Source organism: Stenotrophomonas sp. AB1(2024), assembly GCF_037482345.1.
GTDB lineage: Bacteria > Pseudomonadota > Gammaproteobacteria > Xanthomonadales > Xanthomonadaceae > Stenotrophomonas.
This window is the reverse complement of sequence record NZ_JBBHKO020000002.1, coordinates 172,186-229,856: the sequence shown is the minus strand read 5'-3', so window position 1 is coordinate 229,856 and position 57,671 is coordinate 172,186. Positions and strand designations below refer to the sequence as shown.

33 protein-coding genes and 3 pseudogenes (2 of these 36 only partly in view) are annotated in these 57,671 nt (G+C 65.4%); 9 read left to right on the top strand and 27 right to left on the bottom strand.

The window, feature by feature from the left end:
• Positions 1-1,405, top strand: the 3' portion of a protein-coding gene (locus WIX41_RS17485; protein ID WP_339449821.1) for a hypothetical protein. It extends 314 nt beyond the left edge of the window; the window shows 1,405 of its 1,719 coding nt (coding positions 315-1,719); its start codon lies off the left edge, out of view; it ends in the stop codon at positions 1,403-1,405.
• A gap of 315 nt (positions 1,406-1,720) precedes the next feature.
• Here the strand turns inward: WIX41_RS17485 and WIX41_RS17480 are convergent, their stop codons facing one another.
• The 7 genes from WIX41_RS17480 to WIX41_RS17450 form a co-directional block, all read right to left on the bottom strand.
• Positions 1,721-3,169, bottom strand: a complete 1,449-nt coding sequence (locus WIX41_RS17480) for a DUF1254 domain-containing protein (RefSeq protein WP_339449819.1) — start codon at positions 3,167-3,169, stop codon at positions 1,721-1,723.
• 58 nt (positions 3,170-3,227) lie between these two features.
• Positions 3,228-4,667 carry a DUF1254 domain-containing protein gene (locus WIX41_RS17475; RefSeq protein WP_339449817.1) on the bottom strand — a complete coding sequence of 480 codons (1,440 nt, stop codon included), beginning with the start codon at positions 4,665-4,667 and terminating at the stop codon, positions 3,228-3,230.
• A 334-nt stretch (positions 4,668-5,001) separates the two neighbouring features.
• Positions 5,002-5,277 (bottom strand): hypothetical protein, encoded by a 276-nt coding sequence (locus WIX41_RS17470; protein ID WP_339449815.1) that lies wholly within the window; start codon positions 5,275-5,277, stop codon positions 5,002-5,004.
• Positions 5,278-5,909: 632 nt separating this feature from the next.
• Entirely contained in the window at positions 5,910-6,326 is a 417-nt protein-coding gene (locus WIX41_RS17465) for a GFA family protein (protein ID WP_339449813.1), read from the bottom strand.
• Between the two features lie 46 nt (positions 6,327-6,372).
• Entirely contained in the window at positions 6,373-6,837 is a 465-nt protein-coding gene (locus tag WIX41_RS17460; protein ID WP_339449812.1) for an SRPBCC family protein, read from the bottom strand.
• Positions 6,838-6,839: 2 nt separating this feature from the next.
• The gene (locus tag WIX41_RS17455; RefSeq protein ID WP_339449810.1) at positions 6,840-7,154 is read right to left on the bottom strand and encodes an ArsR/SmtB family transcription factor; all 315 of its coding nucleotides are present in this window, start codon (positions 7,152-7,154) and stop codon (positions 6,840-6,842) included.
• Between the two features lie 156 nt (positions 7,155-7,310).
• A complete protein-coding gene (locus WIX41_RS17450) occupies positions 7,311-7,631 on the bottom strand; it encodes a hypothetical protein (RefSeq protein WP_339449808.1) in 321 nt (106 codons plus the stop codon).
• A 633-nt stretch (positions 7,632-8,264) separates the two neighbouring features.
• On the opposite strand from WIX41_RS17450, the gene WIX41_RS17445 reads away from it, so the two are divergent.
• The gene (locus tag WIX41_RS17445; RefSeq protein ID WP_339449806.1) at positions 8,265-8,744 is read left to right on the top strand and encodes a hypothetical protein; all 480 of its coding nucleotides are present in this window, start codon (positions 8,265-8,267) and stop codon (positions 8,742-8,744) included.
• 61 nt (positions 8,745-8,805) lie between these two features.
• On the opposite strand, the gene WIX41_RS17440 is transcribed toward WIX41_RS17445, so the two are convergent.
• The 6 genes from WIX41_RS17440 to WIX41_RS17415 all read right to left on the bottom strand — a co-directional run bounded on the left by WIX41_RS17440 (position 8,806) and on the right by WIX41_RS17415 (position 20,149).
• Positions 8,806-10,968, bottom strand: a complete 2,163-nt coding sequence (locus WIX41_RS17440; RefSeq protein WP_339449804.1) for a pyrroloquinoline quinone-dependent dehydrogenase — start codon at positions 10,966-10,968, stop codon at positions 8,806-8,808.
• A gap of 72 nt (positions 10,969-11,040) precedes the next feature.
• Entirely contained in the window at positions 11,041-11,778 is a 738-nt protein-coding gene (locus tag WIX41_RS17435) for a LytR/AlgR family response regulator transcription factor (protein WP_339449802.1), read from the bottom strand.
• On the bottom strand, positions 11,775-12,932 hold the full coding sequence (locus WIX41_RS17430; protein WP_339449800.1) for a sensor histidine kinase: 1,158 nt from the start codon (positions 12,930-12,932) through the stop codon (positions 11,775-11,777). Before WIX41_RS17430 ends, WIX41_RS17435 begins: the two co-directional genes overlap by 4 nt.
• Before the next feature lie 111 nt (positions 12,933-13,043).
• The gene (locus WIX41_RS17425) at positions 13,044-16,862 is read right to left on the bottom strand and encodes a M48 family metallopeptidase (RefSeq protein WP_339449798.1); all 3,819 of its coding nucleotides are present in this window, start codon (positions 16,860-16,862) and stop codon (positions 13,044-13,046) included.
• Between the two features lie 153 nt (positions 16,863-17,015).
• Positions 17,016-18,692 carry a serine hydrolase domain-containing protein gene (locus tag WIX41_RS17420; protein ID WP_339449796.1) on the bottom strand — a complete coding sequence of 559 codons (1,677 nt, stop codon included), beginning with the start codon at positions 18,690-18,692 and terminating at the stop codon, positions 17,016-17,018.
• A gap of 122 nt (positions 18,693-18,814) precedes the next feature.
• Positions 18,815-20,149 carry an acetamidase/formamidase family protein gene (locus WIX41_RS17415; protein ID WP_339449794.1) on the bottom strand — a complete coding sequence of 445 codons (1,335 nt, stop codon included), beginning with the start codon at positions 20,147-20,149 and terminating at the stop codon, positions 18,815-18,817.
• Between the two features lie 224 nt (positions 20,150-20,373).
• On the opposite strand from WIX41_RS17415, the pseudogene WIX41_RS17410 reads away from it, so the two are divergent.
• Positions 20,374-20,511, top strand: a pseudogene (locus WIX41_RS17410) (DUF6622 family protein); the annotation flags it as partial.
• A 42-nt stretch (positions 20,512-20,553) separates the two neighbouring features.
• On the opposite strand, the gene WIX41_RS17405 reads toward WIX41_RS17410, so the two are convergent.
• From WIX41_RS17405 to WIX41_RS17375, 7 genes and pseudogenes are all read right to left on the bottom strand, one after another.
• Positions 20,554-21,384 (bottom strand): aldose 1-epimerase, encoded by an 831-nt coding sequence (locus WIX41_RS17405; RefSeq protein ID WP_339449792.1) that lies wholly within the window; start codon positions 21,382-21,384, stop codon positions 20,554-20,556.
• Positions 21,374-22,390, bottom strand: a complete 1,017-nt coding sequence (locus WIX41_RS17400; RefSeq protein ID WP_409187536.1) for a glycoside hydrolase family 43 protein — start codon at positions 22,388-22,390, stop codon at positions 21,374-21,376. Before WIX41_RS17400 ends, WIX41_RS17405 begins: the two co-directional genes overlap by 11 nt.
• Positions 22,376-23,869, bottom strand: a pseudogene (locus tag WIX41_RS17395) (MFS transporter); the annotation flags it as partial. The pseudogene WIX41_RS17395 and the gene WIX41_RS17400, both read right to left, overlap by 15 nt.
• Positions 23,823-26,492, bottom strand: a complete 2,670-nt coding sequence (locus WIX41_RS17390; protein WP_339449790.1) for a glycoside hydrolase family 3 protein — start codon at positions 26,490-26,492, stop codon at positions 23,823-23,825. The pseudogene WIX41_RS17395 and the gene WIX41_RS17390, both read right to left, overlap by 47 nt.
• The gene (locus WIX41_RS17385) at positions 26,492-28,180 is read right to left on the bottom strand and encodes a glycoside hydrolase family 43 protein (RefSeq protein ID WP_339449789.1); all 1,689 of its coding nucleotides are present in this window, start codon (positions 28,178-28,180) and stop codon (positions 26,492-26,494) included. The genes WIX41_RS17390 and WIX41_RS17385 overlap by 1 nt, the downstream gene beginning before the upstream one ends.
• A complete protein-coding gene (locus tag WIX41_RS17380) occupies positions 28,180-30,162 on the bottom strand; it encodes a sialate O-acetylesterase (protein WP_409187530.1) in 1,983 nt (660 codons plus the stop codon). Before WIX41_RS17380 ends, WIX41_RS17385 begins: the two co-directional genes overlap by 1 nt.
• Entirely contained in the window at positions 30,159-32,312 is a 2,154-nt protein-coding gene (locus WIX41_RS17375; protein WP_409187529.1) for an alpha-glucuronidase family glycosyl hydrolase, read from the bottom strand. The genes WIX41_RS17380 and WIX41_RS17375 overlap by 4 nt, the downstream gene beginning before the upstream one ends.
• A gap of 126 nt (positions 32,313-32,438) precedes the next feature.
• Between WIX41_RS17375 and WIX41_RS17370 the strand changes: the two genes are divergently transcribed.
• The gene (locus tag WIX41_RS17370; protein ID WP_339449785.1) at positions 32,439-33,494 is read left to right on the top strand and encodes a LacI family DNA-binding transcriptional regulator; all 1,056 of its coding nucleotides are present in this window, start codon (positions 32,439-32,441) and stop codon (positions 33,492-33,494) included.
• Positions 33,495-33,511: 17 nt separating this feature from the next.
• Here the strand turns inward: WIX41_RS17370 and WIX41_RS17365 are convergent, their stop codons facing one another.
• The 7 genes from WIX41_RS17365 to WIX41_RS17335 all read right to left on the bottom strand — a co-directional run bounded on the left by WIX41_RS17365 (position 33,512) and on the right by WIX41_RS17335 (position 45,528).
• A complete protein-coding gene (locus WIX41_RS17365) occupies positions 33,512-36,070 on the bottom strand; it encodes a glycoside hydrolase family 3 protein (RefSeq protein WP_339449783.1) in 2,559 nt (852 codons plus the stop codon).
• Between the two features lie 23 nt (positions 36,071-36,093).
• On the bottom strand, positions 36,094-37,428 hold the full coding sequence (gene xylA / locus WIX41_RS17360; protein ID WP_339449781.1) for a xylose isomerase: 1,335 nt from the start codon (positions 37,426-37,428) through the stop codon (positions 36,094-36,096).
• 44 nt (positions 37,429-37,472) lie between these two features.
• Positions 37,473-38,966 (bottom strand): xylulokinase, encoded by a 1,494-nt coding sequence (gene xylB, locus WIX41_RS17355; protein WP_339449779.1) that lies wholly within the window; start codon positions 38,964-38,966, stop codon positions 37,473-37,475.
• A gap of 65 nt (positions 38,967-39,031) precedes the next feature.
• Complete coding sequence (locus tag WIX41_RS17350) at positions 39,032-40,561, bottom strand: tryptophan halogenase family protein (protein ID WP_339449777.1); 1,530 nt, start codon at positions 40,559-40,561, stop codon at positions 39,032-39,034.
• A 13-nt stretch (positions 40,562-40,574) separates the two neighbouring features.
• Positions 40,575-41,594, bottom strand: a complete 1,020-nt coding sequence (locus WIX41_RS17345; protein WP_339449776.1) for a cupin-like domain-containing protein — start codon at positions 41,592-41,594, stop codon at positions 40,575-40,577.
• A 3-nt stretch (positions 41,595-41,597) separates the two neighbouring features.
• The gene (locus tag WIX41_RS17340) at positions 41,598-42,356 is read right to left on the bottom strand and encodes a SapC family protein (protein ID WP_339449774.1); all 759 of its coding nucleotides are present in this window, start codon (positions 42,354-42,356) and stop codon (positions 41,598-41,600) included.
• Positions 42,357-42,423: 67 nt separating this feature from the next.
• Entirely contained in the window at positions 42,424-45,528 is a 3,105-nt protein-coding gene (locus WIX41_RS17335; protein ID WP_339449773.1) for a TonB-dependent receptor, read from the bottom strand.
• A 294-nt stretch (positions 45,529-45,822) separates the two neighbouring features.
• On the opposite strand from WIX41_RS17335, the gene WIX41_RS17330 reads away from it, so the two are divergent.
• The 5 genes and pseudogenes from WIX41_RS17330 to WIX41_RS17310 form a co-directional block, all read left to right on the top strand.
• Complete coding sequence (locus tag WIX41_RS17330; protein WP_339449772.1) at positions 45,823-46,920, top strand: LacI family DNA-binding transcriptional regulator; 1,098 nt, start codon at positions 45,823-45,825, stop codon at positions 46,918-46,920.
• A 212-nt stretch (positions 46,921-47,132) separates the two neighbouring features.
• Positions 47,133-47,939, top strand: coding sequence for a MipA/OmpV family protein (locus WIX41_RS17325; RefSeq protein WP_339449771.1), 807 nt, complete (start codon positions 47,133-47,135; stop codon positions 47,937-47,939).
• Positions 47,940-48,150: 211 nt separating this feature from the next.
• Positions 48,151-48,891 (top strand): carbonic anhydrase, encoded by a 741-nt coding sequence (locus tag WIX41_RS17320; protein WP_339449770.1) that lies wholly within the window; start codon positions 48,151-48,153, stop codon positions 48,889-48,891.
• Positions 48,892-49,399: 508 nt separating this feature from the next.
• Positions 49,400-49,534 (top strand): annotated as a pseudogene (locus tag WIX41_RS17315) (ESPR domain-containing protein); the annotation flags it as partial.
• A gap of 126 nt (positions 49,535-49,660) precedes the next feature.
• Positions 49,661-57,671, top strand: the 5' portion of a protein-coding gene (locus WIX41_RS17310) for an autotransporter-associated beta strand repeat-containing protein (RefSeq protein ID WP_339449769.1). Its footprint extends 6,044 nt past the window's final position; only the first 8,011 of its 14,055 coding nucleotides appear in the window; its start codon is at positions 49,661-49,663; its stop codon lies beyond the right edge, outside the window.

The following is a 57,671-nucleotide window of genomic DNA, read 5'->3' as shown; positions in this document are numbered from 1 at the left end:
TCCCACCATGAAGCGCGTGGGCGGGGAGGTGATCGCCTTTGCCAGCGGTGCGGTGGGGGTGCAGAAGATTCGGGTGACCGGCGATGCCTTCGAAGCCGTGGGAGAGCTGCTTCCTTATCCGGGATTCGAAGAGTCCGCCGCGATGGCGACACCGGCCGCGCTTGATGCCGCGTTGACGCAGCTCGACGCTGCTTACCGCGCCAAGGACGAGACGAAGATCCTCGGCGCGCTGAAGGGCCTCGGCGCCGCTGGTCTCAACATGGAAAGTGGCATCAACGGGGTCTACAACCTGTTCGATCGCGACGGCAATCATTACTGCGTGTACGGTGGCACCCACGTGCTGAAGACAACCGATGGCAACGTGGTCGGTGACCCGCCGCGGATCGTCAAGACCGCCGACGTCGCCAAGGGCCTGCCCGCAGACGTTGCCAAGTCGGTTACCCGCATCATCGGGTTGAACATGACCTACGACGGCTTCCTGGCTGCAGCCGCTCCTGGTGCCTTGATCATCCTGGACCGGGATCTGAATGTGAAAGCGTCGGTGACGTTCAACGGCGAGGCAGTCGACAACAGCATCGTCATCGATGAGAACAACGGCATCTATGTGGTCACCGAGAAGCACATGAACAAGGTGATCTGGAACGGAACGACGCTGTCTACCGATGAGAAGGACGGGGCATGGTCGTCTCCCTACGATTCCATGCCGGGCAAGAAGGCATTGGCGATGGGCGCGATTTCTCGCGGTTCCGGAACCACCCCGACGTTGATGGGGTTCGGCAGCGACCCGGACAAACTCATCGTGATTGCCGATGCTGCTGAAACCGGCAGTAACGCGGTGGCGTTCTGGCGGGACGCGATTCCGGCGGGCTTCAAGCAGAAGCCTGGAACGCAGTCCAACCGCATCGCCGACCAAATCCGGATCGACATCAGCCAGATGACCATCGAACCGTCCCCCAATGTGCTGGGCTATGGCGTTGCATTCCTCAATAGCACGTATCCAAAGCCGCTTCCGGCCGGCCCAGGCAATGCGTTTACCGGCGGCATCACCCGGCCGGCGCCGATGGGCATACAGAAATTTACCTGGAACCCGGACAAGGACGCGTTCGAGAAGGCCTGGATCAACAATGAGGTCGACAACACGGACATCATGGTGCCGGTAGTCTCGGCCCCCACGGGGCTGCTTTACGCAGCGCACAAAGACAAGGAAAAGGGCGTTTATCAGTATGTCGGCCTGGACTGGTCGACGGGCGAGATCAAGTCGCGCTGGACGTTCCCTGATGACAGTCGTCGCTGGAATGCCTTGGGTGGCATCACCACCATCATGGAGAATGGTGACCTGATGATAGGTGGGGTGTTCACCGTAAAGCGGCTCAAGATTGGCGGTCATGCCAAACAATCGCGCTAGAGTCCGCTGGAAGTGCCGAACGAGTCCGGGCGGCAGGGTTAAGGGTAAAACTGACAGCAATTAGGAAGGCTGACACAGACCCAGTAGGAAGGCTGACACAGACCCAGTAGGAAGGCTGACACAGACCCAGCTTGAACAGGCGACCGTAGTAGCCGAACAGGCTGACTGCATCTTTACATAATATAGATTATGCGAAATGACGTATCTGGATCATTGTGCGCCGACGCGTCGCCGAGTTCGTTGGATCCGGCTGGCAATGGCTGGGCCTCTGGTGACGAAGCAGGTCAATCTGTTACCACGCGCCATGTAAATCTGTTACTTGTGGCGCGGCTCCAGCTCGATGTCGCCCGCCCGCCACGACTTGTCGAAGAACGGCTGCAATGGCCCGTAGAAGCGCAGGATCGGGAACCATCCGCGGCCCGGCAGCGTCTGGATCCAGTTGGCCTGTTTGCCTGCCGGCGCCTCCGGGCCGAAGTAGATGTCAACCGAGCCGTCGTCGTTGGCTTCCGGCTTGGTATACGTGCTGACCGCCGGGAATTTCTGCGAGGTCTGGATCATCGAGCGGCTGAGCGCGTCGTACACCGTCACGGACCAGAAGTCCTTGACCGGTGGATTGGCGGGAATGCGCATCCTGTAGCACCTGTCGCCCTGCAGGAAATCGCCCCCGGCGTCGCGCGGGGTCCACATGTACTGGGACCCCAGGCCGACGGCCTGCGAGGCCATGGCCGGCGTGTTTCCCGTCGCCGAGTAGGCGAACGCAGCGCGACGATCGATGTTCTCGTATCCCTGGCTGTCGAAAAGATAGCTGCCGCCAACGAAAGCCCACTGCCAGCGGCGATCCGGATACACGGGCGCTTCCGGATCCGGCCGGGCGAAGGCCACCATGCGCGTGGTCGCCGCCGCCACCCGGGCGGCTTCGGCAAGCAGGGCACGGCGATCCGCATCCGGGCTGAACGGCTGCCCCTTGATGATGCCGATCGAGGCCAGGTAGAACCGGCGCAGCGGGTCGATGGCATCAGCCGGCTCCTCCTGCACCAGGGCATCCAGTTCATCGAAAAAGGTGTAGTCATCGGCGTGGATGGTATCGACGTACTTTCCGGATGCTTCAAGGAACGTCGTCGACTCCGCATCGGTGGCATTGCCCAGTGGATAGATCCGCATCTGCCTGGATCTTTCGGCCGCCGCGGACGGGTCTGGATCCACCGCACGCATCAGCATCCAGACACCGTAGGTGGGCGAACGGCAGACGAAATAGCCGGACGCGGGAATCTCGCCCTCGTAACCGGGCGGCACCAAGAGGTACTTTCCGCCCTGGCCGCGGTCAGGCCCCGCCAATCCGCCATCACTGATGTACCGCATCCACATGTCGTCGAACAGGCCCAGCATGCGCGGCGGGAGCTCCACTACCGTGGGGCCGTCGGCCTTGAGATCCAGGAAGGTGATGTTGTAGACAGTATCGGAGTTTGCCGTCAGGAGCAGGGTCCGGGCATCCATGAGCCCGGGCCAGATCGCGACCTGGCGCGACGTACGCACGCCAAAATCGCGCAGCCCCTTGCGGAACTTGAACATCGACACGCCGGAGACGTTCTGCAGGTAGACCTCGATGGCGCGGTTCATCAACAGCAGCTCGTCAAGGGCCCGCGCTGCCTCCAGTGTCGGATATCCCCCCTTGAACTCGAACGAGCCTAGGCGGCTGTTGACACTCTCGGTGCCTAACCAATGATGCGGATCGCCTTCGGCGTCTTGAAGGGGTGTCGTGGTCATCTTCCGGCTGCCTCGTGAACATCGAAATCAGTCGCGCGAACATTCGGGGCACCCGGCTTCATCCGGCGGGCCCGTCCACCCGCACCATGTCGCCCGGCTTCCAGTCCTGGTCGAACCACTCGTCCAGGGGGCCATAGAACCGCAGGAGGGGAAACCAACCACGCCCCTCGACGGTCCTGACCCAATTGCGCTCTTTCCCTTGCGGCGGACGAGGTCCGAAATGAAAGTCGATGGAGCCGTCCGCATTGAACTCGGGGGCGGTGTAGACGCTGATGGTCGGAAACTTCGTGCCGTTCTTGAGCATAGAGCGACTAATCGCGTCGTATACGACGATTGACCAGAATGCCCTGACCGGGATGTTCGCCGGATAGTGCAGCGTGTAGTAACGACCACCGTCGAGAAATTCTCCGTTCGCGTCGCGGGGTGTGAACAGATACTGCGAGCCGCCACCGACGATCTTCCTGACCATTGCAGGAGACATTCCGATGGCTGCATAGGCAAAGCCCGCACGGTGGTCCGTGTTCACGAAGCCCTTCTCGTCCCACGTGGCGGTACCCCCGACGAAGAGCCTCTCCCACCTGCGATCTGGATAGACCAGCCGCACGGGGTCGGTGCAGTCATAAGTGTTCGCGCGCGCGGTCGCAGCCCCCAGTTTCGCGGCATCCTCCAGCAACGCTTTACGCTCGGCGTCGGGCGAGAACGGCTGGCCCTTCTCGATGCCGATGGCAGCCAGGTTGAACCATTGGGCGGAGGACAGATGGTCGGCCTCGTAGCTGACGATGCTGGCGAGGTCCTCGAAGAAGGCGTAACCGTCGGCAAAGATCGTGTCGATATCCGTATTCGACACATCCGCATAAGCCATTGTTGGCGGGGACCCTGCCTCGGCGAGCGGGTAGATCTTCAGTTGGCGCATGCGCGCCACAGCGTCGTCCGGCTTGCCATCCACCAGGAAACCCCGAACGCCAAGCACCACGCGAAAGCTGGTCGCGCGCGTGAGCAGATAGCCGCTCGGCGCCTCGCCCGCATGGCCAGGCGGCAGGATCAGCAGCTTGCCTCCCTGCCCCTTGTCCACTCCGGTCGGGCCGATGGCGGCCACCTCGTCCTGCCACAGGTCCGCGACGCCGCCCAGCAGCCCCCCGGGGAGCTCGACGACGACCGGGCCATCGCGCTTCAGGTCGAGGCCGGCGATGGCATAGACCGTTTCCGAATTTCCAGTCAGCAGCAGCGTGGACGAATCCATCAGCTCCTGCCAGATCACCAGCTGGTTGGGCTTCGCGTCGCCCCACTCCGCGGCCCCTTTCCAGACATGGAACCATGACACGACGGGCATCTGGTCCAGGTAGACCTCTACCGCCCGGTTCAACGTACGCAGGGCGTGCAATCGCTGGCTTGCCGAGGCGCTCGGATAGCCGCCGGTGAACTCGAACTTTCCGAGAGAGGTATCGAGGACGCCAGTGTCCAGCCAGTTGTGCGATTGCGCATCGGAACTCTTGGTCATGGGGGAGCCTTCCTGCTCAGGAATTGTCACCATCGCAGGATTGGCGCCCGAGCAGAGATTCGAAACAGAAGAACTACTGAGAACAGAAGAACTACTGAATCTTGCTCAGTAGAACTACGGAAGCAGGAGCAAGGACGGTCAGCCCTGGAGCGCCTTGCCGAGGAGCTGCATGTCGCCTCGGTCATGGCCCGTCGCTAGCGTCGGGCCCCCAGGCCATCTATTGTGCACAGCCAATAGCTCGCAAACGCACTCGATATCCAGTCGAGCCGGGCCAGCGCTCTCACACGACGGCGTCACTAGTCGCGATAACTTGGTCTTATCACCGGATCTCGACTCACTCTGGCCGCAACGCCGCCTCCAGCAAGTTGATGTAGGTATCCAGTCGGGTCCGAACGGCCATCAACAGCCAGCCAACCGCATACATCAAGACCATCGCAAAGATCAGCAGTCCAGCCACCAGGTTCACATCGAACGCCCCCGCCCAGTCACGCCACTCCCAGTTGCGGAACTGAAAGTACAGAGCAATCAGAACCGGAAATGGCCCTAGCTTCTGCAAGCCCCCGTACATGAGCCCCAACCGCTCCGTCATCCCCTGGCGAAGGGCTGTCATGACGCAGCCGCTCTTCTCGCTGGTTGCGGGGGAACTCCCGGAGCGACTCGACCAAGGTACGCCAGTGATTGAACTCGCCGTCCATTTCCTCAGCATGAGACAGTCGAGGTTTGGCGTACTGCCGCCACTCACGCCTGGCAGTGAGTAGTCCGCCGACGAGAAATCCTCCAACTTCGATGAGCAGGCATATCGAAGTGATTACGGCGGCCTGTATCGGAGGAAGGACAGATGGAGACGCTGCGGCAGCCAGCAGCCCGACACCGGCGGCCAACAAGCCTAGACGGAACGACCACTTCTCAACCCGGGAGGGCTTCGGGTAGATGCTTTGGTTGGCCCACATTTGAACCTGCTGATAGAGCCAGGAATACGTCAACTCGCTTGTTTGGGCAGGTATTCCCTCGTCAGCGCCGCCCTGCACCTGCATATCCATTGCAATCCCCCCGATTGGTTTTGGAGAGCCGCCCCGCCTCATGCGCGCCAGAAGCCCCTGGGAAGGGCGCGCTGCTCGGGGGTCAAGTTCACTTCTGCTTCTTCGCCAACACCACTCTGAATCGCCCCCCTTCCCTACCCCCGATAAATCTTCCTAATCCCCAGCAGGCCCAGCTTCCGTTCTCAGCCAAGAGCAAACGGCCTCAGCCAGCCGGCATTCTCTCGAAACTTCGTATCGAAGGATCAATTTCGTCCCAAGTGTGGCCACGGCTGCTGTAGAGCAGCATCTGCGGCCTGAACCGGGCGGGATCGTCGAGGCTCGATGCGTGGATCACGAAAATATCCGGCATGGCCGCGAATGTCAGATAAACCGGGCATCCGCAGATGGGGCAGAAGCTATGAGTCTTCTCGTTCCCGCTGTCACCGGCAAGGCGCCAGTCGGCCGCCTTGCCGGTAATGGTGCAAGCCGACCGGTTCGCAAAGGTCAAGTATGAGCCGTGCCCGGTGCCGCTTCGCTTTTGACAATCAAGGCACTGGCAATGGGTTTCTGCGATGGGTTCGCCATGCACTTCATAGCGAATCGCGCCACACGCACATCCACCGGTATAGGGCTTGGTCATCATCATTCCTTTCTCGGAGATAGCGCCGGATTGATGCAACTTGCGATCAGGCGCCAATCGGCTTGGCAAAAACATCAAGAGAGCGGCCGGTTTCCAGGAAGGATTTCAGGCTGGAAAGGACGATTGGCCAGCCCTGGGTGATGCCCTTGGCCATTCCGCTGCCTGCTTCAAGCTCGTCATGCGTGACGGTCAGACGGACCATGTCCTCGTATTCCTCAATCTCGAACGTCACCCGACTGTAGGCCCCAGGATCGGCGGCCTGCGAAGCGCTGGCCCAGGTGATGACGAGACGGGTCGGTGGCGAGATCTCGACGACCTTCCCGACGAGCTCGGTGGTCCGCTCATCGTTGGCGCGAACATGGGCCCATGTCGATCCGGGCTTCCAGTCGGAGACGTTCTCATGGCCCCAGTAGCGCCGCGCGATATCGGGCCTCGTAATGGCCTCGAACACCTTCTCCGGCGTAGAGGCGATGTAGGTCACGTAGACAAAGCTGGTCGTTTCTCTGGTCATCGCTACTCTCCTTCGAGTTCTTTTTTCAGATCGTGCAGCAGGCCGAGCCGCCGACGTTCGAACTTCCGCACCCATCGCTCATAGACTTCATGCAGCGGCACGGGGTTGATGAAATGCAGCTTTTCCCGACCGCGCCTGACGGTGCTCACCAGATTGGCTGCCTCCAGTATCCCAAGATGCTGCGTGACGGATTGCCTGGCCATGTCCAGGTTCTCGCAGAGCTGGCCGAGGGTCTGCCCGTTCTTCTCGCACAGAAGGTCGAGCAACTTCCTGCGGGTCGGGTCGCCCAGCGCCTTGAAAACGTCGTCAGCGTGCATCGGTCTCCCTCGCATGTGAGGGAAATAGAATATGCAGTCAAACACCTGCATGTCAAGTGGTGGCCTAGCTTGCGATCACGCTATTTCGCAACGACTGCCGGGTCTCTATGACGGCATCCCGGGGCGACGCTGCCGCCGCCCCGCTTGTCGCCACACTTACCCAACCGGCCCCAGCCTCCAACTGCCCCCAGTCTTCTCAAACCGCACCATCGCCCTGGACAGCGCGTCCGCCGACGGGTCTGCCGCCAGGACAAACAGCTCGCGCCCGATACCCAGGTACATCCGCGTTCCAGGCTCAATGCCCAGGTCACGCATCCACAGCCCCCGCGCCTTCAGACAAGGTACGGCCGGGCAACCTGGATAGGTTTCCAGCCCGTCGTGATGAAGCGCATTGATCATTACGCTCTTCGGCGCGCGCCAGAAGCGCTTGCGGAAGGCGCGTTGCTCGGGGGTCAGGTTCGCCCAGTCGTCGTGCATGATGGTTCTCCTCTGTGTTTTCCCTCACCGAGATGGCGAGGGAGTCGGGAGGTTCAGAACCGTGATAGCTGATACGGTGCAGCGTATTTCCGCGAGGGTGTTCTATTTCGCCACCCTCCCGACAAGAGGCAACCAACATGCAATCAGCTATCGGGTTCTGACACCCAAGACACACCATGCGACAGACGCAAGCGTACTGAAAATTGACTTCCTTGATCGTGTCTCTCTCCGGCAACGCGGCCGGGAAACGACGTGTCGCTAGCAGAACGAATCGCTAAAAATCGGGCGCCAGAGCGTAGTTGCCAAGGTACTGGGTCGCACTTCCGGCTGACAGAAGAGAGGGAATTATTTTCGTCGAATATCCTGCGGCACTGTCGCTACTGACACGTGCTGCGCAGTCGGCAGCAGAGTCCAACTGGCAGCGCAATGTTCGTCAAGAACCTCCTCCTGCTGCCGATATTGTCTGTGCATCCACATTGCGCAGGTTGAAAGATGAGAGCTGCTGTCCTGTTGTGCTGCTTTGCGCTGATCACCGGTTGTGCCTCCGTGTCACGACCAGCGCCCAATAGCCGGGTCCAGATCACGCAGTATTGGCGGGTGCTTCAAGCGCCGGCTGGTCCTGGAACCCGCTCGATGAGCACGTCTGGATCGGTAGGCAACTTGCACCTCTCAGGCCAAAGGGTTCTTGTCTCTTCTCCGCCGGTTCCAATTCGACGCTGCCGGGATGCTCAGCAAGCGGACTGCTCTACCGGGATCGTATCGATCGAGCTTGCGCTGGAGTTGCGTTCCAGCGTTGAAGGTGGTGTGGTCGTTGACCACCAGGCTCTAACGACCATCGCTCCGTACTATCGCCGGGTCTCAGGGGCGGGCGGATCCACCATCTCGTTCGCGATGGGTGACCCGGACGATCAGGCCGGTATCCGTGATCACTGGGAAAGCTCAGGCAACCAGAAACTTCACTTTGGGATCCTGACGCCCGTTTCTTCGCGCGACGGTGTCGAGCTGTTTCTTTGCGCAGAGCCCGATTACGCTCCGGGCGGAGCCCCACTCTGCCCAGCGCATACGGACATTGAAGCGGTCGCCACGAACTTGCACGAGCATCAATCCACCTGATACTCGTGCAAATGCGATTCGTGTGCTTTTGCGCTGGATCGCGCCCCTGAGGCGCGTTGAGTCAGCGGCCAACGCGCCGCCGCCTCCACGCTGCAAACAGAACGACAGCGCCCGCCATCGCCAGCAACCCAACGACCCCAAGCACGGTCATTCGCAACGCTGTCCCGTGCTGGTACACCAGGTTTTGCCCGCTACCATCCAGCGTGTAAACGACCAGGGCGTCGTCGAGCTTTCCGTTGCCGAATCCCTCGCGCCCGCCGGCGGCAATGGCGACGTACTGCTTTCCTTCCACCGCATACACCGAGGGCGTGGCGTGTCCGCCAGCAGGCAGCTTGCTGCTCCACAGTTCCTTGCCGGTGGCGGTTTCGAAAGCGCGCAGGCGCGAGTCGGCGGCCGCGGCGATGAAGGTCAGCCCACTGGCGGTGCTTACCGCGCCACCCAGCAATGGCATGCCTACGTCCAGTGGCAGCCAGGGCAGCACGTCCTCCATCGTGCCCAGCGGCCGTTCCCAGGCCACCTGCTGCGTTCGCAGGTCTACCGCTACCAGCCGTCCCCACGGCGGCGCCATGCACGGAATTCCCTTCGGCGACAGCAGCGGGCCGCGACGCAGGCCATACGGCGTGCCCTGCATGTCATTGAAGTCCTGGTGGGGAAATTTCTCCTGGTCCTCCCACCGGAACTGGTCGCGTGGAATCAGCGCCACCTGCATCGGCAGGTCCATCACGGGCAGGATCGCCAGTTGCCGCGGCGGATCCAGCGCGATGCCGCCCCAGTTGACGCCACCTGCCCAGCCCGGCGACACCAGCGTGCCCTGCACGCTGGGCGGGGTGAACGGGCCTTCCGAACGCAGGCCGGCGATCAGCGCCGCGCACGCCTTGCGCTCGCCGGGGGTAACGCCCCACGCATCGGCGGTAGTGACGGGTGCATGCCGGGCCAGGCGCAGGGACGGCTCAGGCATGGGCTGGGTCGGCGAGGCCCGTTCGCCCGGCACGTCCGATGCCGGCACCGGCACTTCGCGGATCGGGAACACGGGCTCGCCGCTGCGGCGGTCGAACGCGAACAGGAAGCCGGTCTTTGTCGCCTGCAGCACCGCATCACGCGGACCCTGCGGGGTCTGCACCGTTGCCAGCACAGGCTGCGATGCAAGGTCGTAATCCCACAGGTCATGGTGGACCAGCTGCTGCGCCCAGACCCGGCGCCCGGTTTTCAGGTCCAGGGCGACGAGCGAGTTGGCATCCCGGTTGTCGCCCAGCCGTTCGCCGCCGTAATAGTCGGGGCTGGCGGAGCCGGTCGGTACGAAGACCAGGCCCAGTACTGGATCGACCGACAATGGCGGCCACGCATTGGCCGAACCCACGGTCTCGGCCTGGCCCAGGTGCCACCCGCTTGCGCGCGGGTCCCCGGCGCTGCGCGGCACCGGGTCCCAGCGCCATAGCAGATGGCCGCTGCGCACGTCATAGCCGCGCACCACGCCCTGCTCCTGCTTGTGGGCGCGGTTGTCGCCCACGGCACTGCCGGTTACCAGCACGTCGCCGGCGATCACCGGCGGCGAGGTCACTGCGTAATTGCGCCAGTTGGAATCGGTCGGCGGGATGTAGATGTCCTCGCGCAGGTCGATTGTGCCCTGCTTGCCGAAACCCGCACAGGGCTGGCCGTTACGCGCGTCCAGCGCGATGAGCCGGGCATCCAGCGTACCGATCAGCACGCGCGTGGCGCAGGCCGCGTCGGCTGGGGCGTGAGAATCGCGCCAATAGCTCACCCCGCGTGAGGCGGGGTCGCCATAGCGTTTGTCGCGCGCAATCGCGGGATCGAACGTCCACAGCTGCGCGCCCGTGCTGGCATCGAGCGCGAACACCCTGTTGGTGCCGGTGGAAAGGTACATGCGCCCGTCCACCACCAGCGGGTTGGCCTCGAAGCGCATGCGGTCCGGGTCTGGCAGGCCCTGCCCCCGCTCGCCTGTGCGGAACGACCAGGCCACCTTGAGGCGATGGACGTTGTCGGGCGTGACCTGTGCCAGCGGGGAGTACTGGCCGCCACCCGGTGCGCCGGCGTAATGCGCCCAATCGCCGTCGGCCGCCGCGGCGGTGCCGGTCAGGAGTGCCAGGATCCATGCCGCTCGTCCGGCGGCGGCGCCGGGCCTTGTCGCTTTCTCCGGCAGTTCGTAGTGATGCGATGCGTGGCGCGTTGCGGTCACGGTGTCGATCTCCTCTGGATGGTCAGCCATAGGCTCGCCGAGCGCGCGCCGGTGCGCACGTGCCGTGGGGCGAACCGCCCCATCGGCGGGGCAAGGGGGGCGCTAGCGGCCCATGCGGGCGAACAGCGCCTCCCGGTAGCGCCGGCTGAGACGGAGCACGCGGCCACTGCGCAGGCGGATTTCGTAGTCGCCCTTGAACAGCGATTCGAGCGATTCGATCGCCGCCAGGTTGACCGCGGCTGACCGGTGCACCCGTGCAAAATGCCGCTCACCCAGCTGCGACAACAGGTCCTGCAGCGTCCGTCGCAGCAGGTAGCTGCGCGCGGCCGTGTGCACGTGGACGTAGTTGTCGTCCGCTTCAAGCCATTGTATGGAGGCCGTCTCGATCAGCTGCAGGCGTTCGCCAACAGGCACGAGCAGGCGATCGCAGGACGCCTGGGCGCGCCCTGCCGCCACGGCTGGCGAACCGGTCTCGCGTGCCTGCAGCCGCTGGCGGATACGTTCGACGGTGCGCGTCAGCCGTTCGTGGTCGTAGGGCTTGAGCAGATAGTCGATGGCGCTGAGGTCGAACGCCTTCAGCGCGTACTCGTCGTAGGCGGTGACGAAGACGATCAGCGGTGCCCGTGCAGGTTCCAGCTGGGCGGCCACCTGGAGCCCGGAGAGGATCGGCATGCGGATGTCCAGGAACGCCACGTCCGGCCGCAGCTGCTCGATGCACTGCGCCGCGGACAAGCCGTCACCGGCGCTTGCAATGACCTCGACATCGGCATGCTCGCCCAGCCAGCGCTCGATTTTCTCGCGCGCCGGTGCCTCGTCGTCCGCCACCAGTACCCGCATCATCGCGCCGGCCCGGACAGCGGCACGACAAGCCGTGCGACGACGTCCCGGCCGTCGCTGCAGATCCGCAGTGAGGCGGCATCGCCATACAGCAGGGCCAAACGCTCGCGGCAATTGCGCAGCCCCACGCCGTCACGAGCGTCCATCGCCAGCGAGGCGTTGGAGTTGCGGACCACGATGTCGAGACAATCGCCCCTGCGTTGTGCGCTGACTCCAATGCTGACGGGGCCGACGGTGCCCTCCACGCCATGCTTGAACGCGTTCTCCAACAGCGGCTGCAGCAGCAGCGTGGGGAACGGTGTGACCTCCAGCGACGGGGCGATCTGCCATGCCAGGGTGACGCGTCCGCGGAACCGCTCGCACATGATGTCGGTGTACAGGCGCAGGGCACGCAGCTCTCCGCCCAGCGTGGTCATCTCATGCTCTGCCGCCTGCAGGCTGATGCGCAGCAGGTCGCCGAGCGCGGCGACCAGTCGGTCGGCACGCGCGACATCGCTGTGCATCAGAGAGGAAACCGTATTGAGCGCATTGAACAGGAAGTGCGGCCGCAGCTGGCCCTGCAGCCGGGCCAGCTGCGCTTCGGCCAAGGCTTTACGGGCCTGGACGTAACGGTGCCGCTGCAGTTGCCATTGCGCGTGCGAATCGAGTCCGAACAGGATTCCCAGCCACAACCCCAGAAAGACCAGCAGGCGCAGGGTTTCGTAGATCAACACGAAATGCCACTCCGGATGGTCATAACTGCGATCCATCAGGGCATACACGCCACTGCGGATCGCATACACCGCCACGATGAATGAAACCGCGACCAGGGGCAGCCAGCGCAGGTAGCGCCAGCACCAGACCAGGGGCCTGTCCAGATAGGCAAGCTGGCTTCGCCGCATGCGCAGCGCCAGGCACAGCCACCCGGTTGCCACGATCGCAGAACTACCCTCCCACGTCAGTGGCTCCCACCAGGCCGTCGCCGGGTTACGCAGCGCATCCTGCATCGCGGTGCAGATCATCAACAGCCAGAATGCCAGCCACAGCGCGGCCAAGGTCGTCACGCGCAGGGGCGCTGCGGAGCTCTCCGTAGACATCACGGGCACTGGAGCGGTCTGCATGCTCATGTGGCAAAAGTCTAGCCCAAGCCGGCCCTGGTGCTCACGCGTGTGGGGCAAGCGGGACGTGGAAGGGGTAAGCGGGAGCCTCCCTCAGCGTTACGCCCGCCGGGACGAGGAACGCTCAGCCCAGCAGGCACGGCGGGAACCTCACCCGCCGTGCCCGACCCTTCACAGCAAATGCGGCCGCTCGGTACCAAACAGCAGCCGCTTGGCTCCATCGCGCCAGACATCCGGGCACGACTTCCCGCGCACCACGGCCGCAACGGAGTATGCGTAGCCGCGATTGCCAGGCCTGACATTGCCCAGTGCGGCCTCTGCCTGCTCCACGCTGGCATTCGCGCGCACCGCATCAACGAATGCCACCACGCGCTTCGCTTCGTCCGGGTCAGTGGCCAGCACCCTCTCGCGCCAAGCCGCTTCGTTGCGGCCTTGCCTCAACGCCAGTGCCCACATGCTCCACGCCGAATCCGGGTCGATCCCCTCCTCTGCCGGCAGATCCAGTCCCTTCTTGACCAGGTCGTCCGGCGCGCCGTCAGAGGCCGCGACCAGGCGGACAACACGTGGCAGCAGTTCGGCGTCGGTCTCCGCCAGGCTCACTGCGCCGTGGTACTCGCCCCGGTGGAGTCGCATATAGGCCTCGTACGGCGAGCCCATGACCTCGGTGCTGTCGAGCGCCAGCAGGTTGGCCAGGTAGGCGGACTGTGCAGCCAGCGGCTGAAGCTGCTGTTCGCTGGCGCCCAGCATGCGTTTGACGCGTGCCAGTTCCACCGCCGTGGACTCTGCGGTCTGCGGGGCCATCGCAGAATTCGACCAGACCTCGTTCGCACCGGCCCAGTCACCGCGCGAGGCAAGTACGTAGCCGGCAGCGAGACCGAACCACGGCTGCTCCGGCCAGCGCCGCTGCCCGGCGAGGAAGGCCTCGTCCTGCGCCGCGCCGTCGGCCATGCAACGCACGGCGAGATAGGCCAGCGCCGAGGAGGTCGGCTTGCTCGCCGCCATCTGCTGCTGGCGTCTGCACGCGGCATTGTCCCCACGCTCCTCGCTGAGCTGCTGCTCGATGCGCAGGGTTGCAACATCTTCGGGATGGCGCGTCAGCCGTTCTGAAACCAGGCCCCGCAGCAATTCCGGGTTCTGCGATGCTATCGCGAGCCAGGTGGTCAGGTGGCGTGAGTCCGGTGCATCCCAGCGCGCATGTGCGAGGATCATGGCCTGGCGCTGGGCTTCATCGGTCACCAGGCCAAGCTGCCGCTGTGGCGCCAGGTCGCCCGCTGCCGATACCACCGAGCGCTTGCCGCCATTGCCATGCTTCGTCTGGATGGAACTCGGCGGTTCCTCGAGCACGAAATCGGCACTGGTGGCTGCCCAGCGCTCCGCCCCCAGCTTGCGCTCGGGTTCGGGCGTCTCGCCGCCGTAGACTGCCGTCCATTCGACCATCGGCGTCGCGCCCGCAACGTTGTAGGCGAAGTGCGAGCGGCCGGTCATCCGCTCGGTCTTGAAGGACTCGATCAGCTGCCCGTCCGCGCTGTGGGTGACCACCTCATGCGCGGCCCCCGGCGCCACCTCCATGCTGGCACTCTGCAGCGGCTCCAGCGCGAGGGTGTGGCCGTCGAGGGTGACGCTGACCGGGGTAGCCAGGCCGTTGTAGAGCGAGACCGTAGCGGCGCCGGTGTGCATGCCGAACACCAGTACGCCAACAACGATCGCCGCCGCTGCAGACGCACGCGCTGTGCTTGCAGCCCAGCCGTCGGCGGTCTGGAAGCGGTCCCACCAGCCCAGCTTGGTCTGCAGCTTGCGCTCCTGGCCGGGCAGCAGCACCGGATAGGGCGTCGGTACCTTCGACGGCGTCGGCGCGGACGGCGCTACCTCGTCCGATCCCAGGCGCGCTACCACGGCATCTTCGTTGGCCAGCAGCGCCTCCAGCGTCGCCGCGCGCAGCTGCGACAGCGCGGCGCAGGTGTGGTTGACCCAGCCGCTGGAATGCTTGATCCAGTTGTCGATGTTCGCCTGCACCGGTGTGGGCAGGCCCAACTCGCCCAGTGTCTCTTTCAGCGGCTTGCCGCCGTGTTCGACGACGGTTTCATCGATCACGCAGTTGTGGGCGTAGTCGTAGATGACGCCCAGGGCCTGCCGCACCTTTTCGGCGGTGCCAAGCAGGCGGCGCAGCTCCTTGTCGGAAACACGCTTGTCGGCGGTCACCACATGCAGGGTGTTGAGGAAGAGCCCGTAGGCGTCACGCAGGTCCGCTTCGACGTGCTCACAATAGTGCAGCAGGGTCACCTGCCCTTCCAGCAGGTTCTCCCATCCTGCCCCGCTGTGGCGCGCGGCCAGCCGATGCAGGCTGCGGCATTCCTGGTCGTGCTGGAATACGGCCTGCCGCAGCGGCGCGATCTCCGCATCCAGCGTTGCGATGACCGGGCCGAGGCGTCGGGTGTCCAGCACCTGGTCACGCCAATGCACGCGGTTGCCGGTGGCGCGCAGGTGGCCGGCGCGGGCGGCGTCCAGCGTGGCACGCTCATCTTCCAGCAGTTGCAGCTGCTGCAGCGCCTTGCCATGGGCGGGTGCATACAGGCCGGTGACGCGCTCGCGGATCTGGGCGTCGGTCAGCGGGGCAATGGTGTGCAGGAACAGCTCGGCTGGGGTGGCCACGCCGCGCACGAAGGAGCGCCGCAGGTAGGTGCCCTGGTAGCGCTGGTGCAGGGCACGGATGGCGAATTCGGCGTCGAGCCGGCTCAGCGAAACGGCGCCATCGGCGAACGCCGGCGGGGTTTCGCGCAGCATGTCGCGGGTGAGCTGATGCCGGAGTGCGTCCGCATCACGGAACAGCAGCATGGCCGGGCGTTCATCGATCGCCGCTTCCACATAGCGCCGCTTGAGGTTGTTCTCGCGGTCGGCATTGGCCGGGTGCGTGGACCACATCTGCGGCACGCGCACCATCTCGCGGCGGAACACGCGATGCTGCTCGCGCTCGCGTTCGGGCAGCTGCGGCGGATCGGCATACAGCGGGTCCGGCGACACCCGGCGCAGGTTGGCAAGCATGCGCGTCTGCACGGCAAACAGGTCGGCCACGGCATGGCCGGCCTCGAACTCGCGCGAGGCGAAGGCCAGCGACCTGCCCCAGGCATCGTCGGCCGCGCCCAGGCGGTGCAACGCATGCACCAGGGCATCGCTGCCGGCGAGCGAGGCGGCGACCAGGTCCGCCTGGTATTCCATCTCCCGCGACAGGGCCCGCTCGGACAGGGCCACCACGCTGAACGCCGTATCCACCAGCGAGCGGATCGCCCAGACGATGAGGGACAGCACCCAACCCACCCAGGCAATGCGCAGGTCCAGGCGCGAAACGGTGGCCAGAAGGGCGTCGAGCGCATCACGCCGGGCGACCAGCTGGCTGGCGATCTGGTGGGCCACGTACACCCAACGCCCGACTGCCATCGTACGCTGCGCGAAGTGCCCGAATTCGTGGGCCAGCACCGCCTTGAACTCGCCCAGGTTCAGCGCGTTCACCAGCGCCAGGCCGATGTCCAGGTTCTTGCGCGAGGGAAACAGCAGGTTGAACAGCGACAGGTCGTAGAACACACCGGCATTGACCCGCGCCGACAGGTACACCCGCGTTGGGCGCGGCGCGCCGGCCTCGTCGGCCAGGCGGTGCAGGAACGCGAACAGCTCGGGCTGGTCGGCCGGCTTGAGTTCCAGGTCCTTGGAGGTCTGGCCACGCTTGAGGAAGACCAGCCCCTTGGCCATGAAGGCGGCCAGGAACAGGGCGAACACGCCGACGATGATATTGATCAGCGTGTTGCCGCCCTCGCCGGCCAGCACCGTGCGGAACACGCGATAGGCGGTCCAGCCGAACCAGCCCATCAGCGCGAAGTAGGCGGTGGCGAAGCTGAGCAGGCCCGCCACCGCAAGCCATGCATGGCGTCGATAGGCGGAACTGGGTGCGGTCAGTTGTGCAGGCACGGCCGACGGCCCCGCCGGATAGAGCGAATCCATTATGCAAATCCCCCTGTTGTCCTGCTCCGTGCCGTCCCCCCGGACGTGGCGCGGAGCTTACCCGGCGTCATGCCCGGTCCCGGGCCGATTGTGCACGTTGTTGGGCGGGTGCGCATCTGCCCGGCTCGCGGTTATCGCAAGGCCTGGCCTGGCTCAGGGCTCCATCAGCCGCTCCGCCCGCATGCGTCGCAGCCGGCGCGCGGTCAGGGTCAAACCGTCCACCGCACCTGCTTCCGAGCGGGTGAACGTCAGCGTCCATGGACCGCTTACAAAGCGGTCGCCGCCGACGGGTTCCAGTACCAGATCACTCTGGCGAGGCCAGCGCAGCCTCAGCTTTCCCTCCGCCATGAGCACGGTATAGGTCATGTCGACCTCGTCGATACGGTACTGGCCGGCAAACGTCGTCAGTGCAGCAGCCGTCGGCAGTGGAGCCTGCATGCGGGTGAAGACCCGCGGCGTAGGCCAGGAATCCCAGATCTTCAGCCTGCCCTCCCCCGTCCTGCCGTTCGCAGCGGAATTGAACTGCCAGCGCGATGTCTCACCCGAACGGAACAGTCCGCCTCCAAGCGCGTCGAGTGGCAGGGGCGCGCCGGCAGGGCGCAGAACCCCGTCCTTCATTTCCACGCGCACCACCTCATCGGTCAATGGGCTCCAGTAGACGCCAGCCAGTGCCGCCAGTTGTACCGTCGGCGTCTTGACCGATGGCGCGGGTGGCGCCAGCTGGTTGCCCAGATACACGGCCGCTATCTTCTGCGTAAGCTCCTGCGGCGCGATCGAGGCGCCGTTGCACAGCGTCACGATGGCCAGATGCTGATCGGGGAACGCGACGGCGTCCGCTCGATAGCCCGCATGTACCCCGTCATGACCCATCGTACGCAGGCCCCGGTAGGTGCTGACGAATACCCCGCCACCGTAGCCGGTGGCCTCGCCGTTCTGCGTTGTCGCTGATGTCCGCATGAAGGTCATCAGCTCATCCTGGCCGCCAGCGTGTGCATGGATGAGGTGGTCCTCCCACTTCAGCAGGTCGCCCACGGTGGTGAACACGCCGGTAGGCCCGTAGTAGTCCGAGGCCGGAACGCTGATCTGCCAGCCGCCGTCGCCGTTCGATTGATAGCCTGTCGCGCGCCTGCGCACCACCTCGTTATGGTCGTCCTGGAAGTGCGTGTCGGCCATGCCCAGGGGGTGGAATATCCGCTCCTGGGCGAACACGCGGAGCGGCGTGCCGGACACACGCTCGGCAATCACTGCCAGCAACGTGTAGCCGAGGTTGTTGTACAGCGTCTCGCTTCCCGGCGCGAAGTTCAGGCCGCGCTGCTTCGCGGCGATCGCGAGCATGTCGTCCTGGGTCATCATGTCATCGCTGCGCCAGCCCGCCAGGTACAGCAGCTGCCCCTGCTCGCGCAGGCCGCTGCTGTGGTGGATCAAGTGCGAGATGGTGATCTTCCTGCCGAAATCCGGCATCTCTGGCACGTAGGTGCGGATGTCATCGTCCAGCGACAACTTGCCGTCCTGCGCCAGCAGCGCAATGGCATAGGCGGTGAACTGCTTGGAAATGGAGCCGGTGAGGAAGATCGAATCCGGGCTGATGGGAATGTCGTACTCGAGATTCGCCATGCCGTAACCACGGGTATAGTCCACGGCGCCGTCGCGGGAAATTCCCACCGCGCAGCCGGGGATGCTGGTGCCGGTCCACGGCGCGAAGATCGCGTCCACCTGCTCGTGGCGGTCTGCGGGGATGGTGCCTGCGGACCGGGCTTGGCCGATGGAAGGCTGCGAGGCCCAGGCACCGGCAATGAACGCCATCAGAAACGCGGAGCTGCTGACACGCACGAGATACCCCTGGAGTGGTGCCGACGGAGGTGAAGGCCAGCGCAACCTAGCATGGCCCCCGGGGCCGGCGACATAGGCCAGAAGTTCGCGCCCGCGCCATGCGTGCAGCATTCGCCAGAGGATCAGTGATCTCCGCGGGCGCCATTTGCCGGCGTGGTCGCAGTCGTCGGTAACAAGCCTTCCAACAGCGCCTTGTCCAGCTTTGCCGCGACGCCGACGCTGCGGCCGGCAAGATTGGCGACCTGGTACTGCACCGCCACGCCCAACACCTGGGTGGCCTCGGAGAGGTTCAGGGCATAGCGTTGGCGCAGCCATTGCAACATGCCTGATGTTGCAGTTCGCAGCGCGTCGTCGCTGGAACCGCCCTGGCCCAAGGTCATGATCTGCGTGGGTGACTCAACACGCGGCGTATTGATCGGTTGCCGCTTCAACAGTTCAACCTTCACCACCACATCCAGCGACGTTTCCAGGGCCCACTGCGTTGTTTCGCCGTCGCCCTGGAGGGCATGGCCGTCGCCCAGATACAGCAATGCGCCGGGCTGCTGGACTGGCAGGAACACGGTGTTGCCCTCGACAACGCCATTGAAATCCATGTTGCCGCCAAAGTCACCGGTGTCTCCCGTGGAGAACGGCGGATAGCCGAAGCCCGGCGCGACGGCAAGGCCACCCAGCATTGGCTTTACCGGGACCTCGAAATTCTTCAAGGCGCCGGTTGCACCCTGCGGACGTGCGAGCCCTTTTCCGCGATCCAGCTCCCATCGGACGGGCTTGCCGAGCGCCGCGGCTTCGGCGGCGACGCGCGGCGTCTTCAGTCGCCCCACCACGCCATCGAGGCTGTCGGCGTAGTCGCGATTGAGCTTGAGCGACGTGAGCGTTATCGCGAGCGTGTCGCCGGCTTCGGCGCCGACCACGAAGAAGGGCCCGACCTGAGGATTGCCAAACAATGCCCGCGTGATGCCTTTCTCGTCGACGCCACCCGAGTCCAGTGTCTTCGTCTGCACTGAATCACCCGGCCATATCACCAGTGCCGGCGCACGGTCCGCGCTGAAGGTGTTGGTATAGTCCGTCGGCGTGAACAAATGCAGCCTGGGTACAGCCGCAGAGCGCGTGGGCACTCGCCATGCGCTGAACGCATGGGTGGCGCGCGCTTGGCGATTGTTGGTGTCAGGCTGATCGCTTTGTCCCTGCAACCGAGCGCCATCGACGCGGCCATCGAAATGAAGGACCTGCCCCTGGCTGTCCTTCACCGCGAACTGCATCTGCATACCGGTAGACGTGCCCTCGAGCGGGTCGCCGTCCAGAGTGCCTTTGATCTGCTTCCCCTGCACGTCAAGATTCAGGGTCTGATAGTTCTTGTTGCCCCACAGGTCGGTGGCGACGACCCATTGTTCGGTGGCCAGGGCATTCAACGGCAGTGCCGCCAGCAACAGCAGACTCGACTTCAAGGAGATTGGCACGGGGTGGAACTCCATCAAGGTCGACAAGGCCTGTGGCCGGAGTCTAGGGGCGGCCCAGCGGCACCCACAGTGTCAAACGTAACGTGGACGCGGGGCTGGCTGAGGGTTGCCATGCTGTACTCCCTGATGGCTGACAGCGGTCACTTGTTCCGGGCCGGCCCAACGCGAGAATTACCCCATCCCGCACGGCACTGCCGGCACCCACCCCAAGTCAAGGACGTTCCATGGACATGCTCAAACTGTTCGCTTCTCACACCCCGGGCTGGGTCTGGGCGCTTCTGATCTTCCTGATCACCCGCGGCATCAGTGCCATGAAGCCGGGGGAAACCTCACTGGGCAAGCTGACCATCGTGCCTGCGTTACCGTGCCGATCGCTGTTATCGGCAGTCGTTTGGGAATCGACCCTACCACCTTAGATTGAGGATCAGTTCCAGGTGTTCGCCTGGTTCGAGGCGGTTTGGGGCGAGGGTGAAGCCGTCTGGCGGGCCGGTTTGGGGTTCCACGCAGGTTGCATGGGGGGCGGCGTCGTAGACCACCCAGTGGTGGGTGTTGGCTCGCAGCCTCAGGCGCTGGCCGGCGGACACCAGTGTCATGTCTGCCTGGTTGATGAAGCAGTCGTCCCATGGGCCGGGTGATGCGCTTACCAATGGCAGCCTGGCGATGCCCTCCTCGTCCCGTGGGTACATGGCGTCGGGCGCGAACAGCAACTCATCCGGCTTGCGAAACCACGGGTGCCAGCCGAGTACGGCGGGCATCGGTTGGGTGCCGGCCTGCACTGCGAGGCGCAGCTCCAAGCTGTCGGGCGTTAGTTGGATGACCTGCGTTGCCGTGCCGCCGAAGGGCCAGTGGCCGTCCTCGGGAAGCTGCAGTGACAACGTGGCTGTGTCCGCATCCCGGCTATCAATCTGCCAGGGCAGTGCGAACCCCACGCCGTGGATGGCGTGTTCGCCGAAGTTCGTTGGCAGCGCATACGCCTTGCCATCGAAGTTGAAACGCCCGTGCCGGATGCGGCCGGCCCACGGCACCATCGGGTAGCAGCCCCAGGCGATGGTGGCCTCCCCGCCCTCCTGTTCGTCGACCAGCCACTCCACGCCGTCGTAGCGGATACGGGCAAGGCGTCCGCCGGCCTCAGGGGCAAGCGCCACTTCCAGCCTGCCCGCGCGCAACCAGTGCAGGCGGCCAGCAGGCAGTGGCGCCTGCGCGTCGTCGATGGGCAACAGGCTTTCAGTTGCCATAGGGATCAATGGTCCGGATGCTGCCGTCCGCTTCCATGTGCAGCAGGGTGCACTTGACCGAGCGCAGATGGGTGACCCCGCCCGACAACAGAGAGTCGTGATAGAACAGGTACCACTGCCCTTCGACCTCGCAGATGGAGTGGTGCGTGGTCCAGCCCACTACGGGCTTGAGGATCACGCCACCGTAGGTGAACGGGCCGTACGGACTGTCCCCGATGGCGTAGCACAGCAGGTGCGTGTTGCCGGTCGAGTACGAAAGGTAGTACCGGCCTTGGTACTTGTGCAGCCACGGCCCTTCGAAGAATCGGCGCTCATGGTCATCGGCGCGTAGCGGCTGGCCGTGCTCATCCAGGAGGATGACTTCCCGCGTGGGCTCGGCCAGCTGGGTCATGCCCGCTTCCAATCGGCCGACACGCGGGCCCAGTACCGGCGCATCGCCGGTGGGCTCTTCGTGCGCGGCGTCGTAGCGGTTGTCGCGGTACTTCTGCAGCTGGCCACCCCAGATGCCGCCGAAGTAGAGGTAATGCGTGCCGTCATCGTCTTCATATACGGCCGGGTCGATGGAGTACGTGCCTGCCATCGGCTCCGGTTCGGCGGTGAACGGACCCTCCGGGCGATCGGCCACGGCGACGCCGATGCGGAATCTGCCCTCCCCGTCCTTGGCCGGGAAATAGAGGTAATAGCGGCCATCGCGGTGGGCCGCGTCGGGTGCCCACATCTGCTTTGCTGCCCAGGGCACGTCGCGCACATGCAGGGCCATGCCGCAATCGGTTGCCACGCCGGTGGGGCTGTCCATCCGCAGTACGTGATAGTCCTCCATGCCGAAATGCCCGCCCTCATCGTCGAACGGCGCGCCGGCGTCGATGTCGTGCGAGGGATAGATGTACAGCCGCCCCTCGAACACATGGGCCGACGGGTCGGCCGTGTAGATATGGGTCACCAGCGGCTGGGAGATGGCATGTGCCGCCAGGTGCCCCAGGTTGTTGCCCTCGCGACGCTGCTGCAGGTCCTGCTCGATGCGGGTTTCCATGCGCTTGTCGATCTTGTAGAGGAACAGCATCGCCACGGCGATCAGGAACGGAAGGGAGCAGTACACGCTCACCGTCAGGCGGATGCCGTTGACCACGCCCTCCGGCTGCTGGTCTGCGCCGGCCTGGTAGCCGTAGTACGCCAGGATGCCGGCGACCAGTGCACCACCAATGCTCAGGCCGATCTTCAGGCCGCACAGCATCGCCGAGAAGATGATGGCGGTGGCACGACGGTTGTTCTTCCATTCGGAGTAGTCGGCAACGTCGGCGATCATTGCCCACAGCAAGGGGATGGTGATTCCGTAGCAGAACCCGTGCAGCATGAAGGAGACGAACGCCACGGCCACTGCGGTGGGCGGGAAGAAGTAGAACACCAGCAGGAACACGGTGGATACCAGCAGCGCGCCGCCGAACACATCGCGCTTGCCGAAACGGTCGGCCAGCCGGCGTGAGACCCCGATACCGAGAATCATGCAGATGATGCCGCAGGCGTTGAACAGGCTGAACGCGGAGGTCGCCGGGTCCTTCGGCCATGCGAATCCGGACAGGCCCAACCCGTTGAGTGCCGCGTTCAATCCCCCGATGAAGCGATTGAAGCCGGTGTTGTCGAGGAACGCCGCCAGCGCGGGCTCGCTCATGTAGTACTGGAAGTAGTAGATGTAGGTGCCGCCCTTCAGGGCCAGGTTGATGAAGACCAGGATCGTCAGCGCCAGCATCACCTGCCACGGCCGGTTGCGCAGCAGGTCGGACAGATCCTGCAGCACCCCGCCGGTCTGCTCCTTGGCCGGCACGATGCGCTCGCGGGTGGTGGCGAAGGTGATCAGGAAGAACACCGTGCCCACCACCGCGAACACGGTCATCACCCGCTCGAAGCCCAGTACGCGATCGCCGTCGCCCAGGATCAGCACCAGCGGCAGCAGCAGTACCTGGATGATGAACTGCGCGATCATCACCGCCACGAAGCGATAGGCCGACAGGCTGTTGCGCTGGGCCATGCTGCCAGTGAGCACCCCGCTCAGCGCGGAGTACGGCAGGTTGTTGGCCGCATACACCAGCATCAACAGGCCATAGGTGGTCAGGGCGTAGATGATCTTGCCATGCTCCCCAAAGTCCGGCGTGCTGAAGGCAAGCAGCGACAGCACGCCGAACGGGATCGCCGTCCACAGGATCCACGGCCGGAACCTGCCCCATCGGGTAGCGGTGCGGTCGGCGGCGATGCCGATCAGCGGGGTGAACACGAATGCCCCCAGCAGGCCGATCACGAAAATGATCGTCGCCGCGGTGGCGGGCGGCAGCCGGTACACATCGGTATAGAAGAACGCCAGGTAGGTGATCAGCGTCTGGAAGATCAGGTTCGCGGCGAGGTCGCCCAGGCTGTAGCCCAGCTTTTCCCGGACCGACAGGGTGTGCTCAGTCACGGGTTGCCTCCACCTTGAACTGGGCCTGCGCCCGTGCATCGGCACTGGAGCCACCTACCCTGACCTCATACGATCCTGGCGGCACGACATACGCCCCCCGCGTTTCGTCGTACTGGCGCAGCGCCTGCTGCGCGTCCAGATCGAAGGAGACGCTGCGCCGCTCGCCCGGGGCCAGGTGGACACGCTGGAAGCCGTGCAGCGCCTGCACGGCATCGCCGGGCCCAGCATCCAGCCGCCGCACATACAGCTGCACCACTTCGTCGCCCGCACGCTTGCCGGTGTTGGCGACCTCCACCTGTGCCTTGAGGCGCCCGTTCGCGGCGATGCGGGGCGCGTCGAGGCGGAGCTTGCCGTAGTCGAACGTTGTATAGGACAGCCCGTGCCCGAACGGATACAGCGGTGTGCCACGGAAGTAGCGGTAGGTGCGGCCTTCCATCGTGTAGTCGTCAAATGCCGGCATCGCCTGGTCCGCCTTGTAGAAGGTCACCGGCAGGCGCCCGCCGGGGGTGACGTCGCCGAACAGCGCCTGGCCCACGGCGGTGCCGCCGCGTTGCCCGGGATACCAGCTCATCAGGATGGCGGGCAGGTTCGCCTGGGCCCATTCCACCGCCAGTGCCGACCCGCCGGTAAGCACCATTACCACCGGCTTGCCGGTGCCGTGCAGCGCTTCCAGCAGGGCCCGCTGCGGCGCGGGCAGGCGCAGATCGGTGCGGTCGCCCCCGGCGAAGCCCGGGTAGTTGACCTTCATCTCTTCGCCTTCGACGTCACCCGTCAGGCCACCAACGAACACCACCACATCGGCGCTGCGGGCGGCATCAAGTGCCTCTTCGAACGGCGGCTTGGCACCGGGCATGCGCCAGCCCAGCCGCACGCCGGCGTCGCGCTCGGCATCGTAGTACTCGAGTTTGAGGTCGTAGGCACGGCCGGCCTGCAGATCCAGGTCCACGCCATCGCTGTGCAGGCGGTCACTGTTGGCCCAGTGGTCCAGCACCCGCTTGCCGTCCACGTAGAGGCGGAAGCCGTCGTCGGCGGCGGCCTCGATGCGGTAGCGGCCGGACACCGGCGGCAGCAGCTGGCCACTCCAGCGGATGCTGAAGTTGTCGTTGGGAATGCCCTGCCCTGGCGCCGCTTCGCCACGAGCCAACAGGTTGTCGGTGGGGGAACCGCGGTCCCAGCGGAAGCCGATCTGGGCATCGGTGCGGACCAGTGCCGGCGTGCCGGAAAGATCGACGGTGCGGAAGTACTCACCGCGCAGGCCGCGTTCCGGGGAATCGGGTGATGGCCGCAGGTACGCCGCTTCGATCAGCGGCGTGGCGCTGGGATCGTCACGCCCTTCCACCAGATCCACGCCGCGTGCATAGCGCACTTCCACGCCCTTTGCGGCATCGCGTATGCCCTGCAGGATGGTCACCGGTGCCGCCGGCGTGCCGAAGTAGTTGCCGAGCAGCGCCATGGTGTCATCGGCAGTCGGGCCGACCACGGCGATGCGCTTGAGGTTGCGTGAAAGCGGCAGCACGCCATCGTTCTTCAGCAGCACCAGCGATTCCTGCGCGGCCTTCAGGGCCAGCGTGTCGTGTGCGGGGGCCTGGTTCACCGATGCGGGAATCCGGGCCCACTTCACGCGTTCCGGTGGGTCGAACATGCCCAGTCGCATCCGCGCGGTGAACAGCTGGGTTACGGCGTCGTCGATTTCCGCTTCGCTGATCAGGCCCTGCTGTACCGCTGCCGGCAGCGTCGCGTATTCCTGGCCGCACTCCAACTCGGTGCCGTTCTTCACCGCCAGCGCGGCGGCGGCTTCGCGGGTGGGCACGATCTTGTGATGCATCCAGATGTCGACGATGGCCCAGCAGTCGGACACTACGTAACCCTTGAAGCCCCAATCGCGACGCAGCACATCGCGCAGCAGGAACTGGCTGGCGCTGGCGGACTCGCCATACACGCGGTTGTAGGCACCCATCACCGCATCCACCTGCCCCTCTTTCACCAGCGCCTCGAACGCCGGCAGGTAGGTGTCGTACAGGTCGCGCTTGCTGGGCCGGGCGTCGAAGTGGTGGCGGTCGGCTTCGGGGCCACTGTGCACGGCCAGGTGCTTGGCGGTGGCGTCCAGCTTGCGGTACACCGGGTCGTCGCCCTGCAGGCCGTGCACGAAGGCCACGCCCATGCGCGCGGTGAGGTACGGGTCCTCACCGTAGGTTTCCTGGCCCCGGCCCCAGCGCGGGTCGCGGAAGATGTTGATGTTCGGCGACCAGAACGTGAGCCCCTGGTAGCGGCCATGCGCGCCCTCGCGCAGGAACTGGTGGTGCTTGGCGCGTGCCTCGTCGCTGATGGTGGTCGCCACCTGCCCCATCAATGGCACGTCGAACGTGGCGGCCAGGCCGATGGCCTGTGGGAACACGGTGGCCTGCCCTGCCCGGGCCACGCCGTGCAGCCCTTCGTTCCACCAGTCGTACGCGGGAACACCCAGCCGCTCGATGGCGGGCGCGGCGTTCTGCATCTGGGCGGCCTTTTCCTCCAGGGTCATCTGCGCGACCAGCGAGGCGGCGCGGGTCTCGAAGCTGGCCGAGGTGTCGAGCCACGGCTGTGGCGCGGCGGCGTGACCGACAGTGGCCAGGGTGATGGCGGCGCATAGCGCCAGCGTGTGGAACAAGGGCCTGCGCGTCATCAATTGCTCCTCAGGGCGCGCTCGTCGCGCGCGAATGGTCCCAGCAGGGCGCCCACGAAGCCGCCTGCACGATCCGTACTCAGTACCGTTCCGTCCACGTCATCGGCGAGGGTCTGCCAACCGTGCTCGCCGCCGGTGTCAAAGGCGAACGCGTAACGTCCTCCCTCCCCCTTGATCCGGAGGCGCAACGAGGCGGCCGCATCCAGCTCGCGCGATGCCAGTGTTTTCGTTACGCCGCCGCCGTCGCGCCCTTCCAGGAAGATCGCCACGCGATCATCGCCAAGGCTGCGGACGCCGAGGAAGTACCAGTACGCTTCGCTTTGGAACGCGGCCAGCCCTGCGGCCACGCCCGCGGCGGGCCGCGTCATTTCGGTGCTGGCCTCGAAGCGCAGGTGCTGCTGGCGGCGGCCAAGGAACGCGGGGTTACGCAGCGTGCCGAGGTCTTCCGGCAGCGGGTGTATGGCCAGGAAACCGGGGCGCTCGCGCAGCTCCGCCCAGGCCTGTTTGGGTACGCGCACGCGCAGCCAATCGTTGCCGAGCGTGGGTGTATCGAACGCGTTTCGCTCTACGAAGTTGCCGGTCGAAGGGGACTGTTTCGCGTCGCCCCGCATCCACGAAGGTCCTTTGACCACGTACGGGATGGCCTGGCCCGCCTGCAGGATAACCGGCCAGCCGTCACGCCATTCCACCGGCAGCAGGTAGGTTTCGCGCCCGGTGTTGTAGTGGCGAATGTCGTAGTTGCGGCTGGCAAGGAATACCGCCCACCAGGAGCCGTCCGGGCCTTCCACCAGGTCGGCATGGCCGGCGTTGGTGATCGGCAGCGCCCTGTCATTGGGCAGGTCGCGCTGGGTGAGGATCGGGTTGCCCGAATAGGGGATGTAGGGGCCCCAGACGTCGCGGCTGCGCAGCACCACCTGCGAATGCTGCGGGCCGGTGCCGCCTTCGGCGTCGGAGAGGTAGTACCAGCCGTCGCGCTGGTACAGGTGCGGGCCCTCGATCCAGATCGGGTTCTTTGCCGGCTCCACGCCGCCGTCGATGAGCGCCCTGCGCGGGCCCACCGGCTTGAACGACGCCAGATCGAGCTGCTGCATCCAGATGGCGCGGTGCCCCTCGTAGCGCGGCGGGCCGGGCGGCACATCGTTATTGAGCAGGTAGACCTTGCCGTCCTCGTCGAAGAACAGCGACGGGTCGATGCCCTCGATACCCGGAAGCCAGTGCGGGTCGGACCAGGGGCCAGCCGGATCGGGGGCGGTGGCGATGAAGTTGCCGCCGCTGTCCACCGCCGTGGTGACCACGTAGAAGACCCCGTCGTGGTACGAGATGGCCGGCGCGAAGATGCCACGTGACACGCTCAGTCCATCGAAGTCCAGCTGCGAGGGCCGGTCGATGACATTGCCGATCTGCTTCCAGTGCACCAGGTCCACGCTTTCGAACACCGGAATGCCGGGGAAATAGGTGAAGCTGGAGTTGACCAGGTAAAACTTTCCGTTCGCACGAGTGATGCTCGGGTCCGCGTGGAAGCCGGCCAGGATCGGGTTGCGGTAATGCCCGGCGGGCAGCGGCGGTTCAAACGCCGCGTCATTGCCGGCGTATTCGAACCAGTCGAAGTACACCGGGGGCGCGGGCGTGGCTGCCTGCACCTGAAGCGCAGCGGACAGCAGCAGTACCGTGGCAGGCAACAGGCGCATCAGGGTTTCCCTGCAGGGGTGAGAGAGAGCTCGAACGGACCGGCAGGTGCGCCGCTGCTGTCGCGCAGCGTACAGACCGGGCCGTCTGCCCAGCAGTAGCGGACGCTGGCGGCCGTTGCGGCCCGCAGGCTGTTCAGCACTACCGCGTGGCCGTCCAGCGTGGCGTCGGCGTATGCGCAGTTCTTCGCCTCGGCGTCGCACAGCTCAAAGCCGATGGGGCCGTTCGCACCCGTTGCGACGAGCGTTCCCGTGACATCGTCGAACCCGATGCGCACCTCAACCCTCGTGCGGGATACCTTGCCTGCCGTCGGACCGGATGGGGCTACTGCCCGTTCGCCATACACCACATGGCGCGCCACCCGTGCCAGACGCCGGCCCAGTTCCTGTTTGTTCGGCGGATGGATGTCGTAGGCATCCCCGATGTCGATGGCGAGCGCCAGGCCGGTATGCGGGTCCTCCGCAGCAACGCGCCGCTGCGCCTGGCGCACCTGCGCCCAACCACTTTCAACCGGGGCCACGGGTGGCTGGCCATAGCCGGCCAGCTGCACCACCAGCAGCGGCATCTCCGCCCCGAACTGCCTGCGCCAGTCATCGCGCAATGTGCGCAGCCTGTCCGCGTAGGCAGCGCCATCGCCGGTGTTCGATTCGCCCTGGTACCAGAGCATGCCGCGCAGGCCATAGCTCCCCAAGGGCGCGATCATGCCGTTGTACAGCGTCGAAAGGCCGGTGGCGGCATGCCAGGGTGCCAGTGGTGGTGCCTGGTCGCCGGGCGCTACGCGGTACTGCCAGCGAGCATCCAGAACGATCCGGGTGCCATCGTCCAGGTGCAGGGCGTGGGCGTCCGCGGGGCCGGCCAGGCCGCCGTCGCCCCATGTGTCCAGCACGTTGACGACGACGCTGTTGGTTCCGGCTTTCAGCAGGCCGGGCGGCAGCGGGTACGACCGTGCATCCCCCGGGGCGTTCTGGCTGCCCACCGCCACGCCATTGACCCAGGTTACGTCGGTTTCGTCGGCAGGCGCCAGCTCAAGGCTTGCACCCTGCCCTGCCTGTGCGGCGCTCAGCTTCACCTGCGTGCGGTACCAGACCATGCCGTTGTAGGCGGACAGTGCCGGAATGCCCCAGCGCTCCCATGCGCCGAGCTGGGCCGGTGCCTGGTGCCATCCGTTGTGGTCCGCGCTGGGCTGCCAGGGGGCATCGCCGGGTGTGGCACCCTCGCGCTGCTCCCACCACTGCTGCCAGTGCTTGCCCCATGCTGCGTTTGCCGCAGCAGGGTCGCTGGAATACAACGCGAACACATCCAGCGATTCCTCCATGCCGCCCTGCGCGCGCAGCGCATCGGCGCTTGTCCATGCCTCTATCCGCGAGCCACCCCACGCCGACTGGATGAGTCCCATCGGCACGTTGATGGTCTTCCGCAGTTCACGCGCAAAGTAGAAGCAGGCAGCGGAAAATTCGCGCACGGTGTCCGGTGATGCGGGTTGCCATGAAGCAGGTCCGGAGAATCCCTCCCGAGGCGTCACGGCTGCGGCCTTGGGCACGGTGAACAGGCGTATGTCCGGGTGCGTGGCAGAGGCGATTTCGCTGTCGGCGTCGAGCGCGCGCCGCACCGGCAGCTCCATGTTCGACTGGCCGGAACACAGCCAGACATCGCCCATCTGCACGTCGCTCACGGTCTGGACTACCTGCCCTGCCCATACGCTCATTTCGTAGGGTCCGCCGGCGGCGATGGGCTTCAATGTAGTGCTCCAGCGGCCCTCCGCATCCGCGCGTGCAGTAGCGGTCTGGCGTGCGAACTTCACGGATACGGTGGTCTCCGGTGCGGCATGGCCCCAGACGGGAATCGGCTGGTCCCGCTGCAGGACGGCGTGATCCTGGAACAGCGGGTGCAGGAGCGGAGTCACGGATTCCTGCGCCATGGCCGGCGCAACGCAGCAGGCCAGAAGGCTGGCCAACATCCAGGCGGCCCACGGTTTACAGCTCATCGCCCATCTCCCGGTGCGGACGGATATTGCAGGGCTTCGTAATACGCCAGCGGGTGCGGGGGCGTGGCTTCGCCTGGCGGCAACGGCCTGCCGCTGATGGACTGGAAGTAGGCCACGCTGGCATCGCGCCACCATTGGGCTTCGCGGAGCTGGATCTTGAGGTAGGCGGCTACCTGTTCGTGCCGTTGTGCGTCGATGCTTCCGAGCAGCGGGGCAGAGCCCCGCTCTACGGATGCGTTCGCGTTGCCGGGAAGCGGTGCGAGGCTTGCCCACGTTGCCTGCATGGCCTGAACCTGGCGTACGCCCAGCGAGTAGCGAGCCACCAGCTCGTCCCACAGCGGCCGCCCGGATGCCATGCGGTGGTCCCAGGGGACGTGGTGGAACCACAACAGCAAGGGCTCCGGAACCTGCGCCAGGTCGGCATACTTCGCGGCCACTTCCGGGGCGTACTGGGCCACGGCGTTGCTGCCCCGCGCGGTGCGGTCGAAGCCGATGCCATCGCGGTCGGCGCGGTGGTAGTAGACGGCGGTCCAGTCCGCGCGCGGGCCGCCGTCCACCCAGGGGCCCGGCCCGTAGTGGTGCCCGCGCGCCATCAGGTGGTGCAGGCCCAGCGGGGTCATGTAGTTCACCACCGCCTCGCGCGAGGCCATCATCATGTCGACGATGGGCGCTACCACCTCGGGATCCGGCGAGAACGTCATCGCCGCCCAGTCGGCAGCGATGTCGCGGGCGGATTGATCGGGATTCCAGGCAAGGCGGCCGAAGGCGTACCAGTTGGCCTGGTCGAAGTGCGATCCACTCCAGGTGCGATCGCTGCCGATGTTGGCGACGCCGGCCATGCCGGCCAGGGACTGCGCCACGGTGGCACGCTCACCGCGTGCGCGGGTGTCTGACTGCAGCACTTCCTCGAACAGCGGCCCCAGGTACACCAGGTGCGTGGCGAAGCCGAGATACTCCTTGGTGATCTGGACCTCCAGCATCAGCGGCGTGCGTGGCATGGCCCCGAACAGCGGGTGGAACGGCTCGCGCGGCTGGAAATCGATGGGCCCGTTCTTTACCTGCAGGATCACGTTCGGGCGGAAGGCACCGTCCAGGCCGAAGAACTCGGTGTACGCCTGCGTGGCGCGGTCGGCGGGCACCTCATGCGCGTAGACGAAGGCGCGCCACATCACCACGCCGCCGTGCGGTGCCAGGGCGTCGGCCAGCAGGTTGGCGCCGTCGGCATGGGTGCGGCCGTAGTCCTGCGGGCCGGGCTGCCCTTCCGAATTGGCCTTGACCAGGAAGCCACCAAAATCCGGAATGCGCGCGTAGATCTCGTCGGCCTTGTCGCGCCACCAGCGTTGTACGTTCGGGTCCAGCGGATCGGCGGTCTTCAGCCCGCCCAGTTCAATGGGTGCGCTGAAGCGTGCGCTCAGGTACACGCGGATGCCGTACGGCCGGAACACGTCCGCCAGCGCGGCCGCCTTGGCAAGATAGTCCGGTGCAAGGCTCTGCGCGCTGGCATTGACGTTGTTCAGCACGGTGCCGTTGATGCCCAGCGAGGCGTTCGCGCGCGCGTAGTCGGTGTAGCGTGGGTCGCGCCATTCCGGCAGGGTCTGCCAATCCCACAGCGAGCGGCCGGCATAGCCGCGCTCGACATGACCGTCCAGGTTGTCCCAGTGGTTGAGCACGCGCAGCCGCACCCTGGGCGATTCGCGCACCTCAAGGGCATTCAGTGACGCGCCCGTCTGCAGCAGGCGCAGCAGATGGAATACGCCGTAAAGGACCCCGATATCCTGGCGCGCCGCCACCAGCAGCACGTCGCGGCCGCCGATCCGGGTGCGCCTGAGCAGGTAGCCGTCGTCGCCCAGCGACGCCATCTCGTCACGGAACGGCGCGATCAACGCCGACGATTGTGGCGTGCCCAGCACCAGTGCGTGGTCACCGGCAGCCGCAGCCTGCATCCGCGGAGCGCGACCCAGCAGGCCTGTCAGGCCACGCACCAGCTCCTCGCGCGCGGCACGTTGCGTGGGGGTCTGATCGGGGGCGACAACCTCGCCCAACTGCGTGCGGTAGTCCGCCGCGAGCGCAGGTGCGAGGGGAACGTAACGCATCCAGAGCGCGTAGCCATCCTCCGCATGCGCACTGCCCGTACAGGCCAACAGTGCCATCGCAACACCCAGCACCCGATGACACCGCTCGACACCCGGACGGAGCAGCAGCTTCGGCAGCAAACCTTGTAAGCTCGGGCGGTGCTTTGGACGCGGCAGCGTCACAAAGAAATAAGGGAGCGCGTATTGGACAAACCGAAGAAATCGGTCCGCCGCAAAACCAGTGGGGTGACGATCGACGAGGTGGCGGCGCTGGCCGGGGTGTCGCCGATGACGGTGTCGCGGGCGATCAACCAGGGCAAGGTGCGCGATGACACCCGCGAGCGCGTGATGCGCGCGGTGCACGAACTGGGCTATACGCCCAACCTGGCCGCCAGTTCGCTGGCCGCCGCGCAGCACACGCGTATTGCGTTGATCTACACCAATCCCAGCGGTGCCTACCTGCGCGAGCTGCTGGTCGGCCTGCTGCGGGGCGCGTCCAACGCTGCCATCCAGCTGGTCATCCACTACTGGGACAACCTGGACCCCGTTGCCGAGCGCAAAGCCGCACGCGCCTTGGGCGGCCGGGTGGACGGCGTCATCCTGCCGCCCCCGCTGTGCGAGTCGCCGGTTGCCGTGACCGAGCTGGTCAAGGCCGGCATCCCGGTGGTCGCCATCGCATCGGGCCACCTGCGCGACGATATCTCCTGCGTCCGCATCGACGACTTCCACGCGGGCAAGGAGATGGCCGAACACCTGATCCAGCACGGTCACACCCGGATTGGCTTCATTCGCGGCCGCAACGACCTCAGCGCGAGCGCGCGGCGCTACGACGGCTTTGCCACCGCCCTGCATGAGGCCGGGCTGCAGGTTGAAGCTGGCCTGGTCCAGCAGGGTGATTACACCTACCGCTCGGGCCTGGCCGCCGCCGAAAAGCTGCTCTCCCACCGCCGGCCGCCCACCGCGATCTTCGCCAGCAACGACGACATGGCGGCGGCGGCGATCTCCGTTGCCCACCGAAAGGGTCTCGACGTGCCCCGCGACCTGTCGGTGGTGGGCTTCGATGACACCTCGGCTGCAACCACTGTCTGGCCCGAGCTCACCACCCTCCATCAACCCATCGCCGCGATGGCCGATGCGGCCATCGAGATCCTGCTGCGTACCATCCGCCACCGGACCGACGACACGCGCGTGTTGACCGACCACGTGCTGCAGCACCGCCTGGTGATGCGCGGTTCGGTCGCGCATCCGCCCAAGCGGTGATGGCGCAGGGTGCATCGTCACGCGCCTGGGCATGCGACGGTGGCTTCCGCTTCGTTCAAGGCGCCCAGCGCGACGCGTGACACCGAGAGCGTCATCGCGCCCGCCGTCCCGATCGACCAGGGCCGATCCAGCTTGCCGACATCCGCGCCTGCAGCCGCTAGACACTTCAAGGGCACGCCCACGCGCTTCCATTGGCCCACCGGCAGCTTGGCCAGCGTCGGTCCAATCGCAACCCGAGCCGTACATCCGGTGCCGCAGCCCACCGACAGCCACGCCTCGCCATGCGGTGCGGCGTCAACCCGCAGCGTGGTCAACAGCATCAGGTCGCCATTGCTCTCGCGCTGCAGATCCAGCGGTACGTGCGACTGCACCGCGACGGTTGCTTCACCCTTGCCCGACCACGCCAGGCGGCGGCCGTCCTCCTGCACCAGGTGGTCCACGCCGGTGACCTTCAGCAGGTCGCCATCGAGGGATTCCGGCACTTTGGTGACGGTCACGCCCTGCCCCGTACTGCCTTCCAGGCGCAGGGCCATGCCGGAACCGGCATCACCGCGCGCGAAGAACACACCCGCCGCGCCTTCGTTGCCGGTAACGCCGGAGACTTCAGGCAGTGCGGCCAGGTCGCCGTTGTCGGCATAGGTCAGGCCGAAGCCGAAGGCAAACTGCGGGTCGTAGTCCTTCTGCCCCACGTTGTTGGCGTACTGGATCGCCGTGCGCGGCCAGCTGAAGCTCAACGTGCCCTTGAAGTCGTGCTGCACGCTGCCATCGGAGTTGCGCAGCAGCACATCGGCGATGCCCGCACCTTCCGAACCGGGCAGCCACGCCACCACGAAGGCATCGGCGGCATTGATCTCCCGGTTCACCCACAGCGGCCGCCCGCTCAGGAACACCGCGACCACCGGAATGCCATCGGCTTTCAGCCGCTTGATCAATTCAAGATCCGCGTCGTCGCCCGGCTTGTACGCCAGGGTCGGCAGATCGCCCTGGAACTCGGCGTAGGGGTTCTCGCCAAACACCACCACCGCCACATCCGGCCGGGTGGCATACTTCCCATTCACCGCAAGGTCCGCGTGACCACCGGCGGCCTTGGCCTGCTGGGCGATGCCTTCGAAGATGGTGTCCGCGTTCGGAAAGTCCTTGCGGGTGGTGCCGGTGCCCTGCCAGTTCAGCGTCCAGCCGCCGGCCTGCTTGCCAACGTCGTTGGCACCGTCACCGGCCACCAGGATGCGCTGCTTCGGCGACAGCGGCAGCACGCCCCCCTGGTTCTTCAGCAGCACCAGCGACTCGCGCACCGCCTGCCGCGCCACCTCACGATGCCCGGGTGCGCCGATGAGGGCGAACTGACCACCGACCGCGCGCGACGACGGCTTGCCTGCGTCGAACAACCCCAGCCGCATCTTCACCCGCAGGATCCGGCGCACCGCATCATCGAGCCGTTCCTGGGTAATGGTGCCGTCCTTCACCGCCGCCAGCGTGGTCTCGTAGAAGCCTTTCCAGCTGTCCGAGGCCATGGCCATGTCCAGACCGGCGTTGATGGTGGCCGGGCAATCGGTGGTGGTGCAGCCCTTGACCTGGCCGTGGCCGTTCCAGTCGCCCACCACGAAGCCGCCGAAGTTCATGCGGCCCTTCAGCGCATCGGTCAGGTACGCCTTGTGGCCGTGCATTTTTTCGCCGTTGACGCTGTTGAAGGACGCCATCACGGTCTGTGCGCCCGCGGCGATCGCCGACGGGTACCCGGCGGCGTGGATGCGCACGAGTTCGGCCTCGCTGATCCGGGTATCACCCTGGTCCTTGCCATCGGTGGTGCCGCCGTCGCCCAGGAAATGCTTCACCGAGGCGATCACATGGCGACCATCGAGGAAGGTCGGCGAGCCCACCTTGCCCTGCAGGCCCTCGACCACCGCGCCGGCGTAGCTGGCCACCACCTCGGGCGATTCGGAGTAGCCCTCGTAGGTGCGTCCCCAGCGGTCGTCCTGCGGTACCGCCACGGTTGGCGCGAACGCCCACTCCATCCCGGTGGCACGCGTTTCCAGCGCGGTGATCTCCCCGATCCTGCGCACCAGGTCCGGATTGCGCGCCGCGCCCAGCCCGATGTTGTGCGGGAACAAGGTGGCGCCGACGATATTGCTCTGCCCGTGCACGGCATCGATGCCGAACAGCACCGGAATCGCCTTGCCGCCCTGCGAGGTGTCCATCGAGGCGTCGTAGAACGCATCGGCCAGCGCCAGCCATTGGGCAGGCGCGGCATCGTAGCGGCCGCCGGGGTCGGAGTTGCCCCCGGCAAGGATGGAGCCCAATCGATACCGACGCACGTCGTCCGGCGTGATGCTGGCAATATCTCCCTGCACCAGCTGGCCGACCTTTTCCTCCACCGTCATGGTGGCCATCAGCTCGGTGATGCGCTTCTCCAGCGCGGGGTCGTCGGGCAACGGCCAGGTCACCTGAGGCCAGGGGTTGGCATCGGCCTGGGCCCTGGTCGGCACCGCCGCCTTGTCATCGCCCTTGCAGGCAGCCAGCGCAAGCAGCAGCGCGGCCAGCAGGAACCCGGTGCGGCGCGTGGCGTCGTGGTTTCTCATGGTGCTCATCCTTGCCGCTGCGCTCAGCGCAACAGGTACTGGTTGATCAGGTTTTCGTAGCGTTCCTGCTTGCCGCTGATCTGCCGCGGCTCGCCACCCTTCGCGCCCAGTGCCGCCAGATCGGCGAGGCTGAGTGCACCGCGCTCGAATTCCTTGCCGGCACCACTGTCGAAGCTGGCGTAACGCTCCTTGCGCCACTGCTCCCAGGGCGACTCGTTCAGCAGCGCGTGGGCCACTTCCAGCCCGCGGGCAAACGCGTCCATGCCGCCGATATGGGCAATGAACAGGTCGTCCAGGTCGGTGGATTCACGGCGCACCTTGGCATCGAAGTTCAGGCCGCCTTCCAGCCCGCCCTGGCGCAGCACCACCAGCATCGCGCCCACGGTGTCGTACAGGTCGGTCGGGAACTGGTCGGTATCCCAGCCGTTTTCGGCATTGCCGCGGTTGGCGTCGATGCTGCCCAGCAGGCCGTGGTCCGAAGCGACCTGCAGGTCGTGTTCGAAGGTGTGGCCGGAGAGCGTGGCGTGGTTCGCCTCGATGTTGAGCTTGAAGTCCTTGTCCAGGCCGTGCTCCTTCAGGAAGCCGGACACGGTGGCGCTGTCGAAGTCGTACTGGTGCTTCATCGGCTCCATCGGCTTGGGCTCGATCAGGAAGTTGCCCTTCAGGCCGATGCTGCGGCCGTAGTCGCGTGCCATGGTGAGGAAGCGCGCGAAGTGGTCCACCTCGCGCTTCATCTGGGTGTTCACCAGCGAGGCGTAGCCTTCGCGACCGCCCCAGAACACGTAATGTTCGCCGCCCAGTTCAACCGTGGCCTCCAGCGCCGCCTTCACCTGCACGGCGGCACGCGCCACCACGGCGAAATCGGGGTTGGTCGATGCACCGTTCATGTAGCGCGGGTGCGAGAACAGATTGGCCGTGCCCCACAGCAGCTTCATGCCGGTGGCGTCCTGGCGCGCCTTGGCCAGGCCGACCATGTGCTTCAGGTTCTTCTCGTACACACCGACATCGTCGGCATCCGGGGACAGATCGATATCGTGGAAGCACCAGTACGGCACGCCCAGCTTGGTGAAGAACTCGAACGCCGCGTCCACCTTCGCTTCGGCGGTCGCCATCGGCGAACCGGCTTCCCAGGGGAAATGGCGGGTGCCCGGGCCAAACGGATCATGCCCGGCATTGCAGAAGGTGTGCCAGTAGCAGGCCGCGAAGCGCAGGTGTTCCTGCATGGTCTTGCCACCGATGACCTTGTTCGCGTCATAGACCTTGAATGCAAGCGGGTTGTCCGAACCCCGGCCTTCGAAGGGAATGCGGCCGATGCCGGGGAAGTATTCCTTGGCGCCGATGAAGGGCTGCGTGCTCATGGTGCGTGATCCTGTCGTTGTGGGAGGTGTCGTGAAAAATTGAATCAGCCGCGCTGCAGCGGCGTGATGGCGTCGAGATAGCGCAGGAAGCGGGAATAGGCCGCGGCATAGGCCTCGGTTCGCGCCGGATCCGGGCGTGCCGACAGCTGCGGGTCGAGCGCAACGTGGCGGTCCGCGATATCGGCGATGGAGGCGTCATCGCCGCGGGCGTGACCCAGGGCCCACAGCGCCTGCAGCGCCGCACCGTACGCAGCGCCTTCCGGCTGGGTGGGCACGTCCACCGGCAGGCCGAATACATCGGCCACCAGTTGCCGCCACGCGGCGCTGTTGCTGCCGCCGCCGGTCAGCACGATGCGGTCGAACTGCATGCCGGCACGGACAAAGGCGTCGTAGCCGTACTTCAGGCTGTAGGTGGCCCCTTCCATGGCCGCGCGGTAAAGGTGGGCCGGGGTCATGTTGGTGGTGTCCAGCCCCGCCAGCACCCCCTTGCCGTGCGGCAGGTCCGGCGTGCGCTCGCCATTGAGGAACGGCAGCATCACCAGACCGTCGGCCCCGGGCGAGGTGGCGCGCAGGTGCCCATCGCCAAAGCGGGTGCTGAAGTCGAAGGCGTCGGCGACCTGCTCGGTCACCACGGTGCAGTTCATGGTGCAGATCAGCGGCAGCCAGCCGCCGGTGGACGAGCAGAACGCGGCCCACGCCCCGTCCGGGTCGACCACAGGCGTATCGGAATAGGCAAACAACGTGCCCGACGTGCCCAGGCTCATCGCCAGGCGACCGGGCACGACGCAGCCGGTGCCGATGGCCGCCATCATGTTGTCGCCGCCACCCACGGCCACCTTCACGTTGGTCGGCAGCCCCAACGCCTTAGCGGCGGCGGGAGCGATGTCGAACAACGCTTCGGGGGGCGCGATGGGGGGCAGGCAGTCTGCAAGGTCGCGATCCGGGTCGGTCGCGCGCAGCAGCTCGGGCGACCAGGTGCGTGTGCGGACGTCCAGCCAGCCGGTGCCCGAGGCGTCCCCGTATTCGCAGAAGCGCTCACCGGTCAGCACGAAGTTGAGGTAGTCGTGCGGCAGGAGGATGGTTGCAAGCCGTGCGTACGCATCCGGTCGGTGCGTCTTCGTCCAGGGCAGCTTGGACGCGGTATAACCGGTAAGCACCGGATTGCCGGCGAGTGCGATGGTCTGCGCCACACCACCTGCCGCGTCCATGATCTGCGCGCACTCGGCCGAGGTGCTGGTGTCGCACCACAGCTTGGCTGGTGCCAGCACCTCCCCTGCCGCATCGAGGGGCACGAAACCGTGCTGCTGGCCAGACACCGCCAGCGAAGCGATTCGGGAGCGCACCGAAGGCGGAATCGCACCGAAGCAGGCATGCAGCGCCGCAACCCAATCGGCCGGGCGTTGTTCGCGGCTGCCATCGGCGCCGCTGGCCAGCTCGAGCGGTGTGCTGGTGCTGGCAACCACACTGCGCCTGGCAGGGTCGTAGACCAGCACTTTCAAGCTCTGCGTACCTGCATCGATTCCAGCAACCAGATCCATTCCCTACACCCCGTACGTTTTTGAAAGGTAGCGCTACCAATTTCGTGCGACAAAGCGTGGTCCTGCTACGCGATGGCCAGGCCCGGTCGCCATACTTCCGGCGCCGCCTTGCAATAGCGTTCGATGAACGCCGCCTGCGACGGCATCGTCGCCACCGCCTGCTGTACCGGTTGCTGGATCCGCTGCAACAGCGTGCGCAGGTCTTCGTCGCCGATGGCGCGCGCAAGCGGGTGTGGGTGCCCCGGCTGGATGCCCTGGCCCATCAGCACACTGGTCCAGGAATCGACGCGGAATAACTCACCCGGGTCCTGCCAGGCGTGCGCGCGTTCGCGCCAGGCGCGCAGCCGGATCTGCAGCGACTCGGGCAGCGCCATCTCGCGGCAGGCCTTCCACATCGGCTCGTCGCGCTGGTTGGCGTGGTAATGCAGGATGATGAAGTCACGCACGTGCTCCATCTCCTGGCGGCTGACATCGTTGTACAACTGCACCAGCGTCGGGTTGATGCCATCGAACGGGAACAGCTGGATCAGGCGCACCACGGCGCTGATGGTCAGGTGGATGCTGGTCGATTCCAGCGGTTCGATGAAGCCACTGGCAAGCCCCAGCGCCACCACGTTCCTGTTCCATGCCTTCAAGCGGCGCCCACTGCGGAACGGCACCAGCCAGGGATCGCGCAACGGTTGGCCGTCCACCTCGCGCAGCAACTTGGCCTGCGCCTCGTCATCGGACAGGTGGCGGCTGGAGAACACCAACCCGCAGCCGACCCGGTGCTGCAGCGCGATATGCCACCGCCACCCGGCCTCGTGCGCGATGGCGCGGGTGTACGGCACCGGCGGGTTGACCGACTCGGTCTGCACGGCAACGGCGCGGTCACTGGGCAACCATTCGTTCCAGTCTTCATAGCCGGTGTGCAGGGTCTGCTCGGTCAACAGGCCGCGGAAGCCGGTGCAGTCAATGAACAGGTCGCCCTCGATCACCTGCCCGTCTTCCAGTACCAGCGCCTGCACCGAGCCGTCATGGGCATGCTGCCGCACGTTGCGGATCTTGCCTTCCACCCGGCGCAGGTCGTGCCCTTCCGCCTTGCGGCGCAGGAACTTTGCATAGAGCCCCGCGTCGAAGTGATACGCGTAGTTGACCTGGGGCTGGGTCTGCAGCGAGAACTGGTCGCCCCGTGAGGCAACACTTTCCAGGCAGAAGTCGCCCAGATCCGAGGGCATGCCGCGGCGAACGCTGTCCAGCCAGAAATGATGGAACGGCGTAGCCCAGGTGCCCTGCCCGATCGTGCCGAAGGGGTGGATGAAGCGGTCACCGGGACGACGCCAGTTCTCGAAGGAGATCGAGAGCTTGAAGGTGCCGGCGACGGCACGCAGGAACTCCTGCTCATCGATCTGCAGGAAGCGGTGGAACGCACGGATCGGCGGCACGGTTGACTCGCCAACCCCCACGGTGCCGATCTGCTCGGATTCCACCAGGGTGATGTCCAGCTGGTCGCGGAACTGGTGGGCCAGTGCGCAGCCGGCCAGCCAACCTGCGGTGCCACCCCCGGCGATGACCACCTTGCGGATCCGTCCTTCTGTCGTGTTCGCAGCGTTCAATGCGATGTCCCCATCAGCGGTTGAGTCGACCCAGCAGCTGGGCGCGCGTGCGGCGCGCCTGCGTCTCGTCGAACGGTGCCAGTTCACCCTGGGCGGCGTCGGGCAGGTGTTGCCCTGCCCGCTCGCCGGGACCGAATACGTAGTACTCGAAGATCTTTGCCCACGCCTGCTTCTCGCGCGCGGGCAGGTCGCGCAGCGCCCACATCGCGTGCTGCAGCGCCGGCAGGGGTGAGGACAGGAAACCCGGCGAACTGCGCCACCAGTAGTTCACCAGCACGTTGAACGGCTCAAGGCTGCGCACGTGGTGCCACCACAGGCTCGGGATGAAGATGGCATCACCGGGCCCGAGCTCGGCAGTCTGCGCATGTGCCAGTGCATCACGGAACCGGGGATGGCGCGTGAAGTCCGGGCGGTCGAAATCCACCACGCTGACCACCTGCCCGCCCGGGGTGGGTTCCAGCGGGCCGGGATAGAGATTCTCGATCTGCTCCGGCGGAAACAGGGTGAACCGGCGCCGGCCCACGGCGCAGCACGCCAGGTTGTCCGGGGTGTCGTAATGGCAGGAGGCGGTTACACGGTTGCCGATCCAGATGCTGGCCGAGGCGTCGATGCCCTGCCCCGCCAGGCCGGCGTCGTTGGCCTGTGCGAACCCGGGCAGCGCACGCTCGATCAACAGCGATGCGACATAGTAGGTGGGCGGCCGTGGGGCTTCGAGGTTGTCGGCAATTTCGTCCAGCACCTGCGTCAGCAGTCCGCGCCGGACCTCGAAGTTCAACTGCGTGAAATCGTCGTTGTAGAACGGACGTCCCTCGATCTCGGGGCCGCCGAAGGAGTACTGGACCGGCACGCCCGCATCGAAGCGGCGAAGATAGCCCAGCGCCTCCTGGGTGGAGCGCAACCCGGCCTGTACCAGCCCCCAGTCGCGCGCGATGCCGCGCAGTACCACCGGCTCGCCGGCGGCAACCAGTGCCTCCAGCGGCAGCGCATCGGGATGCAGGTCTTCCAGGGTACGCATGGCAACGCCGTCCAGCATCGCTCAGTTCCTGCCCGCCGCCACGGCGGGATCCTGCGTGCGCAGCCGTCGTTGTTTCTCGGCGATCAACCGGCGCATGTTGTGCAGCGAGGCCAGCATCAGGTACGCCCCTTCCAGGTAGCCGGCGCGGTTGAGTTCGGCCAGCGCGGCACCGTCCAGCTGGGCCAGGCGGTCCCGGTCGATGGCGTGCAGGCCGTTGACGCCGACTCGATGCTCGGCATCGATCTGCACGTCCAGCGTGACCGGTTGCACCAGTCCCTTTGCGTCCAGCATCGCAAACATCTCCGCGCCGAAGGCGTGGCCCTCGTTGATGCCGCGCAGTACGTTTGCAATGTGGTCGAGATAGGGGGTATTGCCACCCTGCGGCAGGAACACCGGCTCACCGGCCGCGCTGTTCACCCGTGGGTGGTCGATATCCACGTGCAGCACTGCTTCCCGGGTGAGTTCACCGTCGATCCGGTTTTCCTGGAACCCGATCAGGAACGGCCCCTTGGCCGCGGCCCCGGGCAGATAGGAGGCGTTCCAGCGCCCGTCCTGCAGGTACAGGTTCTCGTGCTGCTCGAACCCCAGCAGCACCACCGACTGCCACTCCCCCGTGGTGGCGTCTTTGCGCAGGAAAATCGGGTATTCCCGCTGCAGCTCGGCGTACTCGCTCGGGTAGGCCGGCACCATGCCTACGGCGTCACCGAATTCCGGCCCGAAGCCGGTGGCCACGCGCAGCTCCCGGTGGGCGATGTTGTTGAGCATTTCGTAACGCGGCATGGTGTTGTCCAATTCCATCAGCAGCCTTGAACGGGTGCCGCTGCCAGGGCAGCGGCACCCCCACGGTTCAGAACCTGTAACGAACGCCAAGCATGTAACGCGGATCCTGGTCAGCCAGTTTCACGAGCATCTGGGAGGTGCGCGAACGCCAGCGGACGTCCTCGCCTGTCAGGTTGATCGCTTCCAGGCTGAACGACCAGTTGTCATTCAGCGTGTAACCCACGCTGAGATCCCATTGGTCGTACTCTTCCACATAGTACGGGTTTCGGCTGGAACCCTGGTTGGCCAGGATCAGGTACTTGTCGCGCCAGTTCCAGGCCAGACGCACCGACCAACCATACTTTTCATACATCAGCATGGCATTGGCGGTGTCGCTCAGGCCGGTCAGCGAGAACTGGTCCACGTTCGGATCGCCCGCATCGTTGTAGCCGACATCGCCGTTGACGATGGTGTAATTGGCGAGCACGCCGAAGCCGGTATCACCGAAGAAGTACTGCCCGCCGAGTTCCCAACCATGCAGCTTGGATTGGTTCTGGTTGATCGGGCGGTTGACGTTGAACTGGTACAGCGGGTCATCTGCTTCCCCCACCAGGTCGTAGGCCGCCTCGGTGGCAAGTACCTGCGCGTCGGTGCCGTTGTAGGCGCCCAGTCCGGCCGCATTGTTGCGCATCAGCGCCAATGCGGTGAACAGCGAGGTGTCGTTGGCCGAGCAGGCTGCGGCATTGGCCGCACCGACCTGGGCGATACAGGCCCCGCTGGTCAGGAACCCGAGCGCCGCCTGTGCGTCCGGACCGGAGGTGGGATCCCGCAACCCGTACAGATTTTCCTGCACGATGGTGTTGCCGATGAAGTTGGAGACCCGCTTGTTCCAGTAGGTCACGGACACGTAGCTCGCGTCAGCGAAGTACCACTCCAGGGCCAGGTCCAGGTTGTCCGATTCCAGCGGCTTCAGGGCCGGGTTCTGCGCCGTGCCGCTGGCCCGCGAAGACGGGTCGATCAGCACCGAACCGAAGGGCTGCTGTGCGGTGGGACCCGCATACAGGTTGCCGATCGGTGCGCGGGCGATGCTCTTGCCGAACGACACGCGGCCCTTCAGGTCATCCAGCAGGTCGATACTGAAGTCCAGGTTGGGCAGGATGTAGCTGTAACTGGTCTTCTCGGTGAAGGGCTGCTGCTCATCGGACAACAACACGCGGAAATCGTTGTTCGCCTGCCACTGGATGCCCTCGGGAATGGCGATGATCGAGGTCGACACCACGTCGGTGGTTTCGTAGCGGACGCCCAGGCGCGTATTGGTGCGATGGCCGCCCAGATCACCGTCCAGCTCGACCTGCATGTAGGCCGAATTGGTCTTCTCTTCCACCCGGTTGTCCGCCGCATTCTGCGGACTGACGCCCAGGTTGGCACCGTAGTGTTCCCCCGCCCACTGCGCCAACCGGCCGGCGTCACCGCGCCAGGCGCTGAAGCTGTTGACGTTGAAGTCGTTGAACAGCCCGACGATGTTGACCGGCTGCAGCAGGTCCATCAGGCCATTGGCAACATCCCCGTCCACGTTGGCCACGCCCCAGTCGCCCAGGGTGTTGTAGTTTTCCGCCGCCTGGATGCGGTGGGTGGTCTGCTTGCTCGTATCCACGCCAAACTGGAAACGGCCCTGGTCGAAGCTCCACTCACCGTCGACGCGACCCTGCTTGATCTCGCTGATCTGGGTCTGCGAATTGATGCGCAGTACCTGCGAACCGACCTCGCCCGGTACGAAGCCCCCGTTGACCACGCCATTGGTCTTGGCGATGGCATCGGCGGCGGTCGGGTACCAGACCTGGGTTCCCACCGGCAGGCCATTGTTGAACACCATTTCCTGCACGTAGGTGCCACCGCACTGCGGCCCCGTGGTGCAGTTGTTGGTGCCGGCGATACTGGCGAAGATGGAGCCGCCGCCGGTGAGCGGATCGTTCGGCCGGCTCTCGTTCTTGGAATCGTGGCCGTCGAAGCTCAGCTTGAAGCGGTCGGTGATGTTCCAGGTGGCATTGAAGCCGAGCGAACCCAGCTTGTACTTCTGCATGCTGCGCTGCTGCTCAAGCCCGAAATCCTTGGTGCCAGCGATTTCGCGGATGTAGATCGGCGTGGCGACCGCACCGCTGGTGTCGAAGGTGACATCGGTGTAGTTGCTGTTCTGCAGCCACATGCCCTGCTCGCCACGATTCTCTTCGATCTCGTTGGTCGAGTAGGTATAGTCCAGGGTCAGGGTTACCGCGTCGGTCGGTGCGAATTGCAGCACCGCCTGGCCGTTGATGCGCTCGCGCTCGAACTCGGAGAACGCATAGCGCAGGTCGTTCGGGCGCCCGTACAACGCGCCGATCGCCGGTGCGTTGGTCACGGTCGGGTTACCGGGCATGGTCCCGGTCCACGGCTGGATGTTCCAGTAGTTGTTGGTGGCCTGCACCGAGCCACCCTTGCGCTTCTGGTAACTCGCGCTTACGCCCACGCCCCAGGTCTTGTCCGGGTTGGTGTAGCTGAAGATGCCGGACAGTTCCGGAGTCAGGTCGTTGTCGAATGGTTGGCTCTGGTCGGAGACGATTTTGGCGCCGGCGCTGGCGACGGTGCCCTCATGGTCGAACGGACGCCCGGTAAGGATATTGATGGTGGCGCCGATGCCGCCGCTGGGCACGTTGGCCTGGCTGGTCTTGAAGACCTCGATGCCATTGACCGCTTCGGCCGCCAGCTGCGCGAAGTTGAACGCGCGGGTACCGCCGTCCACACCGCCGATGGCCACCTGCCCTGCCGCGCCGAACGCGTCGGCACCCGGCATCTGGCGGCCATTGAGGGTCACCATGTTGAACTGCGGACCAAAGCCGCGTGCGGTAACCTGCGCGCCCTCACCATCACGGCGCTCGATGGAGATACCGGTGATGCGCTGCAGGGATTCGGCCAGGTTGGTATCGGGGAACTTGCCGATGTCCTCGGCACTGATCGCGTCCACCACGCCGGCCGAGTCGCGCTTGATGTCCATCGCCTGGCTGAGGCTGTTGCGGATGCCGGTGACCTGCACGGTGTCCAGCTGTGTCGGGCTGGGCTGGGCCGGTGCATCCTGCCCGAATGCGGGATTGATGATCAGGACGCCGCCGACAAAGGTAAACATGGCCCTGGATTTGAACTTCGCCAGCGTCCGGCTCATGAATAAGCCCTCAGGTCTGGGATACGACGGAAAGTACAAGCGCTCATGACTCTCCCCTCTGAATACGATCGAATGGATGCAACGCCCCTCCAAGGGGCACGTACGGGCGACGCCCGTCTTCCACACCGAACATCGCAGGGCGCGTTGGGCGCACTGCGAATCAAACTCGCTTACAGGCTTGCCGGAACAGCCGCGCGGTAAAGGGGGGTACCCGCTGGGCCTTACCCCGGCTCAGTGGTAGCGCTACCATCGCGTTAGGGCGCAGACTAATCACCCGGTAACACGCTTGTCATCATGCAGCGCAGCAAAGGAATCCATTCCTTGAAAAAAAGCCAGAAAGCAGTGCGTCGGAAAAGCAGCGCCATCACCATCGATGAAGTCGCAGCGCATGCGGGCGTCTCTGCCATGACGGTGTCGCGTGTCGTCAATGGCCATGCCGGCGTGCGCGAGGCCAACCGTGAGCGCGTCATGCGCAGCGTGCTCGCACTGGACTACCGACCCAACCTGGCCGCAAGCGCGCTGGCGGCGGCGCAACACACCTGCATCGCCCTGATCTACACCAACCCCAGTTCCAGCTACCTGCGCGAACTGCTGGTCGGTGCGCTGCGCGGGTCCACCCGGGCGGCAGCGCAACTGGTGATCGCCACCTGGGATGAACTGGATGCTCCGGCACGTCGCGAGGCGGCGCGGCAACTCTGCAACAGCGTGGCAGGCGTGATTCTTCCGCCGCCCCTGTGTGAGTCGAAGGCCATCGTCGCCGAGTTCGTCAACGCCGGGATTCCCGTCGTCTCCATCGCGTCCAGCCGTTTCAGCGACAGGATTTCCTGCGTGCGCATCGATGACCGCCAGGCAAGCCGCGAGATGGTCGGGCATCTGATCGCGCACGGGCATACGCGCATCGGCTACATCAAGGGCGATCCGAACCAGACCGCCAGTGCGCACCGGTGGGAGGGTTATCGGGATGCCCTGGCGGACGTCGGCATCGGCTACGACGACGCGCTCGTCCAGCCAGGCTACTTCACCTACCGCTCTGGATTGGAGGCGGCCGAGCGCCTGCTGTCACTGCAGCTGCCGCCGAGCGCAATCTTCGCCAGCAACGATGACATGGCGTCGGCCGTTGTCTCAGTGGCACATCGTCGTGGCATGGACGTGCCGGGTGATCTTTCGGTGGTGGGTTTCGATGATACCTCTGCGTCGACGATGGTGTGGCCGGAACTGACCACCATCCACCAGCCAGTGGCGGAGATGGCCGACACGGCCATCGACATCCTGCTGCGGGAGATCCGGCGCACCCCTTCGTCGGGACGCGTCACGGTCAACCATGTGCTTGCCCACCATCTGATCACGCGCGCCTCCGTGGCGAACCTTCACCGGTCTTTCGCATGGCGCTGATGCAGAACTAACGGATGATATGACGGGAAGACTTCCGTGATAGCTATCACATAAGTACTTTTACCGTAGTCGCAATGGCGACTGGGGCTCCACCATGCATCCGAACGTCAGCCGTTTAAACGCAGGTTCATGGGGAGAAATGGATGGAAGCATCGCGCCCTACATCGATACACATACTGGCGCCAATGGTGTTGGTCCTGGGTGGCCCCCTGTTGCTGGCTTCCAGCGCTGCACGGGCTGACGACACGGTCGGCACATCCGACGCGCTGTATGCCCTGCGCTTGGAGGACGACGCCAGCGGAAGTGAGCGTGACGCCTGGCGCTTCACGTTGGGCGCCGGGGTGGTGAGCATGCCCCGCTTCCCTGGCAGCAACCGCCGCAAGACCGAGGGCTTTCCGACCATCGGTGCCAGCCGGGGCAACGTCTTCATTGGCGCAAACCCGGATGCCGGTGCCCTGCTGTCGCTCGGCGGCTATTTCGTGCGGAATGCAGATTGGCGGGTGGGAGTCGCCGTCACGTATGACTTCATCGAGCCTCGCGATGAATCCGACGATGCGCATCTGCGGGGTCTTGGGGATATCGACCGGACCACGCACGCCGAGGTGTTTGCGATCTACACCCATGACTGGGCCTCGTTGCGAGGCAGCGTGACCTCGGATATTGGCGGAAACTCGCGCGGCGCCGTGGCGACACTGGACCTGACCGGCCGTTACCAACCTGACCCGCGCTGGGTCTTCACTGCAGGCCCGGGGCTGTCCTGGGGGAGTAGTCAGTACAGCCGCGCCTACTTTGGTGTCACGCCCCAGCAAAGCGCGAACTCCGTCTTTCCCGTCCATGACCCGGGCTCGGGCCTGTACAACCTGCGGTTCTCCCTGGCCGGGGCTTACCGACCCACCGCCCATTGGAACTTCGGTGGCGCGGCAACGGCGGCCTGGCTGCAGGGCGACGCCTCCGACAGCCCGATCACGCAGAAAAACAATCAGATGACCTACACGTTTTTCGCCAACTATCTTTTTTAGTTGCAGGTGTCTACGCACTCAAGCAGGCCAGGCCTGGAATGGAGGTCGGCGAAACCTGCCTGAAGGTGGACATGCCCGAGGCGACGCTCACGCCTGGCGAAAAAGTACGGCGTACCGAACCAATCCGAACTGAAACGACTGCGGCTACCTGACCGCAGTATCCGGCAACAAGAATATCCAAACATCCCCCGATCGATAGGACGAACCACCCATGAGTACTGATGCCATTGTGCAACCCTCTAGAAGAAGTGCCTTGAAGAAGGCCCTGGCCTTGTCAGCAGCAACAGCAGCAGGCATGGGTGGACTTTCAATTCCAACAATTTCCTTTGCGGCCTCCCTTACAAAGGAGGAGCGCGACAAGATGACCCCAGAGACGATTATTGAGCATTTCAAACAAGGAAATCTTCGATTCCGCGAAAACCGCCCTGCCAAGCATGACTATCTTGCGCAGAAACGGAGCAGTGCTTCAGGGCAGTTTCCGGCAGCCGTTATTCTGAGCTGCATCGATTCGCGTGCGCCAGCAGAAATCGTATTGGACGCTGGTATCGGCGAAACATTCAACACACGCATTGCCGGGAACATCAGCAATGACGACATCCTCGGCAGCCTGGAATTTGCCTGTGCCGTTGCCGGTGCAAAACTGGTCGTGGTCATGGGGCACACTGCCTGCGGTGCAGTGAAGGGTGCAATCGACAACGCTGAGCTCGGACATCTGACAGACCTTCTCGACAAGATCAAACCATCGATAGCGACAACCCAGTACGAAGGCGATCGTTCGGGAAAAAATTACGATTTCGTCGATGCGGTTGCACGTAGAAATGTGACGCTTACAGTAGAGGGCATCCGCAAGAGTAGTTCCGTGCTGAAGGATCTTGAGGAAGGGGGGAAGATCAGAATCATCGGAAGCATGTATCACTTGACTGGTGGTCAAGTTGAATTCTTTGATGCATGAGGACCAAGGATCCTTTGCGCAGTCGACGCGGAGTGACGATTTCTCGCGTCACGCGCTTTGCGATCGCTTGAGGGAGTGGATTTCGTGAATGGATCTGTTCCGGGAGCGAGCGGTTCGCCTGGTGCCGGAACACCAGGCGAGCACGCCCCGCAGTGGGCGGCCATCGAGGCGGTAGCCGGCAATATTTTCTGTACGGCCCAGAAACTGGGTAACTGAGTGCGTCAGGCTGAGCGAGATCGTGGATTGCAAAATGCCACGTTGGCACCTGGGCATGGCAATTGGGTATTTTTACGGTTGTTCCAAGGCCAATGGCCGACACATGATATGTTTGAGATCAAGCTGAAACGCGGCATGCCTTGAATGGGTTTCACACTTCGCCTGGGAAGTGAGTGGCGTGAGTTTGGTTTTGGTTGTGCTAATCGTAAGCGGCGTTGTTACTGCTCTTGTAATCGAACAAGAGGCGGCCGAATCGGTCGCTCCCTGAGTGCATTAGTGGGACTAAAAACCTATGAACCGCGTGTTCCGCTCGATCTGGAGTGAAGCCTCGCAAACTGTCGTCGCGACCAGCGAACTCGCCAAGGCGCGGGGAAAGAGCAAAGGATCACGCCTCAAACGCCCCCGACTGGTCCTGGCAACGGCCGCCGCCATGCTGGCATCCGTGTTGACACCCAACGCGCATGCGCAGCAATGCAGCATTCCGGCGACTGGCGGAACCGTTAGCGGAAGTACGGTCGATAACGGGTGCACCATCAGTGGGGCGGCCAGCACGGTGACCTTCACCGGTACGGGCTACTTCGAAGGCTGGATGAATTTCACCGGCGCCAACTCGTCCCTGGTCATCGGTCCGGGCGGCCAGTTCGTCTCCTCGAACGCGGCGGCGGGTAATACGACCTTCAGCTCCATCTCTGCCAGCGCGAGCGGGTGGAGCCTGACCAACAATGGATTGATTTCGGCGGGGGCCGCATCGCCCTGGGACCTGATAGGCATCCGTGCGGCTGGAACGTACGCAATCACCAATACCGGCGACATCGTCAATCTTTCAACCACCGCCGGCTCCAACACGATAGAGAGTACCTTGGCCGGGGTGACGCTGCAGATAGACAACAGCGGTTACATCAGCTCCGAAACCAACACCGCCGTCAATCTTTCCGGGAGCGGCACGTACATCGTCAACAACCTGGCAGGCAGCACGATCACGGGGAGCGGTCCGACGGTGATGTTCGTTGGATCGGGCACGCTCGAGATGGTCAATCAAGGCATACTTCAGTCGCAGGCTGGAGGCACCGCGCTCAACAGTGCCGCGGCCACCGTCCTGCGCAACGCCGGCATCATCACCAATGACAATGCGGCCAGCCAGGTGGTGCTGTTTGGCGCCAATGCCGATACGTTGATTCTGGAGCCGACATCGAGCATCACGGGTTTTGTTTCCGGCGGAGATGGTACAGATACCCTGATCCTGGCAGGCAGTGGCGACGGCAGCTTCGACCTGGGCGCAGTAGGTGCTGCGCAGCAGTACCGCCTCTTCGAGGCCTTCGAGAAGCGTGAGGCCGGCAGTTGGACACTTACCGGAAGCAGCAGCGCGCAGGAACAGAACTGGCGCGTGTTCCAGGGAACGCTGCAGCTCGCGGCGGGCGCGACCCTGGCGCAGGGAAGTTCGATCGAGACCGCTGACGATGCGAGTGGCGGCCTCACGACGGTCCGGATATCCGGGGCATTGGCAGGCACCGGCGTAGGCATCACGCTGAGCAACCCCTTCAATGCAAACGCGCTGATCCTGGATTCAGGTGCGAGCTTCGGGAGCCGCACGTTGCTGCAGACCAACGGCGTGACTTACCTGACCGGGCCCACCGCCTTCCCCAATGATGTGACCATCACCGGCGGCTATTTTATTGTGGGCGACGGCGGCACGGGAACCGGCGGTTACATCAGCGGCAATGTCGCCAACAACGGGCTGCTGATCTTCAACCACAGTGACGACATCGCCTATGGCGGTGCCGTCAGTGGCACCGGACAGGTGGTACAACAAGGTAACGGCACGCTGACCCTGACTGGCACGAACACGCATTCCGGCGGTACGCTCATCGGTGCCGGAGCGGTGCAGATCGGCAACGGGGCCAACACCGGCAGCATCACCGGCGATGTGTCCAACAGCGGCACACTGGCGTTCAACCGTTCCGATGCCTGGACATTTGGCGGCGCAATCACCGGCACTGGCGGCGTGACGCAGGCGGGCACGGGCACCACCACGCTCACCAGTACCGGCTCCTCCGTAGGCAACGTCCAGGTCGCCGCCGGCACTCTGGATCTGGCACAGGCCGGGACCTTCAGCGCCGGTGCGTTCACGACCGCTGGCGGCGCCACCACGCACCTCGCAGCAGGTTCCATGCTGTCGGTGTCCACTGCATTCACGCACGCAGCCAACAGCACGCTTGATGTCGTGCTGGGCGCCACGCAGCCGGTGATTACGGCGGGCACGGCTGACCTGGGCGGCGCACTCAACATCACCGGTTTCTCGGCTGCGGTGCCGACCTCCGCCAGCGGACTGGCGGCCACGCAGGTCAACGTGATCCATACGACAGGCGGCATCACCGGCGATTTCGCTTCGGTTGGCTTCGGCGGCGCTGCCAGCCCGGTCGACTACCTCGTTCTTTCGGGGAGCAAGTCGCCTGACGCATTCGATTACAGCGTGGGCTATGGCCTGGCGTGGCTGGCCGGCGCAACGCAGGGCAACGGCACCTTCACCCTGACCGGCGCGGTTGACACCTTCAACGCGGACGTGGCGTTGGGCAACCAGACGGCATCCACTACGGGCTGGGACGGCACCACGCTGACCAAGAACGGTGCAGGCACGCTGCTGCTCTCCGCAGACAACACCTACACCGGCGGCACCACGATCAGCGCCGGCACGCTGCAGATCGGCAACGGTGGCACCACCGGTTCGGTCGTGGGTGACATCAGCAACAACGCCGCGCTGGTGTTCAACCGCAGCAATGCGCTGAGCTACGCGGGCACCCTCACCGGCACCGGCTCGCTGACCCAGGCTGGCGCCGGCACCACGTCGCTGACCGGTGCGGGATCCTCGGTCGGCAGCGCAAACGTCACGGCCGGTGTACTCAGCCTGGAGAACACCGGCGCATTCAACGTTGCCGGCGGCTATGCGACCGGTGCCGGGGCAACCACCCGGATCGCGGCCGGTACCACGCTGTCGGTGGGCGGTGCGTTCACGCAGGCAGGCACCAGCACGCTCGATGTCGCGTTGGGCGGCGCCCAGCCGCTCATTTCGGCGGCCACGGCCACTCTCGGCGGCGCCCTCACCATCACCGGGTTCAGTGCGGGCACTCCGGCCAGCGCCAGTGCGCTGCCCAGCACGTACTACAACGTCATCCACACCACCGGTGGCATCACCGGCGACTTCGCGACCGTCAACCTCGGTGGCGCGGCAAGTCCGGCCGATTACCTCACCCTCTCGGGCCAGGTATCGGCCGACACGCTGGACTACGACGTCGGCCTGCGCCTGACCTGGCTGGCCGGCGCGACGCTGGGCAACGGCGTGTTCACCCTGGCCACTGCCGGTGACACCTTCAATGTGGACGTGGCGCTGGCCAACCAGGCTGCCTCGGCCACCGGCTGGGACGGCACCACGCTGACCAAGGAAGGCGCCGGCACCCTGGTGCTGTCGGCGGTCAACACCTACACCGGCCCGACGTTGATCAATGCGGGCACGCTGCAGACCGGCATCGCCGATGCCTTTGCCTCCAGCAGTGCGGTGAACGTGGCCAGTGGTGCCACGCTGGACCTGAACTCCTTCAACCAGACGGCCAACAACCTTGCCGGCGCGGGCAACGTGGCGCTGGGCAGCGCCGTACTGACGGCGAACAACAGCGCCGATACGACCTTCGGCGGCGCCATCGGCGGCACAGGTGGACTGATCAAGAGCGGCCTGTCCGCACTGACGCTCACCGGCGACAACGACTACACCGGCGGCACCACGATCAGCGCCGGCACGCTGCAGATCGGCAACGGTGGCACCACCGGTTCGGTCGTGGGCGACATCAGCAACAACGCCGCGCTGGTGTTCAACCGCAGCAATGCACTGAGCTACGCGGGCACCCTCACCGGCACCGGCTCGCTGACCCAGGCTGGCACCGGTACCACGTCGCTGACCGGCGCAGGTTCCTCGGTCGGCAGCGCAAACGTCACGGCCGGTGTACTCAGCCTGGAGAACGCCGGCGCATTCAACGTTGCCGGCGGCTATGCGACCGGTGCCGGGGCAACCACCCGGATCGCGGCCGATACCACGCTGTCGGTGGGCGGTGCGTTCACGCAGGCAGGCACCAGCACGCTCGATGTCGCGTTGGGCGGCGCCCAGCCGCTCATTTCGGCGGCCACGGCCACTCTCGGCGGCGCCCTCACCATCACCGGGTTCAGTGCGGGCACCCCGGCCAGCGCCAGTGCGCTGCCCAGCACGTACTACAACGTCATCCACACCACCGGTGGCATCACCGGTGACTTCGCGACCGTCAACCTCGGTGGCGCGGCAAGTCCGGCCGATTACCTCACCCTCTCGGGCCAGGTATCGGCCGATACGCTGGACTACGACGTCGGCCTGCGCCTGACCTGGCTGGCCGGCGCGACGCTGGGCAACGGTGTGTTCACCCTGGCCACTGCCGGTGACACCTTCAATGTGGACGTGGCGCTGGCCAACCAGGCTGCCTCGGCCACCGGCTGGGACGGCACCACGTTGACCAAGGAAGGCGCCGGCACCCTGGTGCTGTCGGCGGCCAACACCTACACCGGCCCGACGTTGATCAATGCGGGCACGCTGCAGACCGGCATCGCCGATGCCTTCGCCTCCAGCAGTGCGGTGAACGTGGCCAGTGGTGCCACGCTGGACCTGAACTCCTTCAACCAGACCGCCAACAACCTCACCGGTGCCGGCAACGTGGCACTGGGCAGTGCCGCACTCACGGTCAACAACAGCACCGATACCACCTTTGCCGGCGTGATCGGTGGCGGTGGCCAGGTGATCAAGGCCGGCGCTGGCACCTTCACGCTCACCGGCAGCAACACCTACACCGGCGGCACCACCATCAATGCCGGTACGTTGCAGGTCGGTGCCGGCGGCACCGCCGGCACCCTGGTCGGCAACGTCACCAACAACAGCATCCTGGCCTTCAACCGCGCCGACGCGCTGACCTTCGGCGGTGTGCTCAGTGGTGCCGGCACCCTCAACCAGCTCGGCGCGGGAACCACCCTGCTCACCGGCAACAGCAACGCGTTTGCAGGGACCACCAACGTCACCAACGGCATCCTGCGCGTGGATGGAACGCTGGGCTCGGCAGCCAGCACGATGCTCGTCTCCAATGGCGGCACGATCGGTGGCAATGGCACCATCGGTGGCAACGTCTCGATCACCGACGGCATCCTCGCACCCGGCACCTCGCCGGGCACCCTGACCATCGGCGGCGATTTGGCACTGACCGGTGCTTCGATCCTGAACTACGAGTTCGGCCAGGCCGGCACGGTTGGTGGCCCCCTCAACGACCTGACCGTGGTGGGCGGCAACCTCACCCTGGACGGCACCCTCAACGTGGCCACTTCGGCCGGCGGCACATATGGCCCCGGCCTGTACCGGGTCATCAACTACAGCGGCACGCTGACGGACAACGGGCTGGTCGTCGGCACCGCGCCGTCGGCCGACAATTTCATCCAGACCTCGGTGGCCAACCAGGTCAACCTGATCAACACCAACGGACTGTCCCTGAGCTATTGGGACGGCGCGGCCGGGCCGCGCAACAACAACGCGGTCAACGGTGGCGACGGCGCCTGGCAAGGCGGCACGGGCAATGACAACTGGGCGACGGCCGACGGTTCGGTCAACGCCCCGTTCTCGGATGCGTCCTTCGCCGTGTTCTCGGCCGTGCCGGGTACTGTTACCGTCGACACCAGCCTGGGTGCGGTCACCGCCTCGGGCATGCAGTTCGCTACCGGCGGCTACCTGCTGCAGGGCGATCCCATCGCACTGGTGGAGACCGACACGGCCACACCGGGCATCACCATCTTCAGTGTGGGCGATGGTACCGGCGCGGGCGCCGGTTACGTTGCCACCCTCAATACCGTGCTCAGCGGCCCGGTGGGAATCAACAAGACCGATCTCGGCACGCTGGTGCTCGGTGGCGCCAACACCTACACCGGCGGCACGACGATCTCTGGCGGCACCGTGTCGGTGGGGGCGGATGCAAACCTGGGGGGTGCCGCAGGCATCGTGACGCTGGATGGCGGCACACTGGCGACCAGCGCCAGCTTCACCCTGCCCCGCGCCTTCACGATCACCGCCAACAATGGCAGCCTCCAGACCGATACCGGCACCACCCTGACCTCCGGCGGCATGATGTCCGGCCCCGGCGGGCTGACCAAGACCGGTGCCGGCACGCTGCTGCTGATAGCGGACAACACCTACGGCGGCGGCACCACGATCACTGCAGGGACCCTGCAGCTGGGTAACACGACCGGCCTCACCGGTTCCCTCACGGGGGATGTCGTCAACAATGCCACGCTGGCGCTGGGCCATGGCAATGCCTGGACCTTCGGCGGTGCGATCAGCGGTTCGGGCAACGTCAATCAGATCGGCTTTGGCACCACCACGCTGACCGCGGACAACACCTACACCGGTGGCACCACGATCAGCGCCGGCACCCTGCAGATCGGCAACGGTGGCACCACCGGTTCGGTCGTGGGCGACATCAGCAACAACGCCGCGCTGGTGTTCAACCGCAGCAATGCGCTGAGCTACGCGGGCACCATCACCGGCACCGGCTCGCTGACCCAGGCTGGCGCCGGCACCACGTCGCTGACCGGTGCGGGATCCTCGGTCGGCAGCGCAAACGTCACGGCCGGTGTACTCAGCCTGGAGAATACCGGCGCATTCAACGTTGCCGGCGGCTATGCGACCGGTACCGGGGCGACCACCCGGATCGCGGCCGGTACCACGCTGTCGGTGGGCGGTGCGTTCACGCAGGCAGGCACCAGCACGCTCGATGTCGCGTTGGGCGGCGCCCAGCCGCTCATTTCGGCGGCCACGGCCACTCTCGGCGGCGCCCTCACCATCACCGGGTTCAGTGCGGGCACCCCGGCCAGCGCCAGTGCACTGCCCAGCACCTACTACAACGTCATCCACACCACCGGTGGCATCACCGGCGACTTCGCGACCGTCAACCTCGGCAGCGCGGCAAGTCCGGCCGATTACCTCACCCTCTCGGGCCAGGTATCGGCCGATACGCTGGACTACGACGTCGGCCTGCGCCTGACCTGGCTGGCCGGCGCGACGCTGGGCAACGGTGTGTTCACCCTGGCCACTGCCGGTGACACCTTCAATGTGGACGTGGCGCTGGCCAACCAGGCCGCCTCGGCCACCGGCTGGGACGGCGCCACGTTGACCAAGGAAGGCACCGGCACCCTGGTGCTGTCGGCGGTCAACACCTACACCGGCCCGACGTTGATCAATGCGGGTACGCTGCAGACCGGCATCGCCGATGCCTTCACCTCCAGCAGTGCGGTGAACGTGGCCAGTGGTGCCACGCTGGACCTGAACTCCTTCAACCAGACCGCCAACAACCTCACCGGTGCCGGCAACGTGGCACTGGGCAGCGCTGTACTGACGGCGAACAACAGCGCCGATACGACCTTCGGCGGCGCCATCGGCGGCACAGGTGGACTGATCAAGAGCGGCCTGTCCGCACTGACGCTCACCGGCGACAACGACTACGCCGGCGGCACCACGATCAGCGCCGGCACCCTGCAGATCGGCAACGGTGGTGCCAGCGGCAGCATCGCCGGCGACGTAACCAACAATGGCATCCTGGCCTTCAACCGCGCCGACGCGCTGACCTTCGGCGGTGTGCTCAGTGGTGCCGGCATTCTCAACCAGATCGGTGCTGGCACGACGGCACTGACCGGCAACAGCGGCGGCTTCTCGGGCACCACCAACGTCACCAACGGCATCCTGCGCGTGGACGGAATGCTGGGCTCGGCAGCCAGCACGATGCTCGTCTCCAATGGCGGCACGATCGGTGGCAATGGCACCATTGGTGGCAACGTCTCGATCACCGACGGCATCCTGGCACCCGGCGCCTCGCCCGGCACCCTGACCATCGGCGGCGACCTGGCACTGACCGGTGCCTCGATCCTGAACTACGAGTTCGGCCAGGCTGGCACGGTTGGCGGCCCCCTCAACGACCTGACCGTGGTGGGCGGCAACCTCACCCTGGACGGCACCCTCAACGTGGCCACTTCGGCCGGCGGCACGTATGGCCCCGGCCTGTACCGGGTCATCAACTACAGCGGCACGCTGACGGACAACGGGCTGGTCGTCGGCACCGCGCCGTCGGCCGACAATTTCATCCAGACCTCGGTGGCCAACCAGGTCAACCTGATCAACACCAACGGACTGTCCCTGAGCTATTGGGACGGCGCGGCCGGGCCGCGCAACAACAACGCGGTCAACGGTGGCGACGGCGTGTGGCAAGCCAGCGCAGGCAATGACAACTGGACGATGGCCGACGGTTCGGTCAACGCCCCGTTCTCGGATGCGTCCTTCGCCGTGTTCTCGGCCGTGCCGGGTACTGTTACCGTCGACACCAGCCTGGGTGCGGTCACCGCCTCGGGCATGCAGTTCGCTACCGGCGGCTACCTGCTGCAGGGCGACCCCATCGCACTGGTGGAGACCGACGCGGTCACACCCGGCATCACCACGATCCGCGTGGGCGATGGCACCGGCGCCG

Coding starts and splice junctions, on each gene's coding strand:
- WIX41_RS17480 (WP_339449819.1), bottom strand. CDS start 3,169: ATGACCACGACACCCCTTCAAGACGCCGAAGGCGATCCGCATCATTGG.
- WIX41_RS17475 (WP_339449817.1), bottom strand. CDS start 4,667: ATGACCAAGAGTTCCGATGCGCAATCGCACAACTGGCTGGACACTGGC.
- WIX41_RS17470 (WP_339449815.1), bottom strand. CDS start 5,277: ATGACAGCCCTTCGCCAGGGGATGACGGAGCGGTTGGGGCTCATGTAC.
- WIX41_RS17465 (WP_339449813.1), bottom strand. CDS start 6,326: ATGACCAAGCCCTATACCGGTGGATGTGCGTGTGGCGCGATTCGCTAT.
- WIX41_RS17460 (WP_339449812.1), bottom strand. CDS start 6,837: ATGACCAGAGAAACGACCAGCTTTGTCTACGTGACCTACATCGCCTCT.
- WIX41_RS17455 (WP_339449810.1), bottom strand. CDS start 7,154: ATGCACGCTGACGACGTTTTCAAGGCGCTGGGCGACCCGACCCGCAGG.
- WIX41_RS17450 (WP_339449808.1), bottom strand. CDS start 7,631: ATGCACGACGACTGGGCGAACCTGACCCCCGAGCAACGCGCCTTCCGC.
- WIX41_RS17445 (WP_339449806.1), top strand. CDS start 8,265: ATGAGCACGTCTGGATCGGTAGGCAACTTGCACCTCTCAGGCCAAAGG.
- WIX41_RS17440 (WP_339449804.1), bottom strand. CDS start 10,968: ATGGCTGACCATCCAGAGGAGATCGACACCGTGACCGCAACGCGCCAC.
- WIX41_RS17435 (WP_339449802.1), bottom strand. CDS start 11,778: ATGATGCGGGTACTGGTGGCGGACGACGAGGCACCGGCGCGCGAGAAA.
- WIX41_RS17425 (WP_339449798.1), bottom strand. CDS start 16,862: ATGGATTCGCTCTATCCGGCGGGGCCGTCGGCCGTGCCTGCACAACTG.
- WIX41_RS17405 (WP_339449792.1), bottom strand. CDS start 21,384: ATGGCAACTGAAAGCCTGTTGCCCATCGACGACGCGCAGGCGCCACTG.
- WIX41_RS17390 (WP_339449790.1), bottom strand. CDS start 26,492: ATGACGCGCAGGCCCTTGTTCCACACGCTGGCGCTATGCGCCGCCATC.
- WIX41_RS17385 (WP_339449789.1), bottom strand. CDS start 28,180: ATGCGCCTGTTGCCTGCCACGGTACTGCTGCTGTCCGCTGCGCTTCAG.
- WIX41_RS17380 (WP_409187530.1), bottom strand. CDS start 30,162: ATGAGCTGTAAACCGTGGGCCGCCTGGATGTTGGCCAGCCTTCTGGCC.
- WIX41_RS17375 (WP_409187529.1), bottom strand. CDS start 32,312: ATGGCACTGTTGGCCTGTACGGGCAGTGCGCATGCGGAGGATGGCTAC.
- WIX41_RS17365 (WP_339449783.1), bottom strand. CDS start 36,070: ATGAGAAACCACGACGCCACGCGCCGCACCGGGTTCCTGCTGGCCGCG.
- xylA (WP_339449781.1), bottom strand. CDS start 37,428: ATGAGCACGCAGCCCTTCATCGGCGCCAAGGAATACTTCCCCGGCATC.
- xylB (WP_339449779.1), bottom strand. CDS start 38,966: ATGGATCTGGTTGCTGGAATCGATGCAGGTACGCAGAGCTTGAAAGTG.
- WIX41_RS17345 (WP_339449776.1), bottom strand. CDS start 41,594: ATGCTGGACGGCGTTGCCATGCGTACCCTGGAAGACCTGCATCCCGAT.
- WIX41_RS17340 (WP_339449774.1), bottom strand. CDS start 42,356: ATGCCGCGTTACGAAATGCTCAACAACATCGCCCACCGGGAGCTGCGC.
- WIX41_RS17335 (WP_339449773.1), bottom strand. CDS start 45,528: ATGAGCCGGACGCTGGCGAAGTTCAAATCCAGGGCCATGTTTACCTTT.
- WIX41_RS17330 (WP_339449772.1), top strand. CDS start 45,823: ATGCAGCGCAGCAAAGGAATCCATTCCTTGAAAAAAAGCCAGAAAGCA.
- WIX41_RS17320 (WP_339449770.1), top strand. CDS start 48,151: ATGAGTACTGATGCCATTGTGCAACCCTCTAGAAGAAGTGCCTTGAAG.